This window comes from Neptuniibacter marinus, from assembly GCF_001597725.1.
Taxonomy (GTDB): domain Bacteria; phylum Pseudomonadota; class Gammaproteobacteria; order Pseudomonadales; family Balneatricaceae; genus Neptuniibacter; species Neptuniibacter marinus.
This window is the reverse complement of record NZ_LUTR01000019.1, coordinates 1-57,671: the sequence shown is the minus strand read 5'-3', so window position 1 is coordinate 57,671 and position 57,671 is coordinate 1. Positions and strand designations below refer to the sequence as shown.

52 protein-coding genes (1 of these 52 running past the window's edge) are annotated in these 57,671 nt (G+C 41.7%); 13 read left to right on the top strand and 39 right to left on the bottom strand.

All coding sequences use genetic code 11. The annotated features are described in order from the left end of the window. Both cysZ and A3774_RS12505 read right to left on the bottom strand, forming a co-directional pair. A protein-coding gene (gene cysZ / locus A3774_RS12510; RefSeq protein WP_067868014.1) for a sulfate transporter CysZ crosses the window boundary here: on the bottom strand, nt 1-368 show its start. 406 nt of this gene lie to the left of the window's left edge; only the first 368 of its 774 coding nucleotides appear in the window; the start codon lies at nt 366-368; the stop codon falls past the left edge of the window. Between the two features lie 11 nt (nt 369-379). Further along, complete coding sequence (locus A3774_RS12505) at nt 380-601, bottom strand: hypothetical protein (protein ID WP_067868011.1); 222 nt, start codon at nt 599-601, stop codon at nt 380-382. A 162-nt stretch (nt 602-763) separates the two neighbouring features. On the opposite strand from A3774_RS12505, the gene A3774_RS12500 reads away from it, so the two are divergent. Continuing rightward, nucleotides 764-1,702, top strand: a complete 939-nt coding sequence (locus tag A3774_RS12500; protein ID WP_067868008.1) for an NADP-dependent oxidoreductase — start codon at nt 764-766, stop codon at nt 1,700-1,702. Nucleotides 1,703-1,730: 28 nt separating this feature from the next. On the opposite strand, the gene A3774_RS12495 is transcribed toward A3774_RS12500, so the two are convergent. The 9 genes from A3774_RS12495 to A3774_RS12450 form a co-directional block, all read right to left on the bottom strand. Then, nucleotides 1,731-2,537: a hypothetical protein gene (locus A3774_RS12495; protein WP_156473711.1), complete on the bottom strand. Its 807-nt coding sequence runs from the start codon at nt 2,535-2,537 to the stop codon at nt 1,731-1,733. A 16-nt stretch (nt 2,538-2,553) separates the two neighbouring features. Further along, complete coding sequence (locus A3774_RS12490) at nt 2,554-6,456, bottom strand: hybrid sensor histidine kinase/response regulator (RefSeq protein ID WP_067868001.1); 3,903 nt, start codon at nt 6,454-6,456, stop codon at nt 2,554-2,556. A 14-nt stretch (nt 6,457-6,470) separates the two neighbouring features. Continuing rightward, nucleotides 6,471-8,570, bottom strand: a complete 2,100-nt coding sequence (locus tag A3774_RS12485; RefSeq protein ID WP_067867998.1) for a methyl-accepting chemotaxis protein — start codon at nt 8,568-8,570, stop codon at nt 6,471-6,473. A 21-nt stretch (nt 8,571-8,591) separates the two neighbouring features. Next, nucleotides 8,592-9,071 carry a chemotaxis protein CheW gene (locus A3774_RS12480; protein WP_082792435.1) on the bottom strand — a complete coding sequence of 160 codons (480 nt, stop codon included), beginning with the start codon at nt 9,069-9,071 and terminating at the stop codon, nt 8,592-8,594. Nucleotides 9,072-9,080: 9 nt separating this feature from the next. Next, complete coding sequence (locus tag A3774_RS12475; protein ID WP_067867992.1) at nt 9,081-9,440, bottom strand: response regulator; 360 nt, start codon at nt 9,438-9,440, stop codon at nt 9,081-9,083. Between the two features lie 18 nt (nt 9,441-9,458). Then, on the bottom strand, nt 9,459-10,259 hold the full coding sequence (locus tag A3774_RS12470; RefSeq protein ID WP_067867988.1) for a response regulator: 801 nt from the start codon (nt 10,257-10,259) through the stop codon (nt 9,459-9,461). Nucleotides 10,260-10,700: 441 nt separating this feature from the next. After that, nucleotides 10,701-11,135 (bottom strand): hypothetical protein, encoded by a 435-nt coding sequence (locus A3774_RS12460; RefSeq protein WP_067867985.1) that lies wholly within the window; start codon nt 11,133-11,135, stop codon nt 10,701-10,703. Further along, on the bottom strand, nt 11,132-11,407 hold the full coding sequence (locus A3774_RS12455) for a hypothetical protein (RefSeq protein ID WP_067867981.1): 276 nt from the start codon (nt 11,405-11,407) through the stop codon (nt 11,132-11,134). Before A3774_RS12455 ends, A3774_RS12460 begins: the two co-directional genes overlap by 4 nt. Before the next feature lie 3 nt (nt 11,408-11,410). Next, nucleotides 11,411-12,007: a YjaG family protein gene (locus A3774_RS12450; protein WP_067867978.1), complete on the bottom strand. Its 597-nt coding sequence runs from the start codon at nt 12,005-12,007 to the stop codon at nt 11,411-11,413. Nucleotides 12,008-12,302: 295 nt separating this feature from the next. Here A3774_RS12450 and A3774_RS12445 point away from each other — a divergent pair, with 295 nt between their 5' ends. Together A3774_RS12445 and A3774_RS12440 are read left to right on the top strand one after the other, a co-directional pair. Next, nucleotides 12,303-13,202 (top strand): SIS domain-containing protein, encoded by a 900-nt coding sequence (locus A3774_RS12445; RefSeq protein WP_067867975.1) that lies wholly within the window; start codon nt 12,303-12,305, stop codon nt 13,200-13,202. 309 nt (nt 13,203-13,511) lie between these two features. Next, complete coding sequence (locus A3774_RS12440) at nt 13,512-13,709, top strand: PA3496 family putative envelope integrity protein (RefSeq protein WP_067867972.1); 198 nt, start codon at nt 13,512-13,514, stop codon at nt 13,707-13,709. Nucleotides 13,710-13,775: 66 nt separating this feature from the next. On the opposite strand, the gene A3774_RS12435 is transcribed toward A3774_RS12440, so the two are convergent. After that, nucleotides 13,776-15,266: an FMN-binding glutamate synthase family protein gene (locus A3774_RS12435; RefSeq protein ID WP_067867966.1), complete on the bottom strand. Its 1,491-nt coding sequence runs from the start codon at nt 15,264-15,266 to the stop codon at nt 13,776-13,778. Between the two features lie 537 nt (nt 15,267-15,803). Here A3774_RS12435 and folE2 point away from each other — a divergent pair. After that, on the top strand, nt 15,804-16,739 hold the full coding sequence (gene folE2 / locus A3774_RS12430) for a GTP cyclohydrolase FolE2 (protein WP_067867962.1): 936 nt from the start codon (nt 15,804-15,806) through the stop codon (nt 16,737-16,739). A gap of 49 nt (nt 16,740-16,788) precedes the next feature. On the opposite strand, the gene A3774_RS12425 is transcribed toward folE2, so the two are convergent. The 3 genes from A3774_RS12425 to glmU form a co-directional block, all read right to left on the bottom strand. Beyond that, nucleotides 16,789-18,129 (bottom strand): D-serine ammonia-lyase, encoded by a 1,341-nt coding sequence (locus tag A3774_RS12425; protein WP_067867959.1) that lies wholly within the window; start codon nt 18,127-18,129, stop codon nt 16,789-16,791. A 110-nt stretch (nt 18,130-18,239) separates the two neighbouring features. Beyond that, entirely contained in the window at nt 18,240-20,063 is a 1,824-nt protein-coding gene (glmS, locus tag A3774_RS12420; RefSeq protein ID WP_067867956.1) for a glutamine--fructose-6-phosphate transaminase (isomerizing), read from the bottom strand. 3 nt (nt 20,064-20,066) lie between these two features. After that, nucleotides 20,067-21,440 carry a bifunctional UDP-N-acetylglucosamine diphosphorylase/glucosamine-1-phosphate N-acetyltransferase GlmU gene (glmU, locus tag A3774_RS12415; RefSeq protein WP_067867953.1) on the bottom strand — a complete coding sequence of 458 codons (1,374 nt, stop codon included), beginning with the start codon at nt 21,438-21,440 and terminating at the stop codon, nt 20,067-20,069. Nucleotides 21,441-21,557: 117 nt separating this feature from the next. Between glmU and A3774_RS12410 the strand changes: the two genes are divergently transcribed. After that, a complete protein-coding gene (locus tag A3774_RS12410) occupies nt 21,558-22,298 on the top strand; it encodes a TrmB family transcriptional regulator (RefSeq protein WP_067867951.1) in 741 nt (246 codons plus the stop codon). A gap of 119 nt (nt 22,299-22,417) precedes the next feature. Here A3774_RS12410 and A3774_RS12405 read toward each other — a convergent pair whose 3' ends face one another. The 17 genes from A3774_RS12405 to rpmH form a co-directional block, all read right to left on the bottom strand. Continuing rightward, nucleotides 22,418-22,843 carry a F0F1 ATP synthase subunit epsilon gene (locus A3774_RS12405; protein WP_067867948.1) on the bottom strand — a complete coding sequence of 142 codons (426 nt, stop codon included), beginning with the start codon at nt 22,841-22,843 and terminating at the stop codon, nt 22,418-22,420. A gap of 32 nt (nt 22,844-22,875) precedes the next feature. Next, nucleotides 22,876-24,252 (bottom strand): F0F1 ATP synthase subunit beta, encoded by a 1,377-nt coding sequence (atpD, locus tag A3774_RS12400; protein ID WP_067867945.1) that lies wholly within the window; start codon nt 24,250-24,252, stop codon nt 22,876-22,878. A 36-nt stretch (nt 24,253-24,288) separates the two neighbouring features. Continuing rightward, entirely contained in the window at nt 24,289-25,152 is an 864-nt protein-coding gene (gene atpG / locus A3774_RS12395) for a F0F1 ATP synthase subunit gamma (protein ID WP_067867942.1), read from the bottom strand. A 78-nt stretch (nt 25,153-25,230) separates the two neighbouring features. Beyond that, nucleotides 25,231-26,775 carry a F0F1 ATP synthase subunit alpha gene (atpA, locus tag A3774_RS12390; RefSeq protein WP_067867939.1) on the bottom strand — a complete coding sequence of 515 codons (1,545 nt, stop codon included), beginning with the start codon at nt 26,773-26,775 and terminating at the stop codon, nt 25,231-25,233. A gap of 12 nt (nt 26,776-26,787) precedes the next feature. Beyond that, entirely contained in the window at nt 26,788-27,321 is a 534-nt protein-coding gene (locus A3774_RS12385; protein ID WP_067867936.1) for a F0F1 ATP synthase subunit delta, read from the bottom strand. 14 nt (nt 27,322-27,335) lie between these two features. Next, on the bottom strand, nt 27,336-27,806 hold the full coding sequence (locus A3774_RS12380) for a F0F1 ATP synthase subunit B (protein WP_067867934.1): 471 nt from the start codon (nt 27,804-27,806) through the stop codon (nt 27,336-27,338). A gap of 61 nt (nt 27,807-27,867) precedes the next feature. Next, nucleotides 27,868-28,092 (bottom strand): F0F1 ATP synthase subunit C, encoded by a 225-nt coding sequence (gene atpE, locus A3774_RS12375; protein ID WP_425461977.1) that lies wholly within the window; start codon nt 28,090-28,092, stop codon nt 27,868-27,870. Between the two features lie 90 nt (nt 28,093-28,182). Continuing rightward, nucleotides 28,183-29,046, bottom strand: coding sequence for a F0F1 ATP synthase subunit A (gene atpB / locus A3774_RS12370; protein WP_067867926.1), 864 nt, complete (start codon nt 29,044-29,046; stop codon nt 28,183-28,185). Nucleotides 29,047-29,062: 16 nt separating this feature from the next. Then, complete coding sequence (locus tag A3774_RS12365; protein ID WP_067867923.1) at nt 29,063-29,482, bottom strand: ATP synthase subunit I; 420 nt, start codon at nt 29,480-29,482, stop codon at nt 29,063-29,065. A gap of 195 nt (nt 29,483-29,677) precedes the next feature. Then, complete coding sequence (locus A3774_RS12360; protein ID WP_067867919.1) at nt 29,678-30,556, bottom strand: ParB/RepB/Spo0J family partition protein; 879 nt, start codon at nt 30,554-30,556, stop codon at nt 29,678-29,680. Between the two features lie 3 nt (nt 30,557-30,559). Beyond that, on the bottom strand, nt 30,560-31,354 hold the full coding sequence (locus A3774_RS12355; protein WP_067867916.1) for a ParA family protein: 795 nt from the start codon (nt 31,352-31,354) through the stop codon (nt 30,560-30,562). Nucleotides 31,355-31,356: 2 nt separating this feature from the next. After that, nucleotides 31,357-31,995, bottom strand: coding sequence for a 16S rRNA (guanine(527)-N(7))-methyltransferase RsmG (rsmG, locus tag A3774_RS12350; RefSeq protein ID WP_067867913.1), 639 nt, complete (start codon nt 31,993-31,995; stop codon nt 31,357-31,359). Continuing rightward, nucleotides 31,995-33,905, bottom strand: coding sequence for a tRNA uridine-5-carboxymethylaminomethyl(34) synthesis enzyme MnmG (gene mnmG / locus A3774_RS12345; RefSeq protein ID WP_067867910.1), 1,911 nt, complete (start codon nt 33,903-33,905; stop codon nt 31,995-31,997). Before mnmG ends, rsmG begins: the two co-directional genes overlap by 1 nt. Before the next feature lie 1,220 nt (nt 33,906-35,125). Continuing rightward, on the bottom strand, nt 35,126-36,493 hold the full coding sequence (mnmE, locus tag A3774_RS12340) for a tRNA uridine-5-carboxymethylaminomethyl(34) synthesis GTPase MnmE (RefSeq protein ID WP_067867907.1): 1,368 nt from the start codon (nt 36,491-36,493) through the stop codon (nt 35,126-35,128). Between the two features lie 132 nt (nt 36,494-36,625). After that, nucleotides 36,626-38,275 (bottom strand): membrane protein insertase YidC, encoded by a 1,650-nt coding sequence (gene yidC, locus A3774_RS12335; RefSeq protein ID WP_067867904.1) that lies wholly within the window; start codon nt 38,273-38,275, stop codon nt 36,626-36,628. Between the two features lie 15 nt (nt 38,276-38,290). After that, a complete protein-coding gene (rnpA, locus tag A3774_RS12330; protein ID WP_231867983.1) occupies nt 38,291-38,602 on the bottom strand; it encodes a ribonuclease P protein component in 312 nt (103 codons plus the stop codon). Between the two features lie 89 nt (nt 38,603-38,691). Next, on the bottom strand, nt 38,692-38,826 hold the full coding sequence (rpmH, locus tag A3774_RS12325; RefSeq protein WP_067867899.1) for a 50S ribosomal protein L34: 135 nt from the start codon (nt 38,824-38,826) through the stop codon (nt 38,692-38,694). A gap of 686 nt (nt 38,827-39,512) precedes the next feature. On the opposite strand from rpmH, the gene dnaA reads away from it, so the two are divergent. The 4 genes from dnaA (at nt 39,513) to gyrB (ending at nt 45,849) form a co-directional block, all read left to right on the top strand. Then, nucleotides 39,513-41,063, top strand: coding sequence for a chromosomal replication initiator protein DnaA (gene dnaA / locus A3774_RS12315; protein WP_067867893.1), 1,551 nt, complete (start codon nt 39,513-39,515; stop codon nt 41,061-41,063). Between the two features lie 47 nt (nt 41,064-41,110). Continuing rightward, entirely contained in the window at nt 41,111-42,214 is a 1,104-nt protein-coding gene (gene dnaN, locus A3774_RS12310; RefSeq protein WP_067867890.1) for a DNA polymerase III subunit beta, read from the top strand. Between the two features lie 92 nt (nt 42,215-42,306). Then, nucleotides 42,307-43,389 (top strand): DNA replication/repair protein RecF, encoded by a 1,083-nt coding sequence (gene recF / locus A3774_RS12305; RefSeq protein ID WP_067867888.1) that lies wholly within the window; start codon nt 42,307-42,309, stop codon nt 43,387-43,389. A 30-nt stretch (nt 43,390-43,419) separates the two neighbouring features. Further along, the gene (gene gyrB / locus A3774_RS12300; RefSeq protein ID WP_067867885.1) at nt 43,420-45,849 is read left to right on the top strand and encodes a DNA topoisomerase (ATP-hydrolyzing) subunit B; all 2,430 of its coding nucleotides are present in this window, start codon (nt 43,420-43,422) and stop codon (nt 45,847-45,849) included. 187 nt (nt 45,850-46,036) lie between these two features. Here gyrB and A3774_RS12295 read toward each other — a convergent pair whose 3' ends face one another. The 5 genes from A3774_RS12295 to A3774_RS12275 all read right to left on the bottom strand — a co-directional run bounded on the left by A3774_RS12295 (nt 46,037) and on the right by A3774_RS12275 (nt 51,259). After that, a complete protein-coding gene (locus A3774_RS12295; RefSeq protein ID WP_067867882.1) occupies nt 46,037-46,648 on the bottom strand; it encodes a hypothetical protein in 612 nt (203 codons plus the stop codon). 62 nt (nt 46,649-46,710) lie between these two features. Beyond that, a complete protein-coding gene (locus tag A3774_RS12290) occupies nt 46,711-47,292 on the bottom strand; it encodes a hypothetical protein (RefSeq protein ID WP_067867880.1) in 582 nt (193 codons plus the stop codon). Between the two features lie 81 nt (nt 47,293-47,373). Beyond that, entirely contained in the window at nt 47,374-47,703 is a 330-nt protein-coding gene (locus A3774_RS12285) for a hypothetical protein (protein WP_067867877.1), read from the bottom strand. Nucleotides 47,704-48,194: 491 nt separating this feature from the next. Further along, the gene (locus tag A3774_RS12280) at nt 48,195-49,571 is read right to left on the bottom strand and encodes a UvrD-helicase domain-containing protein (RefSeq protein WP_067867874.1); all 1,377 of its coding nucleotides are present in this window, start codon (nt 49,569-49,571) and stop codon (nt 48,195-48,197) included. Beyond that, nucleotides 49,568-51,259 (bottom strand): ATP-dependent nuclease, encoded by a 1,692-nt coding sequence (locus A3774_RS12275; RefSeq protein WP_067867871.1) that lies wholly within the window; start codon nt 51,257-51,259, stop codon nt 49,568-49,570. The genes A3774_RS12280 and A3774_RS12275 overlap by 4 nt, the downstream gene beginning before the upstream one ends. 259 nt (nt 51,260-51,518) lie before the next feature. Here A3774_RS12275 and A3774_RS12270 point away from each other — a divergent pair, with 259 nt between their 5' ends. The 3 genes from A3774_RS12270 (at nt 51,519) to A3774_RS12260 (ending at nt 54,321) form a co-directional block, all read left to right on the top strand. Next, a complete protein-coding gene (locus A3774_RS12270) occupies nt 51,519-52,454 on the top strand; it encodes a hypothetical protein (RefSeq protein WP_067867868.1) in 936 nt (311 codons plus the stop codon). A gap of 321 nt (nt 52,455-52,775) precedes the next feature. Continuing rightward, a complete protein-coding gene (locus A3774_RS12265) occupies nt 52,776-53,723 on the top strand; it encodes an Abi family protein (protein ID WP_067867865.1) in 948 nt (315 codons plus the stop codon). Nucleotides 53,724-54,057: 334 nt separating this feature from the next. Then, nucleotides 54,058-54,321, top strand: a complete 264-nt coding sequence (locus tag A3774_RS12260; RefSeq protein ID WP_067867862.1) for a hypothetical protein — start codon at nt 54,058-54,060, stop codon at nt 54,319-54,321. 731 nt (nt 54,322-55,052) lie between these two features. On the opposite strand, the gene A3774_RS12255 is transcribed toward A3774_RS12260, so the two are convergent. Both A3774_RS12255 and A3774_RS12250 read right to left on the bottom strand, forming a co-directional pair. Beyond that, nucleotides 55,053-55,574 carry a GNAT family N-acetyltransferase gene (locus A3774_RS12255; RefSeq protein WP_067867859.1) on the bottom strand — a complete coding sequence of 174 codons (522 nt, stop codon included), beginning with the start codon at nt 55,572-55,574 and terminating at the stop codon, nt 55,053-55,055. Further along, a complete protein-coding gene (locus A3774_RS12250) occupies nt 55,552-55,857 on the bottom strand; it encodes a type II toxin-antitoxin system TacA family antitoxin (RefSeq protein WP_067867856.1) in 306 nt (101 codons plus the stop codon). The genes A3774_RS12255 and A3774_RS12250 overlap by 23 nt, the downstream gene beginning before the upstream one ends. Nucleotides 55,858-56,438: 581 nt before the next feature. On the opposite strand from A3774_RS12250, the gene A3774_RS12245 reads away from it, so the two are divergent. Next, nucleotides 56,439-57,596 carry an RNA-binding domain-containing protein gene (locus tag A3774_RS12245; protein ID WP_067867853.1) on the top strand — a complete coding sequence of 386 codons (1,158 nt, stop codon included), beginning with the start codon at nt 56,439-56,441 and terminating at the stop codon, nt 57,594-57,596. The last annotated feature ends 75 nt before the right edge of the window (nt 57,597-57,671 follow it).

The following is a 57,671-nucleotide window of genomic DNA, read 5'->3' as shown; positions in this document are numbered from 1 at the left end:
CCCTCATCAGTAATCACATTACCTCTTAAACGCTTCTCAACCTTCTCAGACAAGAAACCATTGAAAGGAGCCGCAATGATATTCGCAACTATAGTAAAGCTGTAATAAACCATAACAAAGACTAATAAAGCCATGATCGGCCAAAGAAGATAGTGCAGAAACGATAGCCACTCCCAATCGGGGAGAAAAGCTGAAATCATTTTATCGACCCAACCACTAAACTGGCTAAATAATAACCAAATTGCACCAATAAATAGCACGACATTCGTTAATAGGGGAACTAGCACAAAGGGCCGAATTTGCGGATCAGGTAGCATCTGCAATCCTCGCAGCAGATACCCAGCACCTCTAATAGGATTTCCTTTCATAATCGCCTTTATTAAATTAGAAAATTAATTATACGGATAGCCACTGCCGCGACCATCATAGTCAAACCAGCGCGATTCACATTAAATTCGCGCTTAGTCATATTTATAGTTGGCTTCCAAAACTCGATCAGTGATTTGTAATCTTTGGTTCTACCGGCATACATTGCTAAAGAAACAAGATAAACCAACAACCCACCCAAAAACAAAAACTGCTCTATTATTGCCAGATACATTACTCTCGCCTTTATTTGTTGCTATCAAAGAGGAACTCGTTATTATTTTATCAGTCCCTTAAGAAAGCTAGCCTACCAAAAAACAGTGTTCTCGGCTGCCCTGTATAGGTTATAAAACTTACTTTTTGGTAGGGGTTACTTATTCAGCCGCTGGAGTTGTAAATGAAAGCAATACAGATCAGTCAGTTTGGATCTAATGAAGCCTTATCCTACACAGAATTAACAGAACCAAAACTTAACTCTGGAGAAGTTTTAATAAAAAACCAGGCAGCGGGCGTTAATCCGATTGATTGGAAAACTTGTGGCGGCGGCGGTGCTGCGCCGTTTATTGGTGATCTACCTTTTATCCCAGGCTGGGAGTTTGCTGGCATAGTTGAGAAAGTCGCCAGTGATGTAACAACATTTTCTGTAGGTGACGCCGTTTTTGGGTTTATTCGTTTTCCTGAGCGTGCTGGCTGCTTTGCTGAATATATTGCAGCACCTACTGATCAAATTAGCTTACGACCCAAAGAACTTCCTGTTCACGCGGCGGCGGGTTTAGGTTTAGCCGGTTTAACTGCTTGGCAAGCTCTGTTTGATAAAGGGAATCTACAAGCATCACAACAAGTTGTTATCTTAGCCGGTGCTGGAGGTGTAGGTCATTTAGCCATTCAGTTAGCCCACTGGGCTGGCGCAAAAGTCATTACAACCGCCTCAAGTACAAATCACGATTTCCTGAAATCCCTAGGCGCCGATTTAGTTATCGATTATCACACGCAGAAAATTACTGATCATGTGGAAAATGCTGATCTAGTGATTGACTGCATGGGCGGCGACGTGGGTATTGAGGCGCTTGCTTGTGTCAAACCAGGCGGTACTTTAGTTACATTGCCTTCAGTAACCAAAGATGAAGTTATCGCTGCTGGCAACGCCGCTGGAGTTAAGGTGGAACCAATACGTGTCGAGCCTAACAGCGAACAACTCGATAAACTGGCAGGCTTGTATGTAGATAAAAAGCTGGAATTGCAGTTAGCAAACACCTACCCATTAGAAAACGTAGGAAAAGCCTTTGATGAAAGCCGGACAGGTAAAGTAAAAGGGAAAATCGTCTTAACGATCTAATCCAATCTAATCAAGGTAGATAACCAACTTAGGGGCTAACACTTAGTCCCTGATACATTGATGTTACTTTATCCATGCTTTGTGTGATTTTTTCCGCAGAGCGCATAATCAGCGGTAATAAAGCTTTATTAAAATCCATATCAGAAAGATCTTTAAAACGCTTAAAGTCTTTCTGAATTTTGTTGAGCTCATTTTTTATCTGATCACTGTTTAATTTACTACTCTCTAATACATCCCTATTTTGTTCAAACAACTGTAAGGACTCAATAAAGGGCTCTGAGTAACGGTCGTTGAAACCCCAAGCACGCAATGCATAATGACTACTAACCCGCTGAGATAACATACGTACAAACCCAGCTGTACTGATAAGGTTTCCATATGCACTCTCAGTTTTAGCATTAATCTCAGCAGTAACTAACATCCACTCTTTCAAAAGCAGTTCCGTTTGCACACGTACATTCTCAACGTTCTCCTTTGTTGGTTCTTTTTCGTACAAAGGCTTTACAACGTCCCAATGTTCCGCCGCTTTTCTAAATGCGTCACCGACCGTATCTGGTGTACTGTAAGAAAGCGATTGTTCAGAAGCATGCTTATTAACATATTTAAGTATCTCTGTTTCTGCGGCCTCGTACTCAACGATTGCTGCGTTAAGATCCTGCTCGGCCTTTCTCGCACGCACAGACATACCCACTAAAATATAGTTTTTGAGCATCTCTTGGCTAAGTCTATTTTGATTTGAGGATGAGTTAATAAGTGCTTCAACAGATGTTATTTCAGCAGAAACCACTGTGCTCATAAATAACAAACTCAATATTAAATATTGAAATCCCTTCATAAAAGCAATCCCCTTATCAGGTACAAACTTCGGCCAATAGGTCATCGATCTGATCCAATAACTGGTTTTCAGACCAAGGTTTTGTTAAATATGCAGAGACACCAGCTTCAACTGCTTCCTTTCTATGCTTTTCAGTAGAACGAGAAGTAATCATTATCACCGGCATATGCGTAGTTTCATTACGGTTTCGAATCACTGTTGCTAACTCAACCCCACCCATTCTCGGCATCTCCATATCAGTGATAACCATATCCGGCTGACGTTTACGCATCTGGTTCAATGCATCTAGGCCATCGATCGCGGTCATAACCTCATAACCAGTATCTTTTAATAGTGTCTCAATTGTCTTACGCGCACTTAGGGAGTCATCCACTATTAAGATTCTTGGTAGCTCTAATTCAGCCTCAATCTCAACCATTAATGGCTGCTCATGGAACGCTGAGCGTTTATAACGAATACGGCCGGGTAGATCGACAATCGGAGCCGCCTGTCCATTTGCCAAGATCGTTAATCCGGGTAAACCAGGTAGATCAGGGAGGTAGTCACTCATCTGTTTAAACGCGAGCTCACGATGTGCAATCACTTCTTTCACTAAAACAGCAACCCGTTCACCTTGCGCCAGATTCACAATCAAAACAGGATGAATAGCCTCAGCTTCTAGGTAGTTATAAGCGCGTTCATCAAGAAGATGCTCAAGCATATAAACGGGATAATCATCCCCTTCATACTGAAACATTAGCTCATCACCCTGATGATTGAATTGACCATCTAGTGAGATCAAGCTCTGCTCAATCCCATGACCAGCAAGGGCAAAAACCTGCTTACCGCAACGAACCAATAATGTACGGATCATCAAAGAGCTGGCAGGCATAGCTAAATGAAGCTCTGTACCTTCTCGGCTATGAGAAGAAATATCTAAGGTGCCTTGTAAACGTAGGATCTGCTGATAGACCACATCCATGCCAATACCACGGCCCGACAACTGGCTAATCTCTCCACGGGTAGAAAAACCGGGAATCAAAATCAAACGATTAATCTCATCATCGGTGAGCTCTAAGCCCGCCTCAATCAACTCTTTCTCTTCAGCAACCGCTAACACGCGCTGCGTATTAATCCCATCACCATCATCCCTACACTTCACATCAATCATGGCATCTTGGAGTGAGAATGTGAGCGTAATACAACCCTCTTCAGGCTTCCCTCTTTGGGCCCGTAAACGAGGGGTTTCAATACCATGATCAACAGCATTACGAATGATATGTAGTAATGGGTCAGCTAACTGGTTCAAGATAAAACTATCAACCAGTGTATCTTCACCTTGGATTATGAGGTTGGCTTTTTTATCAGTTGCACGGCACGCCTGACGTAATATTCGTTGCAAACGGGAGGCAATCGTTTTAACTGGAACTAATCGAGTACTTAAAACATTATCGAGGGTTTCTTTCTGCAGACCTGATTGGGCTATATGCAATGAACTCAAACTCTGTATACGCCCTTCCATCTCTTGTTGAATCTCACGTACATCGGCAACCGCTTCTTGCACACGGGAGATGGTGGTATGGATTTCGTTATAGCGATCCATCTCTAATGGATCAAAATCGTCAGAGCTTTCATCAAGCTCCGATTGCGTATTAATCTGCTCCTGAAACTGCTGCTCAAGCTCAAAAAGTACACGCTGTAATATACGGTGACGCTCGCGGTTAGTTCGTGTAAATCCTCGAAGTTGAGTAACCTCTTCATCAAGCTGTGTATTCAAAGTGCTGGATTCACCCGCCAGACGAAACAGGTTATCCAAAATAGATCGAGGAACACGGAAAACTGGCGATTCATCTAGCGCATTTTCATTTGCGGCTTTATCGTCAGAGGGTTGAGGTTGATCCGTCAGTCTTTGCTCAGCAACAATAGAGGCACCCTCAATGATGGATGAGCTGTCTTGCTCTAGGGCCGGCAAGCCTTCTGTTTTGAGTCGATAATCCCAATCCATTATTAACTGTAAAACCTGCAAAGCATTATCCGGTACAGCCGTCCCCTCTATAACACTTTCTGACATTGCCGCCAGACAGTCAGCCGCTTCAAAAAGATCATTTTTTAGGGAACCTGAGGGTAACTGATCAGCCCCTGTCAGGTACTCCATTACATCTTCAAGCCGATGCGCTAAGTTTGCCACGCCTTTAATACCCGCCATATTTGCCAAACCTTTTAGGGTATGTACGGCACGTTGGGCACTGCGTAGAGCCTCTTTATCTGAATCGGCAAAGGTTTTCTGTATATTATTTAAGAAGTCATCCGATAAAGTTGGAAGCTCATGATGAAGCATATCAAGGAGCTGAGGATCTATATCTTCTGATTCCTGCAACTCTATATCATCTACACCCGCTGTTTCTTGCTCTATATCTCCACTACTTTGCAATGAGGCTAAAGCTAAAAGCCCCATGATAAAAGAAGCTTGCTCCACTGTAGGTCGACAAGGTAACTGAGTATCAACATATTGATCGAGTAAGGTTTGTTGACGTTCATATACACTAATATCAACAAAATACTCTTGTAGACCGGTCAAACACGCATGTATAGATTCACTCGACTCGACAGTGAGCGGGATAGTATTTTCAATCAAGTAATCTAAGTTGAGTATTAACCCCTCCACCAGCACTTTCGCACCAATAAGGTTTATCGTATCTAGTGCACGAATAACCGTAGCTAACAGATCGCGGGACTCATCGAGCAATTTAGAGTTGAGTGAGTTCTCTTGCCATTGCTCAGCTAAACCGGTTACTGATTGAGAGAGCATATCAATCACTGCCGGCTCAATTTTCGGCCCTTCTTCCTGCAACAGCGTAAAATCAATCGAACAAAAGCTAGGTGGTTCAGGTAAAGGCTGGCTAGCTTCTAATGGAAGATCTGACTCGACCCCTCCATCTAAATTTTGAGATTCTAGCGGCTCAATCACCTCTTTAATTAACGCTAGTGGTTCAACACTTTCGCCCTCATCCATCTCATTCGCAACGAAGGTGCCTGAGTTCAAACGTTCTAAATCTTGTTCTAAGAGTTCACTTAAAAACTCAGTATCTTCACTAGCAACGGGCTCAGGCCAATCCTGATCGGTCATAAGGGCGAGTATAGGTGCAATCATGTCAGCTGTAGGCTGTGACAATAATCCTAAAATCGCTTGATTGAGCGCGGTTGCACAAGGTGCTGAATCCGTATCGCTTAATTGGGCTAATAACTCCCCATAAAGCGCCAGAAGATCTGAGAATCCTGACCAATCATGCTCAGAATGGATATCGATCTGCTCATAAAACTTTTCAGTATGTTCCTCACTAAAGTAAGGAAGCGCTGCCGCCATATCCGTTAATAGAGCAAAAAGGCCAGGGAAAGCACTTTCAACCACTGGTGAAGGAGCAAGAGAAGACTCGGATGATGGCTGTTCAACAGTTTGATCCGGCGTCATATCTAGGTCTAGATCAACCGATGACGGGATAGGCGTGTCCAATAACTCAGCATCGGCACGCTCCGAATGATCCAGCTCATCGACACTATTTAACTGCCGACAGTCAAGTTCCAGCAGCTCAAGCAAAAATCCACTGTCCTCTTCGGGTAAAGGTTCAGCCCAAGCTACATCCTGTAAACAGCTGACTAAACCTTGTGCCACTGTTGATGCGTTACCATCAAAAACTCCATCCAACTGTTCCGCTAAACGGTGAATAACAGAGTCTACCTGTTTAATATGCTCCTCAGGCTGGGATTCTAATAATTCAGCATAAAGTGCTAAAAAATCGGCTAATCCTGGCAGATCGTGCTCGCTGAACTGGTCAACATATTCATACAACTCGACGATCAACTCAGTCAGCGGCAACTCCATCTTTAGACAGAGTTTTTGTTTTGCATTCAGCCACTCGATGGCTAGTTTAGGATCAAACATTGATCTCTATCCTATTAGTGTTCAGTCGTGGCCAATTTAAATACACTGATTGATTTCTGCAGTTCTTGGGCCGCATCTACCAATTCATCAGACAGTTCAGCCTGCTGGCGCATCTCAGCATTCGTCGCTTGGGTCGTTTCATTAATGCTTGTCGCACGTTCACGAAGTTCCTCTGCCACTTTAGCCTGTTTAACTGAGCTGTGTGCAATACGCACAACAGAGTCAACCAAGGTTTGTGTAGTGGATCGTGTTTCACCCATACGCTCACCCGCTTCCTCGGCAAGACGTGTACCTTCAACAACGTCACTAATTACATTATTGATTACATTGATAGTGTCCGCTGTCTCTAACTGAATGTTGTTTACTAGGGATTCAATTTCAGAGGTTGCTTCACGGGAGTTCTCAGATAAACGCTGTACCTCATCTACCACTACCATCAAGCCTCGGCCTGCTTCACCAGCCGATGCCGCATGCATACTCGCATTCAGTGACAATACGTGAGTACGTTCTGAGATGTTGTTGATCAGGTTTACGATACCGCCGATCTCTTGCGAACGCTCACCTAGGCGTTTGATACGTTTTTCCGCCTCATGGATGGTCTGCCGTATTTTATTGATACTATCAATTGTTTGAGATACAGAATCCATGGCGGTTTCTGATGTTTTAATCGCTTTCTGAGAGGCGTTATTTGAGATCACCGCTAGCTTAGAGATTAACTCCATCGCTTTAATGGCAGAATCAAGACCATCCAGCGTTTCACCGATCTCCTCTTTCTCTCGTTCGGCATAACTAAGGACTGTTTCTGACTGTGACTTAACCTGTACAGATGCAGTGTTTACACGGCCGGAAACCACATTAACTTCGAGCAGTACTGATTCAATCGACTCAACTAGTTGGTTAACGGAGTCAGATATCGCACCCGTCACATCTTCAGCTACAGGTACTCGCACGGTTAGATCTCGTTGAGAAATTTGGAATACGTTTTGGATCAAAGAGATAATTGAGGCGTTTAGGCGTTTGTTTTCCGCCTCTTTAACTTGTAGCGCATTCTCTTTCTCTTCAAGCATGCTATCCAATACAACAGATAGCTGACCAAGCTCATCTTTACTATCTAGTTTACTTCGTGCATCGACTTCGCCTTTACGTACACGGTCAATCGCATTCTGTATTTTACGCAGTGGATCAATTACACCATATTTTACGATCGACATTGATACCGCTAATGCTGTGATCATCAAACCCATTGAGACGAAGAAGTATGTTGCCATCTCTTTCGTATCATCTAGCTGCAAGTTGTCATTCTGAACTTTATATTCAGCAGCTAACTCGGTTACTTCATCAATTTTTGGTGCGAGTTGAGAAATAATGATACGAAGTTCTACAAATTTAGCATGTCCGATTTCTGTCGCTTTACTTAACTCATCAAACAAACTCGCAATGGTATCGATGTTCTTTATTATGGTATTACGTCGGGTATTAAAAGGAAGTTCGTTAAGTTCGGCTGTTAGGGTCTGTATTGTTTGATTAACTTGATCAATCACAACAACATTGCCATTAGTTGCTATATATTCATCAATCATTACTCTTACTTTATTAAATTGCTCGCGCATATCCGCGTTTAATACATCCACTAAGGGCGCGGTTTCCCACACAAGGGCACGTAATTCTTGGGCCAAACCTCCTTCATCTTGTCCTAGCCCCACTTGCATGCTGGCTTCAGATGCGTCGTAAAAAGTATCTTGGTACTGATCTATAATGGTCTGGAATTGCTCAACAAGGGCTTTATCTTCATCTGTACGTAAGTAAGATTTTAAACTGAGAATATCTGCATCAACCGTTCCCATGATGTCGTTATACATGGTTAGCTGGTTCATCTCTTTTTCAGCTTGGAAACTTTTTTCCTGATAGCGCGCTTCAGAAACATTAGTTTGAATACGACCAACTAAAAGTAGGAAGTCATTCAACTGCTGTGAACGTGCCTGTGCTTTTTCTTGCAGAACGATTGTCTGATAGTAAGAAGCACCCATAAAGATCAAGCCCGCGCACAGTAATGCCAACGCAATGGCAAACTTAATCGGTATCCGTACGTTCTTAAACTCCCAAAACGATTGCATAGATCTAACTCTCCGTACTTTTTAGAACTGTTTCTTTAAGGCTAGAAATAGAAGCCGATGATCGACTTCAAACCATTTATTTTTTTTATCGCTGTAAACATGACATACAGTGTTTTCTATAATTTCAGGTAGCCCTATGGCCACCTCATCTAGCCGTTCAGGGTCGACAACACTTTGCGGCGGAGACTTTAAAAGGATCCCTACCGTGTTGGGATGGTCATCTATCAACAAAACCCAATCTTGAGCATCTTCCTCTTCATCTAATACCCGTAAATATTTATTCAGGTCATACACTGGCACCGTTTCTCCGCGATGATTAATAAAGCCTGAAAACCAATCTGGCGTTGACGGTACAGCACAAATCGCTGGAGATTTTACAACCTCAGCTCGTGTCTGTTCAGATATTAAAAGTGGGCAACTACCCACTTCAAACCCATGCCTGATTTGATGAAACTCGGAACTACTTTCTTGATCAATACTTGTTTGCTGAGTATCCATCATTCCACTCTGTTAAGTCAGTGCATTAATCTGCGCAAGCAGGTCTTCATCCGAAAATGGTTTAGAGACCATTGCTGAAGCACCTTGAAGTTGAGCCCAAACCTTATCGGCTTCCTCTTTTTTACTCGAAACAAGCACAACAGGAATATTCTTAGTGGCCTCATCTGTAGTGATCTGCCGACAAGCAGAGAAACCATCCATCTCAGGCATTACTATATCCATAAAGATCAAATCTGGTTTTTCATTCTTTGCCTTATCTAAGCCCTGCTTACCATCACTGGCAACAATGACCTCAACACCACAACCTGCCAACACTGTACATATATGCTTCTGTTGAACAGGATCATCTTCAACTACAAGAACTTTTTTCACTGACTGTCTCCAATATCATTAAGCTTTTTGAAACTCATCAACCCAATTAGATACCCTGCTGATAACCCTTTGGAACTCGTCATGCTCTATCGGCTTGGTTAAATAGGTGGAACAACCGGACATGATTCCTTTAACCTCATCCATAGGTGAGGTTTTAGACGTCAGCATAATGATTGGGGTTTTCTTTAATTCTGAATGTTTTCTCATTTCTGCACAGGTTTCAAAACCATCAATACCCGGCATTACTACATCCAGAAAGATAAAATCATAAGAATTATTCGCGACTTTTTCTAAAGCCTCTTCACCTGTTGCTGCAAAGTGGACATTAACTGGCAAAGAAAGCTGTTGCAGTTCTGAGTCTAACGCTTGCTGCATAATTTCATTGTCATCAACAACCAACACTTGAAAGCCATTACGAGTGGAAGAAAGCTCTTCAGCTTCGGTCTCCACATTTTCATACTTGCTGAATTTATTCTCTTCAACCGTTTCGGCAACGGGACATTCCATATCCTCATTTTCACTTGTCATTTTATCTAGTGTTCGTAGAACACGTGAAGAGACAAGTGGATAACCAAGGTATGCATAACTTTTATCGGCGGGTCGACCCCGACCGACTAAAATTAATCGTGAGTGATAGCTAGAAGGAAGGTTTAAAAGCTCAGGATGGTCATTTAGATTAAAGCCGAATACCAGCATTAAATCAGGTAGGTTATTAAAATCAGGATCAACAAGGATATAGCGTGTTTGTTTGGAAAGTTTGAATATTTTTTCCAGCTTTATTCGCTGGTCTTCAGGAAAACCTATGGAACCAATCTGCATTCTAGCCCCCTACCCTAATAGTAATAGAGGGTCGGTTCACATCATAGTGAATAGCTCGATAGGCTGAAATGGTATAGGTAAAACCGCAGGCACTATTATAGGTAAGCCCAACATTAAATTTATGCTGAGATGGCTTAATTAAGACTGCAGAATTATAACTTAGTGCATCCGATGCACTAATATTGAAATTTTCTACTACCATAAGTACGCAATACCAATAGTACAACGTTGTTTCGCCCGAGCGGCTATGCTTCTGCCAGCCCCATCCATTATCTCTTTATTATTTTTAATGACGTCTTATGCGCCCTTACTACACTGTACAGCTTTTAGACAGACAAGCAAATAAAGCATTTCTAAACAGCTATTTAACTTAATAGAGAAAAGAAACTTTGTAAATTAATAAGCCAAAAAAAAGCGAACCCAATGGTTCGCTTTATATGTTTATTGTGGTTGCGTTGAGCAAAAGAATTGCTGCTGCCTCATTAATAATCGACAACCTTCCCCTCGAATATCTCTCCCCCAACAACTTTCTCTTGCCCACGTCTTGTCATCGTCTGAACGTTTTTCATTGTATGCGGGTACATCTTTACAAAAATCTGGACTCGGTGCCGCATGCTTTAAACAGGCATTTAAAAATTTCCCGTGCTTAACAGTACAAGCAAAGCCAGAACAGTGATCAAAACTACTCAATGTTTGCTCTAAACACGCTTGTTGATCATTCTCTTTACCAAAAGCGCCCCCCTGCTCTTGAAACAACTGCGTTTCTTCCGCTAGTTCTTTATTCCACTCAGGCAACCAATAATCCTGTGTTAACCATGCACCAAATATGCCTAGAACAATCAACAATATAATGCCCCAAACTAACTTTTTAATCATTTTTTAAATCCTTTTTGAGGGCGCCATAAAAGGCCTTTCATACATAAAAGCAAGCCAATAATTGATAACAACATCATGCCATTGACAAGCAAAGGGTAACGAGCCATTAAGGGAATAAATGGATGTTTTTCCTGAAGATCACATTCACTAATTTGGTAATTATATGATCCCCCTTGCTTAATACAGGCATCAACGGTGGACTGATCTATAAAAAATACTGTCATCAGAATAAGTGCGGGGAGCACAAGAAATACTAGACCTATTTTTAACATCTACTACTCGCTATCGCATATACCCAAATTACTATATCCGCCGTTATGTGCCAGCTCTCTTAGTTCTGCAAGTGCTTCTCTGCGAGGAAGGTCGTCCTGTAGGATCTCGATAATATCCGCATGAAAGTCATCTTCTTGAATCATAAGATCATGAGTATTGATATAACGTACAAGCTCTTCATCTGAGATTTGATCATCCGCATTCATCTCTATAAATGTTGCTACGGACTCACGAGACATATTGGAGACATTTAATACTTCTCCAGCATCAGCAGAAAGCACTGTATTTAATGTGGAAAATAACGCCACGATAGCGTCAAGTGCTGGTGATGCCCCATACATATCGAATTTATCAAGATCGGGCATGTTGGCTTCAACATTATCCAACTGAACGTCAAAGTTCATTTTAGCGCCGCTATTGTTGAGGTGATCCCACACTCCATCAAGAATCTGACGCATTTTGGCTAACTCACCAAACTCCATCAAACGAGCAAACAATGCAAAGTTAGGAAACATACGCTCAGACATCGCGGCGCAATAAGCAGCTAGTTGCCAATCTTTAAGATCGTAAAACTCTTTATCAACACGCGGTTCGGACATGTAAATCACCAGATCTATGGGAAAGTGTGTATTGTACCGATTTTATGATTATTTGCAGCGTAATATGACCCTACTAATCATTCTATTCTCTACTTAGTTAGACTAAGTAAAAAGAGACAAATTCTGTCGCTGTAAAATCCACCGAAAACCGTGTTTATCTTCACGTTATTATTTATAAAAAAAACATGTCTTAACCTTATAAATGAGACAATTATCAGTAAAAGATGATCTGTTATGTATAAGCTTGTTATACTTTAGAAAGGGGCTTTATCTTGATAGACAGTGAGGTGTTTAGTTGAGTTCGTTTAATCTACTTAAGTCGATTGCGGAAGCGCATGGAAGCTTAAGAAAATCTGAGCAGAAAGTCGCTGACTTTGTGCTGGGTAACCCTAATGAGGTTATCCATATGCGTATTGTTGATTTAGCTTCAGAAGCGAATGTCAGTGAACCTACTGTTGTCCGTTTTTGCCGTGCACTCAACTACGACGGTTTTCAGGATTTCAAGCTAACTTTAGCTCAAGGCTTAGCGAGTAATACCAATTACGAGCAGTTTTCACTGAATACCAAAGATACAGTGATGGAGTTCAAAGAAAAAATCTTTGATTCCATGATCGGAAACCTCCTTAATATTAAAGAGCAGCTCGATACAGAAACGGTAGAAGCTGCAATAAATAGCCTAACAAAAGCACGCCGAGTTGAGTTTTACGGTTTTGGGGCATCAGCACCTGTATGTACAGATGCTGCTCACAAGTTTCACCGTTTAAAGGTATCTAGCACTTCTTATTCCGACCCTCATATGCAAGCAATCTCTGCCGTCTCTCTTGATGAACGAGATGTAGTGGTCGCAATTTCACAAACGGGGCGAACAAAAGACCTGCTACATACCGTCAACTTAGTCAAAGATACAGGAACGACGGTTATATCCCTTTGCCCAAGTAATACTCCGCTTGCAGAGGCATCAACCATATCTATCCATATTGATTTAGAAGAAGATAAAGACCTAAGTACCTTAATGTCATCACGGGTATTACATTTGGTTGTCATTGATGTTTTAGCTGTAGGTGTAGCCATGAAGTTAGGCCCCGGTTTAATTGATCACCTAAAAACGATTAAACGCAGCCTGCGCTCTTTACGCCAAAATGACAAACGCCCTCTTCTACGGAAACCATCAAACTTTCCGGAAAGCGAGAGGTAATGACTGAATAACACTAATCCATGGGATATAACCTTACTTTTATCCCATTTTTTCACCTTTCTTACATCTTTCCTTCATCTCCCTGAAACAACCTATTTTTATTATGAGCCGTCTCTTTAGATGTGCCATTCAACCTAAAACTATTTGAAATTTAGCGTCAGCTATAATAAAACTAGTTCAAGGTTGTTTTTAAACAGGGTTTGAGATCCATTAATATCTCATGCTCAATCACTAGTGCCCCTCATTGCGGTACGTAAATAATACCGACCGATGGGCCTTCTGACCGTTAGGATAAGATCAGGAGCTATTATGTTGAGAAATACCGAAAACCTAAATGAAGTACAAACCGAAGTCTTCGACCTTTTAGTAGGTTTTGAAGAAGAGGAAAAGTTATCTCGTAAAAAACTAGCATCAAGGCGAGCTTTAAAAGCACGCAGAGCGATTGAACAACGTTTTGAAGAGAAAGAGCTTGCTGCACATATTAATGAGTGTTGGTTTGGAAGTTAATAGAATTTAATACGCCAGTTCTTTGAACTGGCGTATTTCGTTAACGCTTCGCTTACCTCTAGCTACTTAATACTCTGGATAGAGAATATTCAGGGGTATAGATCGGCTGCCTTCAACAACAATCGCACAATGCTTACGCTTAAGCTTGCGTGGTTCAGTTACACCACATGAGTGCGCGATTATCTCTACTTCGTGCACAAGATGATTGTGATAATTAGCTACACGGTCCGCTTTCACTTCGGGCACTAAGCCTCGTTGTAAGTCTGGATCATGAGTTGTAATACCTGTAGGACAAGTATTTTTATTACACTGCAACGCTTGTATACAACCTAAGGCAAACATAAAACCACGCCCTGTCACCACAAAATCAGCCCCCATACATAAAGCAGCAGCCACATCCGTTGGGTTGATTAATTTACCTGAAGCAATAACACGGACACGATCCCGCAAATCATGGGCCATCAACTTATTCACCAATATAGGTAAACTTTCCCGTAAGGGTAAACCTACGCTATCCATTAAAGGCATAGGCGCCGCCCCAGTACCCCCATCAGCACTGTCTAAAGTAATAAAATCCGGTGCAGATTCTAAGCCTCTCTCTAATATGGCTTCACAAAACTCATCCAACCACTCAGTATTACCTAAGACCATTTTAAAGCCACATGGCTTACCCGTCACAGAACGAATACGTTCAATCATATCCAAAAGGTCTGAAACAGACGCCACGTCTGGATGACGATTAGGGCTAAGTGAGTCCTCACCAACAGGGATCCCACGAACAGCAGCAATCTCAGCAGTTACCTTCTCAGCAGGAAGAATTCCACCCTTACCCGGTTTAGCTCCCTGACTGAGCTTAATTTCAAACATTTTAACTTGCGGAAGCTCCGCTTTTTCTTTCAACTTCTCTTCTGAAAGTTTGCCATTGCTGTCACGTAGACCATATTTAGCAGTGCCCACCTGATAAACAATGTCACAGCCTGAATCTAAGTGAAAGGAGGATAACCCCCCCTCTCCGGTATTCATCCAACAACCCGCCTTTTTCGCCCCCTGCGCCAATGCCTGCACAGCGGGTTTTGACATAGCCCCGTAGCTCATACCCGAGATATTAAAGAAAGAAGGGGCATCATAAGGTTTATCGCAATAAGGCCCTATTCGCAGGCTTTCGGTCTGAACAGCATCTTCCTGAAGCATAGGGAAAGCACAGTTCAGAAAGTAATAAGTACCTGGGATTCTTAAATCACGAGTCGAACCAAACGCGATAGTACTATCGACATTTTTCGCTGCTCTATACACCCACGATCGCTGCGCTCTATTGAATGGCATCTCCTCACGGTCCATCGCAAAGAAGTATTGGCGGAAAAACTCCCCTATATGTTCAAAGAGATATCGGAACCGGCCAATCAATGGATAATTCCTACGGATAGTTTGTTTCGTTTGGTGTTTATCAATCTGATAAAGCACAAAAGCAGCAACCGCAAGAATTACAAAGATAGACAAAAAGGCAATACCAACAAATGCAATAAAGTTGATTGCAAAGTTAGTAATAGGGTCATTCATGCTATAGGCCTCCTATAGACACAGCAGTGAGCCCTTAATGGGCATTATTATATGTTTTTATGAGGTTACAACTTCAGAGTAAATAGTTCAGCTAAGAATTTATCGCTATACAATGTAGAAGTCCGCTTTATGAATCAAGTAATACCCCTTCAAAATGTAGTAAATTATTACCAAAAACCTTCAAGTTCTTCCTTTTTCAGCGATAAAGCGCTTAATTCATTGATTTTCTCTCCTGATATTTGCAAAACCCCTTAGGGTAGATGTATGGTACGTCGCTCTTCGTATTTATTAATACTTTAAGGCTAGAGTTGTACGAAAATATTAAATTCAAGATCCTTAATAAATAAAGTTCTGCTTTCTGTATTTTCCCTAGAGATACTTGTTTTCTCAGGAAAGTGCCCTCATGTAATTATCTATAACAGATAAAACGCAGAACAAACCAACTTAGACCTACCTAAATTGGTTTTATTTAGCCGAATTAATAAATTCAATATATAAGCTCTGATTGTTGCAACCAAAAAGTGGAAGATCCGATTCATGACCAATTTGCCTGATGTAACCAGTAATCAAAATCCAGAGATCCATGGTTCTCTAGACTGGGTGGGCATGAATGGGATTACCGTCCCATTGCAGTTCGAAGACAATAAACTTGGCGTCAATAACATTGAAGCACGTGTAAATACTTACGTTAACTTGGTTAATCCCAAAGTTAAAGGTATTCATATGTCACGTCTCTACTTAGCGTTAAGCAACTTTTTTGAGAACCAAACGCTGAATGTACCTGCCTTAACTGAGTTTTTATCGCACCTACTCGATAGCCACCACGATATCAGCACTCAAGTGTTTCTAAACTTTGAGTTTGATTTCTTAATTAAAAGAGATGCACTAAAAAGCGATAACAGCGGTTGGAAAAACTACTCAACAACGCTAAGAGCAACACTTACAGGCAATGATGTAGTATTAGAACTTGCAACTCGAGTACCATACTCCTCAACCTGCCCATGTTCTGCTGCCCTATCTCGGCAGTTGCTACAACAGGCCTTTACCGCTGATTTTTCAGATAAAGGCGCTCTGAATATTGAAGATGTAGAAAAATGGCTACTCTCAGAGAAAGGTTCCTTTGCTACACCTCATAGTCAGCGCAGCCAAGCAACCGCTTGGGTTAAACTAAATAAAGAGATGGGCGCTTTCCCATTAACAGATCTTATTGATCTAGTTGAAGGAGCACTAAAAACACCTGTACAGACAGCTGTTAAACGTGCCGATGAACAAGAGTTTGCCCGTTTAAATGGACATAACCTGATGTTCTGTGAAGATTCTGCTCGCCGTCTTAAGCAAGCACTTAACAGTCAGACACAGTACTCCGATTTCTGGCTAAAAGTGGAACATTTCGAAAGCTTACACGCCCATGATGCAGTTGCTTTAGCCTCTAAAGGTGTCGAGGGTGGTTACAGCCCTGCAAATTACACTTAACCTTTTCTTAAATTAAAAAGGCTGCCAATGGCAGCCTTTTTTGTCAGGGCTATACATCTTTACCTAGACGATAATATTCCTGCAGCTCCTCTTCCGGAACCATACTCCCACCCGTAGCCCATATTATATGAGTTGCTTGCTTCATCTTACCCACTAACTGATGCTGCTCAAGGTAACTGTGCTGCTTGAATAAACGCACAACGCCAGGCGCTCCCGCTAACGCTGAGGGCTCCAGACCTATAGCTTCTTCATCCTTTAGCAACGCTAACAATCGATAAAGCTCGCGATCTTCAACCGTATAAATACCGCTCAATAACGGTGACATAAATTTGCCGACAAACCCTGATGCTCTGCCAACCGCCAAGCCATCGGCGCAAGTTTTGTTATCAATACCTATGTCTTGAACACTAATTTTATCCTGTAAACCTGTATACATCCCTAAGAGCATGCAAGGTGAATGGGTAGGTTCAGCAAAGAAACAGTGCACATTATCACCGAACTGCTGCTTTAAACCGAAAGCTACACCTCCAGGCCCTCCACCCACACCACAAGGTAGATAAACAAACAGAGGATGCTCAACATCCACCTGAATATTCTGTTCGTCTAACTGTATTTTAAGCCGTTCAGCAGCAACACTATAACCAAGAAAAAGATCCTTCGAATTTTCATCATCGACAAAATGACAGTTCTCAGTTTGCAGCGCCTGCTTACGTCCCTCCTCTACTGCTTTACTGTAATCCTCTTCATATTCAATAACCTCAACACCTTTACGTCGCAGTAAATCCTTTTTCCACTGTCGAGCGTCAGCCGACATATGAACGCTCACCTTAAAACCTAAAGCCGCGCCCATAATCCCTATGCTTAACCCTAAATTGCCGGTAGAACCAACCACTATTTGATATTGGTTGAATAAGGCTATCAATTCTGGGGAGGCTAATTTGCTGTAACAATCACTCTGTTTTAAAAAGCCTGAGGTTAATGCAACTCTTTCGGCATACTTAAGCACCTCATAGATACCTCCTCGCGCTTTTATCGATCCTGATATAGGCAACTCGCTATCACATTTCAAATAAAGCTGACCTAAAATAGGTAAACCATACTCTTGCTCTAGTCGATCTTGGAATTGAGAAATTTTACGCAGCGGCGACTCAATCAGTCCTCCATGTTCTCGAGTTTCAGGAAAACACAGGGCTATAAACGGAGCAAAACGAGTAAGCCTGCTAGCCGCATCATCAATATCTTCTACCCTTAAAGGCAGATTGGATTTAGCTTTAAAGAAAGGGATCAATTGATCATTAAGCCAGAAGCTAGGCTGAGTCGCGATTAAACGCTTAAACAATGGATCACTGTCTATCCACTGCCCAATTAATGCTCTATCGACAAAAGACATAGTTAAGTACCCACACTATTAGTATGCGCTATACAGTGACACTTAAATTAAAAAGAAAAAGGAATAGATAGCCACTACAATTGATGCGAATTGTAGTGGCTCATGGGCAGCTATTCGACTGTAACTGACTTAGCTAAATTTCGTGGCTGATCTACATCAGTGCCTTTTAATACTGCCACATGGTAGGAAAGCAGCTGAAGAGGAATGGTATACAGCACTGGCTGCATAATCTCATCACAATCAGGCATTGTAAGCACATGAGTAGCATCTTCTGCCTGCACTCGATCAGAACCAGCAAAAACAAATAGCTGACCACCGCGTGCCTTCACTTCCTGTAGATTTGCTTTTAGCTTATCAAGCATGTCGTTTTGAGGCGCCACTGCAACGACAGGCATATCTTTATCTACCAACGCGAGAGGCCCATGTTTAAGCTCACCTGCTGGGTATGATTCTGCATGGATATAGGAGATCTCTTTAAGTTTAAGCGCCCCTTCCTTTGCAATTGGATATAAAGTGCCTCGACCTAAAAACAGAGCATGATGCTTCTCAGCAAAAGATTGCGCCATCTCTTCAATATCTTTATCCATCGCAAGCGCTTGTTCAACCTGTTCAGGTAACGCTTTTAAAGCACGAATAATTTTAGCTTCCACTTCAGCTGTAAGATCATTACGACGGCCTAAGGCTATAGTGGTCAGCATTAACGCCACTAACTGAGTCGTAAACGCTTTAGTTGATGCCACCCCAATTTCAGGGCCCGCATTGGTCATTAAGCATAGATCTGATTCGCGTACTAAAGAACTTCCGGGAACATTACAGATAACTAAAGAGGCTAACACACGGGATTGAACTTCTCTCAATGCTGCTAGTGTATCTGCGGTTTCTCCTGATTGAGAGATCGTTAAAAATAAGGTTCCGGGCGGAATAACAACCGGGCGATAACGATATTCACTGGCCACTTCGATCATGCAGGGAATACCAACAAACTCTTCGATCCAGTACTTAGCAATAATGCCAGCATGGAAACTAGTACCACAGGCAATTATTTGAACCTGTTTTACTTGATCAAATATAGTCGCCGCTTTAGCACCGAAACATTGCTCTAATAATCTATCACCACTAATACGACCTTCCATACAGGCTTTGATAACAGACGGTTGCTCATAGATCTCTTTAAGCATGTAATGCTTAAACTCACCTTTATCTGCCGCACTAATCCCATGCTCAAACTGACTTACTTCACGCGTAACAATCTTATTACTAGAGTCGTATACCTCGATATCAGACGCGGTTAAAACAGCTACATCACCATCTTCCAAAAACATAAAACGGTCAGTTACCGGCAATAATGCCAATTGATCTGATGCGATAAAGTTTTCACCTATACCTACACCAATGACTAAAGGGCTACCTTTACGGGCGGTAACAAGCTGATCAGGCGCATCTTTATGAATCACACCTAATGCATATGCACCCTCTAATTTCGTAATAATATGAGCGACAGCACGTTGTAAACAAGGTTCTTTTTTTAAATACTCTGCGAGTAAGTGAGCAATTACTTCTGTATCGGTATCCGAGGTAAAGGTATAACCTTTTTCCTGTAACTCCTCTTTAAGTACTTCAAAGTTCTCGATAATACCATTATGTACAACCGCCAAAATATCGGCTGACATATGCGGATGCGCATTACGCTCATGGGGTACTCCGTGAGTCGCCCAACGAGTATGCGCAATACCGGTTGTTCCAATCAATGGGTTCTCAGATAGGGCATCTGCCAAAGACTGCACTTTACCATTGCGACGACAACGTTTAATTTCACCCTCTGTATGAAGGGCAATACCTGCAGAATCATAACCACGGTATTCAAGCCGACGTAAGCCTTCAATCAATATATTCTGGACAGGACGTGCAGCGACGGCGCCTACTATTCCACACATAATTTAGTTCTCTTTATTCAATTTTGTAGGACGCTTCCAGTTATTGAAGGATATTTGTTTTGCCCGCGTAAGCGCTAGCTCATCCTCTTCAACATCTCGGCTAATCGTTGATCCAGCGCCTATAGTCGACATCTTACCGATCTTAACCGGTGCCACTAGTGCGGTGTTAGATCCGATAAAAGCATTATCAGCGATCTCTGTTGTCGATTTGTTGACGCCATCATAATTACAAGTAATCGTACCAGCACCAATATTGACGTTATCACCTAAGATTGCATCACCAATGTAAGAGAGATGGTTGATCTTAGAACCTTCGCCAACAATTGCTTTTTTAGTTTCGACAAAGTTACCCACTTTGGCATTATTCGCTAATAAAGTTCCTGGACGTAAACGCGCAAAAGGACCTATATCACAGGATTCACCAACAATAGCACCTTCAATCACTGTATTTGCTTTTATGTAAGAACCTTTACCAATAGTACAGTTTTTCAAAAAACAGTTTGGTTCAATAACAACCTGATCGCCTAGCGTCACTTCGCCTTCAAAAACGATATTGATATCCAAAATGATATCTTGGCCACAATTTACATTGCCCCTCACATCTATACGTTTAGGGTCGGCTAAAGTGGCGCCCGATAACATCAGCTGTTCAGCTTGTTGTAACTGGTACCAACGCTCTAACTCAGCCAACTGGATACGGTTATTAACCCCCTGAACTTCCTCTTCGGCATCCGGCTGAATAGTTTTAATAACTAGACCTTGCTCTGCAGCCATCGCAATAATATCCGTTAGATAATATTCGCCTTGGGCATTTTCTGATGATAATTTCGGCAACCATTCTCGAAGATAGCGACTTTTAACCGCTAAAATACCAGTATTCACTTCTTTGATTAGATGTTGTTCCGCTGTCGCATCTTTATGCTCAACAATCGCAGTAACAGAACCTTCTCCATTGCGAACAATACGTCCGTAGCCTGTAGGATCATTAAGATTAACCGTAAGTAATGCGAAATTATCTTGTTTAGCTAACTCAACCATCTGATTCATCGTTTCCGGTTGTGTTAAGGGAACATCACCATAAAGAACAAGAACTACGCTATCGTCAGCAACAGAAGGCATTGCCTGAGCAACCGCATGTCCTGTACCTTTCTGCTCAGCTTGTAATGCAAAATTAAGGGTTTGTCCTGCCAAGGATTCTCGTAGCAGTTCTGCCCCATGGCCGATGACCACATGGGTGATAACATCTTTCATTTTTGATGCCGCATCAATTACATGCTGCACCATCGCTTTGCCGCCTACTTTATGAAGTACTTTCGGCAGGTTTGATTTCATACGGCTGCCCTGACCTGCAGCTAAAATGACAACGTCAACTGACATAATGTCCAACTTTCCTTGTGGCTAGCGCCTTATTGATAATTACTACTTTATTATCGCTTAACTTTAAAGTAATAATAGTTTCACACAATCCCTTTTGTCACAAATTTTATGACAATTATGAATAATGAAATATTTGAATTACTTGGCCTAACCCCACGTGAAATAGCGATTTATAAAGCTCTTCTATCACTTGGAGCAAGTTCTATCAGATCAATTGCTGATAAATCTGGCATTAATCGCGGTAGTACCTATGAAAGCCTGAAAGAGATGCAACGAAAAGGCATTGTTACTTATCAACCAAAGGGGAAAAGGCGTCTATTCTCTCCTGTTGATCCCGATTACCTACTACAATTAGCTGAAGAAAGACGTTCTGGAATTGAAAGCGCAATAGACACACTTAAGCAAAGTATAATTCCCGAACTTCAGCACCTAAAACCCGATTTTAATACAGCTAATGTTCAATTTTATGAAGGGGATGCAGGCATTGAGCATGTTTTAAAAGATATTCTTAGCTCAGTAACCAACTCAGAGCGAGATAGTTACTCAGTCTTCTCCTCTAAACCGATTAGGAAGCATCTTTATCGCCCCTTCCCAAACTTCACAAATCAACGCATACAACGTGGTATTAGCGTACAAGTGATAGCTATAGGGGATGGTGGGGAGGATGCGGAGTTATCAGAACGTAAATGGATAAAAACTGAAGGGAAAGTTGATGCTGCCTATATAGCTATCTACCCACCTAAATGTGCAATTATCTCACTTGCTTCAGACAACTACCCGACCGCTGTAGTGATTAATTCAGCGGAAGTAGCGACTGCACAAAAAATCATCTTTGATACCTTATGGCGATTACTCTAGAAGGCCTACTCTGTGCTAATGCAACCTTAGGTATAATCGCTCCAGGGGGACAGGTCTCCCACAAACGAAAAAGGCAACCCGAGGGTTGCCTTTTGACTTGTAGATTGTAAAAAGAGATCTTAACGACCCAACTTTTTACGAATCTCCTGTAGAGTACGAAGCTGAGCTGCTGCTTCTGCAAGCTGTGTAGCTGCTTTCGAGTATTCAAACTCGGAAGTTTTATTCGCTATAGCTTGCTCAGCATCTTTCTGAGCTTCTTGCGCTGCTGCTTCATTAAGGTCTGCTGCATGCAAAGCTGTGTCTGCAAGAATAGTTACCTTATGAGGTTGAACCTCAAAGAAGCCACCGGATACATAAAAAATATCCTGTTCGCCACCCTGTTTACGTAATTCGACAGGTCCTGGTTTCAGTTCCGTCAGAAGCGGAGCGTGACCTGGGTAAACACCCAAGTCACCCAGGCTACCTGTTACGGATACGAATTCAATCAGGCCAGAGAAAATTTCATTCTCAGCACTAACGATGTCGCAATGAACAGTCATAGCCATATTTATACCTCGTAAAGGTTAGCTAAAAGCATTTACATGCTTTTAGCTTTTTCGATCGCTTCGTCCATACCGCCAACCATGTAGAACGCTTGTTCTGGTAGGTCGTCGTACTGTCCTTCAAGGATACCTTTAAAGCCACTGATTGTATCTTTAAGAGATACGTATTTACCTGGAGAACCAGTGAATACTTCAGCAACGAAGAATGGCTGAGATAGGAAACGCTGAATCTTACGAGCACGTGTTACCACTTGCTTGTCTTCTTCAGACAACTCATCCATACCCAAGATAGCGATGATATCTTTCAGCTCTTTATAACGCTGAAGAACACCCTGCACCTGACGAGCAATATCATAATGCTCTTGGCCGATAACCAATGGATCAAGCTGACGTGATGTTGAATCCAGTGGGTCAACCGCTGGGTAGATACCCAATTCTGCGATCTGACGAGACAATACTACTGTCGCATCAAGATGTGAGAAGGTTGTTGCTGGAGACGGGTCAGTCAAGTCATCCGCTGGTACGTATACCGCCTGGATAGATGTGATAGAACCAGTTTTAGTAGAAGTGATACGTTCCTGAAGAACACCCATCTCTTCCGCTAGTGTTGGCTGGTAACCTACCGCTGAAGGCATACGGCCTAACAGTGCAGATACCTCGGTTCCCGCAAGAGTGTAACGGTAGATGTTGTCAACGAACAACAATACGTCACGACCTTCGTCACGGAAAGCTTCCGCCATAGTAAGACCAGTCAACGCTACGCGAAGACGGTTACCTGGAGGCTCATTCATCTGGCCGTATACTAGAGATACTTTATCCAATACGTTGGATTCTTTCATCTCATAGTAGAAGTCGTTACCCTCACGAGTACGCTCACCTACACCAGCAAATACAGAGAAACCTGAGTGCTCGATCGCGATATTACGGATCAGCTCCATCATGTTTACTGTTTTACCTACACCAGCACCACCAAACAGACCAACTTTACCACCTTTAGCAAACGGGCAAACCAAGTCAATTACCTTGATACCAGTTTCCAGTAGGTCGTTAGACGCTGACTGTTCTTCATAAGAAGGGGCTTTACGGTGGATAGGCATACGTGCCTCTTCACCAATATCGCCACATTCATCAATTGGGTTACCAAGTACGTCCATAATACGACCCAATGTTGCCGTACCTACAGGTACAGAAATTGGCGCATTAGTGTTCGCTACTTCCCAGCCGCGGCTTACGCCTTCGGTTTGGCCCATTGCAATCGCGCGTACAACACCGTCACCCAGCTGCTGCTGAACTTCTAGTGTCAAGCCAGTTTTACCGACTGTCAACGCGTCATAAATCTTCGGTACTGAGTCACGTGGGAATTCCACGTCTACTACAGCGCCGATAATCTGAACAATAGTTCCGCTACTCATGTTCGGATCCTCTTAAAATTGAACCTGTTTACTGCATTAAACAGCCGCAGCACCACTAACGATCTCAGATATTTCCTGAGTAATCGCCGCTTGACGAGCCTTGTTATAAATCATTTCAAGCTCGTTTATCATATCGCCAGCATTATCTGTTGCATTTTTCATTGCTAGCATTCGTGCTGCCTGTTCACAGGCATTGTTCTCAACCACGGCCTGATAGACCAAGGACTCTACGTAACGTACTAGTAAGCCATTTAGAAGCTCTCTAGCATCAGGTTCGTAAAGGTAATCCCAATGATGATTGAGACGTTCATCGTCATCTTCTGCCTTAAGTGGAAGCACCTGTTCGATAGCCGGTGACTGGGTCATTGTATTAACGAATTCGTTAGATACAACAAACACTTTATCCAGTTTTCCTTCATCGTAAGCATCAAGCATGACCTTCACCGCACCAATTAGATCAGCAACTTCCGGTGCGTCACCTAGGTGTGATTTAGCAGCAACTACATTTCCGCCATAGTTCTTAAAGAACGTTGCAGATTTGCTGCCTAGTGAACAAATATCGATTTCGATATTTTGGTCATGGAACTCTTTCATGCTTTTAACAGCTGCTTTGAACGCATTCACGTTCAAACCACCACACAAGCCACGGTCGGTTGCAACAACAATGAAACCAACGCGTTTAGTCTCTCTCTCCTGCATGTACAGATGTTTGTACTCAGGATTAGACCCGGCTAGGTGCTGAATTACACCACGGATACTCCGGGCGTACGGCCGAGATGACTCCATGCGATCCTGTGCTTTACGCATCTTAGAAGCAGCAACCATTTCCATAGCGCTGGTAATCTTCCTCGTGCTCTGCACACTCGCAATCTTTGTCTTAATCTCTTTTCCGACTGCCATAGTTCCGCCTATTAACCTTGACTTAGTGTTAGATCTGCATGAATAAACTCATGCAGATCACTCACTCGTAACGAGCTCTTACCAAGTTTGAGTAGACTTGAACTTTTCAATGCCAGCTTTGAACTGTGCAGCGATCTCATCAGAGTATCCGCCAGACTTATTGATATCAGCCATCAGATCAGCGTATTCGCTGTTGAAGAAAGAGATCAATGCAGCTTCAAAGTCTAGAATCTTGTTCAATTCCACACCAGATAGGTAACCTTCGTTAGCAGCGAACAAACTCAAACCCATGTCAGCAATTGACATTGGTGAGTACTGCTTCTGCTTCATAAGCTCAGTTACAGCCTGACCATGCTCAAGCTGAGCACGAGTCGCATCATCAAGATCAGAAGCGAACTGTGCGAACGCTGCTAGCTCACGGTACTGAGCCAATGCTAGACGAACACCGCCACCTAGCTTCTTGATGATTTTAGTCTGAGCTGCACCACCTACTCGAGATACCGATAGACCAGCGTTGATTGCTGGACGTACACCTGAGTTGAATAGATCAGATTCTAGGAAGATCTGACCATCAGTGATGGAGATTACGTTTGTTGGTACGAACGCAGAAACGTCACCGCCCTGTGTTTCGATTACAGGTAGAGATGTTAAAGAACCTGTTTGGCCTTTAACTTCACCATTGGTGAATTTCTCAACGTAGTCAGCGTTAACACGCGAAGCACGCTCTAGTAGACGAGAATGCAAGTAGAATACGTCACCTGGGTATGCTTCACGTCCTGGTGGACGACGTAACAATAGAGAGATCTGACGGTAAGCCCATGCCTGTTTAGTCAGGTCATCGTATACGATCAGAGCGTCTTCACCACGGTCACGGAAGTATTCACCCATTGTACAACCAGCATAAGGAGCCAAGAACTGCATTGCTGCAGGATCAGCGGCACCGGCAGCAACAACAATGGTGTGATCCATTGCGCCGTGCTCTTCAAGCTTACGTACAACGTTAGCGATAGTAGACTGTTTCTGGCCTACGGCTACGTAAATACATTTAACGCCGGTATTTTTCTGGTTGATGATAGCGTCGATAGCAATCGCAGATTTACCAATTTGGCGGTCACCGATGATCAACTCACGCTGACCACGGCCTACTGGAACCATGGAATCGATTGCTTTCAGACCAGTCTGTACTGGCTGATCAACACCCTGACGTTCGATTACACCAGGTGCAACCTTTTCTACAGCGTCAGTTAATTTAGTTTCGATTGGACCTTTACCATCGATCGGGTTACCCAGAGCGTCGACTACGCGACCCTGCAGTTCCGGACCAATTGGCACTTCCAAAATACGACCAGTACAACGTGCAGTCGCACCCTCTACTAGGTTTTGGTAGTCGCCCAATACAACAGCACCTACGGAATCGCGCTCAAGGTTAAGAGCCATACCATAGATACCGCCAGGAAATTCGATCATTTCCCCGTACATTACGTCAGCAAGTCCGTGGATCGTAATGATACCATCGGAAACGCTAACTACAGTGCCCTCATTACGGGCTTCTGAAGTCACATCGATGTTTTCAATGCGCTTCTTGAGAATCTCACTGATCTCAGAAGGATTCAGTTGCTGCATGCTTTATTCCCCTCAGGAATTCATCGCTTCGGCCAATTTCGCAAGTCGAGCACGAACGGAGCCGTCGATCACTAAATCGTCTGTACGAACTACTACACCACCCAAAATAGCTTTATCTATTTGAGAAGTTAGTTTCACATCACGACCTAGTTTGGTTTTCAGTGCCTGTGCAAGTTTTTCCTGCTGTTCATCTAGCAGTTCAAACGCTGTTGTCACTTCAATATCTAGTGACTTTTCTTGATTCGCTTTCAGTTTATTAAACTGTGCAGAAATCTCAGGCAATAATGCCAAACGTTTGTTCCCAGCTAGAAGCTTAAGGAAATTCTTACCCGCCTCATCTGCATCTTCACAAATGCTAACCATAACGTCAGCTTTTTGTGTGTTTGTAAGAGCAGGATTACTCAGTACACTCGCTACCTTTTCATCATTAGCTGCAGCTGCAGCTAGGGAAAGTGTAGCGGACCACTGATCAAGGTTACCCTTATCCATTGCATACTCAAAAGCAGCTTTGGTATAAGGCCGAGCGACAGTGTTGACTTCAGCCATCGTTAAACCTCGCTTTAAAGCTCAGCGGCCAGTTTTTCAACAAGCTGTGCATGTGCCTTTTCATCAATAGATGCTTCTAGAATCTTCTCTGCGCCTGATAGGGCTAGAGTAGCAACCTGACCACGTAATGCTTCACGTGCTTGGTTAACTTCTTGTTCTAGTTCTGCTGTTGCTGCCGCTTTAACACGACCTGCTTCTTCAACAGCTTTCTCTTTAGCTTCTTCGACGATCTGGTTAGCCCGCTTGTTGGCCTGTTCAATGATGGCGGCTGCTTCTTCTTTGCCTTTACGCATATTTTCAGTTGCTTTTTCTTGAGCCAACTGTAAATCACGCTCAGCACGATCAGCAGCGTCCAGACCTTCTGCAATCTTCTTTTTGCGCTCTGCTAGTGCGGCCGTAATTGGAGGCCATACATATTTCATGCAGAAAACAACAAAAATAAAGAAAGCGATGGCCTGACCAATGATGGTTAGATTGATATTCACGCCATTACCTCTCGCGGTTGATTAAGTTAATCGACAAGTCAGTCTTACGACTTGTAGTTACTTACGCAACAGCGAACAGTACGTACAGACCAAGACCAACACCGATCATAGGTACAGCATCTACTAGACCCATTACGATGAAGAACTGCGTACGTAGAAGAGGGATCAGCTCAGGTTGACGAGCAGCACCTTCTAGGAATTTACCACCTAGGATACCGATACCAACCGCAGCACCCACGCTGCCTAGACCCAACATCAGCGCACCAGCGATGTACAGCAATGCCATTTCCATCAGTTTTATCTCCACTTTAAGTTTTAAATTTAAAAAAAATTCTAAAATTCGGTTTTTTACTACTTTTCTTTATCGATAACCACCTTAGTGGTGATCATACGCCATAGCCATATAAACAATTGTTAGGACCATGAAGATGAACGCCTGCAGGGTAATTACCAGGATATGGAAAATTGCCCAAGGTACAGATAGTACCCACTGCGCCCAGAACGGTAGTAAAGCGATCAGGATGAAGATCATTTCACCAGCGTACATATTACCGAACAGTCGCAATGCCAAAGATATAGGCTTAGCTAACAATCCGACAAGTTCTAAAAACAGGTTAAATGGAAGCATCCATTTGCCTAAAGGCTGGAATGATAGTTCAGCTAAGAAACCACCCAAACCTTTCTGTTTAATGCTGTAATAAATAATCAGGGCAAATACACTCAGTGCCATACCCGCTGTCGCATTTACGTCAGTCGTTGGTACCACTTTCATGTAAGAAATGCCCATTTCCGATGCAATAAATGGAATCCAATCAACTGGGATTAAATCCATTGTATTCATGAGGAAAATCCATACAAAAATCGTTAATGATAGCGGCGCAATCATTGGATTTTTATGGTGGAAGATGCCTTTAACGTTTTCATCAACAAATTCGATGATCGTTTCGACAAAATTTTGTGTACTGCCTGGCACGCCAGATGTCGCAGTTTTAGCAACTTTACTAAACAACCAAAGAAACAATACGCCAAGTACTATTGACCAGCCCATTGTATCTACGTTGATTGCCCAGAAGCCCATATCTGCTGCTTCAGTACCGTGTGCAAATGTCCAAGTACCACCCTCACCTACCACTGAGCCGTCATAACGCGTAGTGCCTTCTGACAACTTACCAAATGTTAAATTGGTTAAGTGGTGGGATATATATTCTGAGGAGGTGAGAGTTCCGCCTTCACTAGCCATTCTCAGTTTCTCTCGTTCAAAGTTTTAGGAATCTGTTATTTAATTTCATCTGTGCAAACCATGCTGATATCTGCATCAGGATGAATGTGCCAAATAGGGAAAATGGATTCAAAGGTTGAATCAAAATAAACACTGCTGAAAACCCCAGAATGCTTATTCCCATTTTCCATATTTGGCTCACATACATTTCTGCTAATGCTCTTCCCGCGCTTTGTTTATCGCGGAATCTCAGAGCACGATGCGCAAAATAAATATTAGGTATCAGGTATAAGCCTCCACCTAACAAAGCAGACCATGCGCTTACTAAGCTATCTAGCAATAATATTGCTGATAAAATCACACATAAAACTGCTTGTACTAAGAAAACTCTAAAAATTTTCTCTCGGGTTTTACGACTATGGACACCTTGCTTTCGATTAGCTTTGTCCGTTGTCATTGATTAAAACCTTTAAAACTATTTTTATCGCTTTTTTAATACGCTCTATCTTGGCGCACATATAGCCCAAAATGCGTGCCGATTATATGGGCTTAAGGCTTAAGAGACAACAGTCAGTTTGAGCATTTGCACTAATGTCTTAACAGATAATGCCATAAGTCAGTTTTATTAAGTGCGAAAGTAGTATTTATGCTCTTATTTTAATAAAGACAGTATAGTTTCTAAGGTTTCAGTATCATCATAATTGATAGTGATTTTGCCTTTACCTTTAGCATTTTCACTAACCGCAACATTAGTAGCAAAACGTATAGATAATTCACCGGCTAATTCACTTAAACGGGGATTTGGCTCTGGCTTAATTTTCTCAGGACTAGGTTCGCCGCCTTGTTGAATTTTCTTAACCAAAGCTTCAGTTTGACGTACAGACATACCTTGACCAGAAATTTCCTGAGCAGCCTGTAATTGTAGATCGCCATCAAGAGCGAGTAAGGCACGTGCGTGACCCATTTCAAGGTCGCCATATTCAAGCATTTTCTTAACTTCATCACCTAATTTCATTAAGCGAAGAAGGTTTGTAACTGCTGAACGAGATTTACCAACCGCATCAGCAACTTCTTGTTGAGTTAATTCAAATTCATCTTTTAAACGTTGAAGAGATATCGCTTCTTCAATGGGGTTTAGATTCTCACGCTGAATATTCTCGATCAGCGCCATTGCGATCGCTGCTTCATCAGGAACATCTTTCACAATAGCAGGAATTTCAACTAATCCAGCCATCTGTGTTGCACGCCAGCGGCGTTCACCTGCAATAATTTCATAACGATCAGAATCGATCGGACGAACAACAATAGGTTGCATAACCCCTTGCGCTTTAATTGAATTAGCTAACTCTTCAAGCGCTTGGGGTTCAATATCGCGTCTAGGCTGATAACGTCCACGCTGAATCAGATCAACAGCTAGTAAACGATAACCATCTAATGATTCTGCACCTTGAGTTGAAACATTATCTTCAACATCACTGACACTCGATAAAAGAGCATCCAGACCTTTTCCTAGACCACGCTTTTTAGCCATTAACTATGCTTCCTGTGATTGTTCTTTTTCTTCCAATTTGGTACGGCGAATAAGTTCACCAGCCAATGCTAAATATGCAACGGCACCGCGGGAGTTTTTATCATACAAAAGAGCCGGTAAACCATGACTTGGTGCCTCAGCTAACCTAATATTTCTTGGTATAACAGTGCGATAAACTTTATCACCAAAATATTCAACTAGGTGAGATGACACATCTTTTGTCAGACTCATCCGAGGATCAAACATAGTACGTAAAATCCCCTCTATTTTTAGAACAGGATTTAAACGTTTATTAATTTTATCAATAGTACCAATGAGTGCTGATATACCTTCCAATGCATAATATTCACACTGCATGGGAATAATGACACCCGCAGAGGATGCCAAGGCATTTACCGTCAGTAAATTTAGAGATGGAGGGTTGTCTATCAATACAAAATCATACTCATCATCGACATCGATCAAGGCCATTTTCAGACGAAATTCACGACGTGGAATTTGAAGCAGCTCAACTTCTGCTGCGGTTAGATCACCATTGGAACCAATAAGATCGTAACCACCAACAGTATCCTTAACAATTGCTTCACGAATATGAACTTTATCCGTCAATACTTCATACACTGTATTTTCCAATGTATGTTTATCGACTCCGCTCCCCATACTCGCATTACCTTGAGGATCTAAGTCCACCAAAAGTACCCGCTTTTTGGTAGCAGCTAATGAAGCAGCCAGATTTACGCAGGTGGTTGTTTTACCCACCCCTCCTTTCTGGTTTGTGATCGTTAAGATCTTTGCCACGCCTAGTGTCTCCCTAAAACTAGCAAATGCCTTTCACCTTCTGTTTCTGGTACTTGTAAGCGGTGACAGGTTTTTAATTCAAAACCATCAGGTAATGCTGATAGTTCGTCTTCAGGATACAGTCCTTTCATTGCAAGAAAAACACCCTCTTTCTTACAAAGCTGATGAGTCCAGTTGATCATATCTTCGATTGATGCAAAAGCCCTAGATATAACCTGATCGAAAGGCTCAAACTGACAATTTTCAACACGATCATTAATAATCGTCAAATTTTCAAGCGCTAACTCAGTTTTAACCTGCTGCTGAAAGCGTGTTTTTTTGCCATTACTATCCAAAGTAGTCACTGATAACTCCGGATAACATATAGCAAGAGGTATGCCGGGAAGTCCAGGGCCACTACCTACATCGATAATTCGTTTACCTTGGATATAGGGCACTATACTTAAGCTATCCAATAAGTGCCGGTTAACCATATCCAACGGCTTTCTGACCGCTGTTAAGTTATACGCTTTATTCCACTTTATAAGTAGGTGTAAATAATTAATCAATAGGTCTATTTGCTGCTCACTAATATCTAAACCTAAGGTTTTAATGCCCTTTTTAAGGGCAGATTCTAAATCACCTTGTGCGTACTGATTCATTAACTAGCAACCTGATCTGATTTACCCGTTGTTTGCTTTTTGCTCAATTGATGCTTTTTCAAATAAACCAATAACAACGATATAGCTGCAGGGGTCATCCCTTGAATTCGAGAAGCTTGTGAAATGGTTTCAGGACGAACATCTTTTAATTTAGCTTTAAGTTCATTGGATAATCCACCGACCTGATCATAATCAAAACCTTCAGGTAATAATGTATTCTCCTGACGACGCATCTGCTCGATCTCATCTTTCTGACGATCAATATATCCTGCGTATTTATTGTGAATTTCAACCTGTTCAGATACTTGGTTATTGTTTACACCTTCACCTTTCAAATTAGCAATATCTGCATAGCTAAGTTCTGGACGCTTTAGCAGATCAGAAAGGTTATATTCTCGCGATAATGGCGACTTAAGCTTAGGCGCTAATTGATCAGCTTCAGCTGATCCTGGTTGAACCCAAGTCTCTTTTAAGCGTTGTTGCTCACGTTCAATTGATTCACGTTTTTCACAAAAGGCCTGCCAACGTTCATCACCAACTAAACCAAGCTCTCTACCTTTTTCAGTTAAACGAAGATCTGCATTATCTTCTCTTAAAATGAGACGGTACTCAGCACGGCTGGTAAACATTCGATAAGGTTCAGAAGTACCTAAAGTGATCAGATCATCTACTAATACACCAATATAAGCTTCATCCCTACGGGGATACCATTGATCTTTATCTAGAGCTCTTAGCGCTGCGTTTGCTCCAGCTAATAGCCCTTGTGCTCCGGCTTCTTCATAACCTGTTGTGCCATTGATTTGGCCTGCGAAATACAAACCATCCATATATTTGGTTTCAAGAGTATGCTTTAAATCCTGAGGATTGAAAAAATCATATTCAATAGCATAACCCGGACGAACGATATGAGCGTTTTCAAAGCCACGAATCGATTGAACAGCGGCTAACTGAATATCAAATGGTAAGCTCGTTGAAATACCATTCGGATAAAGCTCATGAGTTGTTAAGCCTTCAGGTTCAACAAAAACTTGATGCTGATCTTTATCAGCAAAACGCATTATTTTATCTTCAATTGATGGGCAGTAGCGCGGTCCCACACCTTCGATCACACCGGTGTACATAGGTGATCGATTTAAACCGTTACGTAAAATTTCATGGGTTCGCTCATTGGTATAAGTGATATAGCAACTAATTTGCTCTGGATGATCACTTAATTTACCCATATAAGACATAACCGGTGTAGGGGTATCACCTGGCTGTTCTTGCATAACCGAGAAATCTACACTTCGCGCATCAATCCTTGGAGGTGTGCCTGTTTTTAAACGATCCACTCGAAAAGGTAATTCCCGTAACCGTTGAGCTAAAGCGATGGAAGGAGGATCCCCTGCCCGTCCACCTGAATGATTTTCTAAACCTATATGAATCACACCGCCAAGGAAGGTCCCAGCAGTAAGCACTACAGATTTAGCTTTAAAACGTATACCTGTTTGAGTAACAACCCCTCTTACCGATTCACCTTCAATAATTAAATCATCAGCAGACTGCTGAAAAATATCTAAATTCGGTTGGTTTTCAAGTATTTGTCTTACTGCCGCTTTGTAAAGTACACGATCAGCTTGGGCTCTTGTTGCTCGAACAGCGGGTCCTTTACGTGAATTCAATGTTCTAAATTGAATTCCACCTTTGTCTGTAGCACAGGCCATAGCTCCATCTAACGCATCAATCTCCTTAACCAAATGACTTTTGCCAATACCCCCAATCGCAGGGTTACAGGACATTTGACCTAAGGTTTCAATGTTATGGGTTAACAGTAATGTTTTTGCACCAGTACGTGCTGATGCTAATGCAGCTTCAGTTCCTGCATGGCCACCACCAATAACAATGACATCAAAGTGGGTTGGAAAATCCACTGTTGTATTACCTCTAAAAAAGAATGCTGTTAGATCTGATTAAGACTTTTTAAGCACTTGTGTTGTAAACGGGTTTTGAAATGGACGCTGATTATACCTGCACTTCTTCCTATTAGGAATGAACGTTTTTTATACAACTCATAGAGAGCTCTTTTTTATATAAAGAATTATATTATTTAAAGATTATATATATGTTTTCTTATTTTAATGATTACTATTAAGTAGGCACTTTTCTGGTGATAACTTTATATTTTCTTTATATTTCAAAGTATTACATCAATGATAAAAGGTATCTAAAGGTGGATACATTGTCTGTAAAGGCTTAGTGTAAGTTGTGGATATATAGGCTTCTTATCCACAGGGGTAATTATCCACATCTTTATCCCTGTATTACTTAACTATCCTCATACAGTTTGTGCACAGCTTCTGTATATAAAAATTTAAAAAAACTTATCAACACCACTGTATATTTAGTGGCCAAGCAATTATTAATTATAAACTATTGATATATATAAATAAATTATACTTATTAGCAGAGTGATACACTTAATTAGATGTGATGTTTATAAATTTGATGTCTATTTTTTTGTGGATAATATGGTAATAACTTTTTATTTACCTGTTAAGAATAAGATAATAAGTTTTTTTACTCTAAATCTGCAAAAAATAAGTTTTTACTTAAATATTGGCTTTAATTCTTCTCTAATGTGGAGCGATCTGGGTTTTGTTCATGCTTTCATCGCTTAAGTTGGCTTTTGGTACAGAAACAGCAACTAAATATGTCCAAAGTAAAATATAGAGTTTGCAAAGAGGGATTGGTTATCATTTTGAATACGATTAAATATGATAAACAACCTGCTAGAGAGAGTGTTAGTTGTTGCCAACCTGCTGCTGACTTATTATGTGCAAATTATCGATATGAATCAGTAGATAGCAATGGTTGCTGATCTGTTGAGCGGTTAGATTTATTTTGAAGCGAGTAATGCGTAATTTCTAGTTCCGAATTGGAAAATTGCGACGGTAATGTGCATACAGATATAGAGCAATTAGAATCCGTTGTTGCTAATTTTAAAACATATAAAAAATCACTTAATTATTTTATTAAATAACGTTAGTTAGCTACTAAAAAGGCCGCTATTAGCGGCCTTTTTTATTGAATTGGTTATTTGTTAAACTATTTTTCATACTATATCTATAGGTTATATAGTGTAAGTAATTAATCACTTCCCGATACAGAAAGAGCTAAATATTCGACCTAGTAAATCATCAGATGAAAAGGCGCCGGTAATTTCGTTTAAAGTGTGTTGAGCTTGACGGAGATCTTCAGCAAGCAGCTCCCCTGCTCCATTGACTTCTAACTGTGTTTGTCCAATACGTAGTAATGCATGGGCCCGTTCTAGTGCATCAAGATGGCGTCGTCTTGCCATAAAACCGCCTTCCGTCGTTGCACTAAAGCCCATGCACTGTTTTAAGTGCTCACGCAGTAGATCTACACCGATTTGAGATTTAGCGGATAAGGTGATGGTTGTATGATCTTGTGCTTCGATAATACCGATTGTTTCACCGCTAAGATCAGCTTTATTTCTGATGACGGTAATTTTGCTTGAATCCGGTAATTGGTGAACAAATTCAGGCCATATTTTTTCTGGATTATCTGTTTCTGTTGATTGGCTATCAACCATCAATAATACAAGATCGGCCTTTTTTATCTCCTGCCATGCGCGGTCGATACCTATACGTTCAACTTCATCAGGTGCATCGCGTAGGCCTGCTGTATCAATAATATGAAGTGGCATACCATCAATATGAATATGCTCCCTTAGTACATCTCGAGTTGTCCCCGCGATATCTGTGACTATAGCGGTTTCCCGTCCGGCTAAGGCATTAAGTAGGCTAGATTTACCCGCATTCGGTCTACCGGCAATCACTACGTTCATTCCCTCACGTAGTAAACTCCCCTGTTTTGCCTCGACTTGAACGTCGGCAATTTTCTCTAGGATGGTATTAAGGTCTTTGAGCACTTTGCCATCGGCCAGAAAGTCGATCTCCTCTTCGGGGAAATCAATAGCGGCTTCTACATAGATGCGCAACTGGATTAAAGCTTCTACCAAATCATGTATTCGGTTTGAAAATTCACCTTGTAGGGAGCGGATAGCGCAGCGAGCGGCTTGTTCAGATGAGCTATCTATCAGATCAGCTATCGCCTCTGCTTGAGCAAGATCTAACTTATCGTTTAGGAAAGCTCGTTCTGAAAATTCACCTGGTTTAGCTAAACGCGCACCCAATTCTATCGCGCGCCTTAAGATTAAATCGACTATCACTGGGCCGCCGTGACCTTGTAGCTCTAATATATCTTCTCCGGTAAATGAATTAGGTCCGGGAAAATAGAGAGCAATCCCCTGGTCTATTTCTAACCCGTTGTCATCAAAAAAAGGGCCATAATAGGCATAACGGGGCTTAAGTTCTGTTTTAAGAACCTGTGTCGCAATCTCTTTGGCCAAAGGGCCTGAAATTCGGACGATACCAACACCACCACGACCGGGAGGGGTAGCTTGAGCGGTAATCGTATCTTTGGCGGTAAGTGTCATAGTGTCTCTCTACAGATTATTTCTAATCAATCCTAAGTGTGCGCAGTCTATCACTTTAAGATAGAACGATCAGGCACAAAAAAGCCGCTAATTGTTAGCGGCTTTTTATGAGCGGATTTATCTAAGTAATATCTACTTATCGGTTCCCGCTTCAATCTGTTTATTGATCACATATTGTTGAGCTATAGACAGTATGTTGTTCACCACCCAGTAAAGGGTTAGACCTGCTGGGAACCAAAGGAAGAAGAAGGTGAACATAATGGGTAGCATCTTCATGATCTTCGCCTGCATTGGATCTGGAGGTGTTGGGTTCAACATCTGCTGGATAAACATACTTGCACCCATAATAATCGGTAGGATGAAGTATGGATCTTTAACCGATAGATCCGCTAGGTATAGGAACTCTGCATGTCTAAGGTCAACGGATTCCATCAATACCCAGTATAGCGCAATGAAGATCGGCATCTGAGCAACAATAGGTAAACAACCACCTAAAGGATTGATCTTTTCCTTTTGGTAAAGCTTCATCATCTCGGAAGACATCTTCTGGCGATCATCACCATAAAGTTCTTTAAGACGAGTCATCTCAGGGCCAAATTTACGCATTTTAGCCATAGACTTGAAGGCTTTTGCGTTTAGTTGGAATAAAGCAGCTTTCACAATAATAGTGATACCGATGATCGCAAGACCCCAGTTACCAACTATACCGTGGATCCATTTTAGCAACATATATAGAGGAGAAGCGATCCACCAAAGCACACCGTAATCTACCGTTAGCTTAAGGTTTTCATCGGCCATTTCCATAATGTCCTGATCTTTAGGACCTGCGTAGAAGTTAGCACTTACTGTTTTGCTATCGCCTGCAGTTACAGTAAAATCAGGAGATAGGAAACCTGCAATATAATTACCGTTCAACTTACGAGTTTGGTAGTTATATTCGGCACCTTTCTCTGGAATCCAAGCACTTAAGAAATAGTGCTGGGACATAGCTACCCAGCCATCTAGGCTTTTCTCTTTAAACTGCTTTTCGTCGATATCATCAAAGTCATATTTAGTGTAGTTGTTCTCTTGTGTAGAGAAAACCGGACCTAAATAAGATTGCATACCCATATCAGTTGTTGATGTAGGGTCTGCACTATTATCACGTTTAATCTGACCAAACAGGTTAGCTGACCAGCTTTCTTCAGACTGGTTGTTAACGATGAATTCAAGGCCGATTTCGTAAGAACCTTTATTAAAGGTATAACGCTTAGTGATCTGAACAGCATTCTCAGTAACGTAAGTTAAATCAACAGAGAGAGAATCTTGATCGTCTAAGATAAATTCACTCTGAGATATAGCGTAAGTTGGGCGACCATTTGCACTGGCATCTGGACCATTTTTACCAACTAGACCACTCTGAGAAACGTAAGTACGTTCTGCTGTTTGCTCAAGTAATACGAATGGAAGCTCAGAACCTAGTACCGCTTTATATTCAGGTAAAGATACCTGAATAATATCGCCGCCTTTAGTATCTATAGTTACATTCAATACGTCAGTTTTCACCTCAACTAGAGATGCTTTCTGAGCTTGAGCTGCTGTTGCTGGTAGATCACCAGCTTGAGCTGTTGCCTCTACTGCCGCCGGCAGATCAGACACTGCGGGTTGTGTTTCATAAGCAGAAACAGAGGTTGTTACTTGCTCAGCTTGAGGTTGCTGACCGTAATCTTGGTTCCATTGTAGCACCAGCATGTAGCTGATCAGGCAAAGTGCTCCAATAAGAATAATGCGCTGTACATCCATGGGTTAGGGACCAAATCAGGTTTTCTTTAACTTTCTCGATTTATTATTTAATCGGGACCAGCATTTCTTCATCAGCTTGTGGACGTCTTGATTTTCCATCTCTCCTAGGCCCTTTCGAGCAAGGATAATGATGTCCACAGCAGGCAAATTATGTTGATTCAGACGAAATGATTCGCGAATGATACGCCGAACACGGTTACGTTTCACCGCTAGACGAACATTTTTTTTAGAAATAACGAAACCAATTCGAGCTTGGTCAAGATTATTGGGGCGAGAAAGTATGAGGAGAGGCTGGTCTGGTACCTTCAACTGTACGTCGTCAAACACACTTTGAAAGTCCCGGCCGGTCAACAAACGTAACCGGCGTGGGTAACTGAATTCGGTCATTCAAATAAACCAGACCTTTTTGTCAGCCATTAAGCTGACAGGCGTTTACGGCCTTTAGCACGGCGGCGGTTAATAACCGCACGTCCAGCTTTAGTAGCCATACGTGAACGAAATCCGTGAGTGCGTTTACGTTTTAGTACGCTTGGTTGAAATGTTCTTTTCATCGGTCAATCCTGCCAACGCATTTGATGAATGAAATACGCAGCCAAATTGACTACGCGAAAAAATAGAGGCGGAATTCTAGTGAATTTGTCGGGAGGGTTCAATCTATTTTTACTAATAATCACTGTTTTTTAACAAACAGAGCCATTTATTGCCATTTTAAGGCCTTATCTGAGCTAGAGTATAGGAGCAAAATCTTTAAATAGAGGTTTTTGAAATTTTTAATACTCGCTAACTTTAGCTATCGGTCTTTAAATTTTATTGTTGGCTTTTAAATTTATATGTAAGCGATAAACACTATATTCGGCCCTTTTAAAGACGGTAAATTTAGTATTTGATTGTTTTTGTTACTAACTCTGTTAGTTGTGTGGATAACTCCTGCGAGCGCTTGAAAAATATACCCCTTGTTTACTGTATAACTTTGGGGATTAAAAGTGGGTTAGTTGTGATTATAAGCATGAATTTCTTTTAATAAACAATCACCAACGTCCCTATTTATAGGGCTTTTGAGAAATGGAAAAAATATAAAAAGAATTACAAAAAAGGCCCCTGCTTTGTGGATAAGTGAAGCAGAAGTAGTTAGAATCCTTCTATACTTTGGTGTATCTCTATACATATGCAGTACATCTGCTTGCCAGAGTAAAATACTAATAATCATAATTACAGGATAGAGAAGGGCCTCTCCCTTATGTCGACGGAACTATGGGCGCGTTGTTTACATAGCCTTCAGGATGAGTTTCCGACTCAGCAATACAATACATGGATTCGACCTTTAAAAGTCGCGCCTGAAAGTGCTGATCGGTTAGTTCTGGTAGCCCCCAACCGTTTTGTACGTGATTGGGTGAATGACAAGTTCCTTTCGCGCATCCGCCAAGTGGTGTGTGATGTTAGCGGTGATATATCCACAGAAGTTGCACTAGACGTTGCTAACAATCGCGGCGTTGCTGCTCCTCGGCCACGGACTGCTGCTATAGCTGCACGTCGCCCTGCTCCACCTGCACGCCCTGCTGAAACAATTTTTAATCCAGAACAACATAACAGTTTTGAAGCTGCTACTACCTCTCCTCCTGCTGAATCTCCTAGAGAAAATATATTTCAGCCGGGTCTGGAGCCTGAGCCATCTCAGATTCAAATGCCGATGCATATGCCAACGCCTCCACCACAACAACAGCCGATGGCTGAGCGTATGGTTAATGTTGAAGGCGGACTTAAGCATCCACAATCTAAATTAAACCAGTCTTTTACCTTTGAAAGTTTTGTTCAAGGTAAATCTAACCAGCTAGCTTTAGCCGCTGCACGACAGGTCGGCGATAATCCTGGTGTTTCTTATAACCCACTCTTTATTTACGGTGGTGTTGGTTTAGGTAAAACCCACTTGATGCATGCGGTGGGTAACGAGATGTTGAAGCGCAACCCAAATGCGAAGATCGTTTATCTTCACTCTGAACGTTTTGTTGCAGACATGGTTAAAGCCCTACAGCTCAACGCGATCAATGATTTTAAGCGTTACTATCGATCTGTTGACGCGTTATTGATTGATGATATTCAGTTCTTTGCCGGTAAAGAGCGTTCACAGGAAGAGTTTTTCCACACATTTAATGCCCTGTTAGAGGGTGGTCAACAGATGATTCTGACCAGTGACCGCTATCCAAAAGAGATTAACGGTGTTGAAGAGCGTCTTAAATCCCGATTTGGTTGGGGTTTAACCGTTGCCATTGAACCACCCGAATTAGAAACGCGCGTTGCTATATTAATGAAGAAAGCTGACGAAGCCCGTGTCCGCTTACCGGATGATGCCGCTTTCTTCCTTGCTCAAAAAATCAGGTCCAATGTCCGTGAATTAGAGGGTGCTTTAAAGCGTGTAATTGCCAATGCTCATTTCACAGGTAGTGCAATAACAACACCTTTTATTAAAGAATCTCTAAAAGACCTACTGGCATTGCAGGATAAACAGGTTAGTATTGATAATATTCAACGAGTTGTAGCTGATTATTATAAAATTAAGGTTTCTGATCTGTTGTCGAAAAGACGCAGCCGTTCTGTTGCTAGACCACGCCAAGTAGCGATGAGTCTATCAAAAGAGCTGACTAACCATAGTTTGCCAGAAATTGGTGACGCTTTTGGTGGTCGTGATCACACTACTGTGCTCCACGCTTGTCGTAAGATAAAGGAGTTGCGCGAGAGTGATGCGGATATCAGAGAAGATTATAAGAATTTACTGCGCCATCTAACGGCGTAAATATACCGGTCTTAATCCGGCCATATATAAAGGTAGGTGGGTAAACGATGAAATTTGTCATCTCACGTGAAGCGCTGATTAAGCCTCTGCAACTAGTTGCAGGTGTGGTTGAGCGCCGACAGACATTGCCAGTGCTATCCAATATTTTATTGGTGGCTGAAGGAGATCAGCTGTCCATGACCGGTACAGACCTAGAGGTCGAACTGGTTGGACGTGTGACACTGGACGAGCCTGCTGAAGCAGGTTCAGTGACAGTGCCAGCACGTAAGCTGATGGATATCTGTAAATCCTTGCCTGATTCTGCAAGAATCGAGCTGACGCTTACCGGTCAGAAAATGGTGATTAAAGCGGGTCGTAGTCGCTTTAGTTTATCAACTCTGCCTGCTGCAGAATTTCCAAATGTTGAAGACAGTCCAGAAACTCTAGAGCTATCTATGGTGCAGCAGCAGTTGCGTAACCTGATCGATAAGACGGGTTTCTCAATGGCTCAACAGGATGTGCGATACTACCTTAACGGTATGTTGTTAGAGATCGCAGATGGTCAGCTTCGCGCCGTATCTACAGATGGACACCGTTTAGCAACCAGTGTGACCAATGTTGAAGCGCAAGAAGGTCTTCAGCATCAGATCATTGTGCCGCGTAAAGGTATTCTTGAGCTTGCCCGTCTACTGCAAAGTGGTGAGGATGAGTTACGTTTAGTCATTGGTGCCAGTCATATTCGTGCCCATGTGGGTGACTTTACCTTCACATCTAAACTTGTTGATGGCAAATTCCCGGATTATGAGCGCGTTATCCCGAAAAATGGCGACAAGATTCTGTTAAGTGATCGTATGGAACTACGTCAAGTTCTAAGCCGTATCGCGATTCTTTCTAATGAAAAGTATCGTGGTGTGCGTCTTGCTCTTTCTCCCGGTTATCTACAGGTTATGGCTAATAACCCAGAGCAGGAAGAAGCGGAAGAAACATTGGCGGTTGATTATGATGGCGATAGTTTAGAGGTTGGCTTTAACGTTAACTATCTACTGGATTGCTTATCTATTCTTAACTCTGACGTTGTGCGTTTAACTTTATCGGATTCTAACTCCAGTGCGCTGGTTGAAGGGTTTGATGAGGAAGGAAACCTATACGTTGTTATGCCAATGCGTATGTAATTAACAGTATATCTTGTGATAAGTACTGAATTACATAGTGATATTTTTATCCTTGGGAGCTGTGACCAGCTCCCATACTTTACTCCCTCCTGATGTCCATTTCTAAGCTCCAGATTAAATCTGTGCGTAATATCAGCTCAATTAATCTTGAGCCATCCCCTGCTATCAACATCATTTGTGGTGAAAACGGTAGCGGTAAAACCAGTATTCTCGAATCGATCAATATTTTGGGTCTTACTCGCTCCTTCCGAACCAATAAAGCCCATCATGTAGTGCAGAATGATCAGCGCGCTTCCGTTGTGTTTGGTTCTATCGATCCGATGATGCAAGGTTTAAAACAATCCCTTGGTGTTGAGCGCCCAAGTGAAGGTGAAGCAAAAATTCGTTTTGAAGGCTCAGATATAGGTCTTTCTACCCTTGCAGAGCTAATTCCACTGCAAGTTATTAACTCCGATACATTCCTATTATTGGAAGGATCGCCTGCTATTCGGCGACAGTTTTTAGACTGGGGCGTTTTTCATGCAGATAAAGCCTTTATTCAGCTCTGGAGAGGCTTCAGAAGAGTATTAAAACAGCGGAACACACTGCTTAAATGTGGTAAGATTGACAATCAGTTACGTCGGGTTTGGGATAGTGAATTTATCGCCTTTTCAGACCAGCTAACTCGCTTGAGAAAAGAGTACCTCAGCTTGCTAAAACCGGAGTTTGATTCGGTAGTTTCACAGCTACTTGAGGGTATCAAAATCGAGTTGGGTTTTAGCTATGGTTGGGATAAAAAACGACAGTTAGATGAAGTGTTAGCAAGCAACTTTGAACGCGACCTTCGTCAAGGCTTTACCGGCAGCGGGCCTCAACGTGCCGATCTGCGTTTAAAAGTAGATGGCCATAATGCGGCTGAGCGTCTATCCCGAGGCCAAAAAAAATTAGTGGTCAGTGCCCTTAAGTTAGCTCAAGGCGCACTGTTTCAGCGGATGAACAGCCGCCCCTGTATCTATCTGATCGATGATCTACCTTCAGAGTTAGATCAGGTACATGGAGAACTGTTCTGTAAAGTGTTAGAGCAAAGCTCTAACCAGTGTTTTATAACTTGTGTCGATGACAGCGCCCTAAAGGCCTACTGGAGTCCACAAACGGAAATAGCCACTTTTCGTATAGCAGAAGGTAGCCTTTGCTAACTCACTGTACGGAAGCGTTAGGAGACTTGAATGAGCGGCGAAAATAATCAAGATTATGATTCCTCAAGTATCAAGGTATTAAAAGGCCTAGATGCAGTAAGGAAACGCCCAGGCATGTATATTGGTGATACAGACGACGGTACAGGTCTGCACCACATGGTATTTGAGGTTGTTGATAACTCGATCGATGAAGCCTTAGCGGGTCATTGTGATGAGATCAAAGTCGTCATCCACCCTGACGAAAGTGTTACGGTTTCCGATAACGGTCGTGGTATCCCAACCGATATTCATGAAGAGGAAGGGATCTCAGCTGCCGAAGTTATTATGACGGTACTCCATGCCGGCGGTAAGTTTGATGATAACTCCTATAAAGTATCCGGTGGTTTGCATGGTGTAGGTGTCTCTGTTGTAAACGCCCTCTCCTCCAAATTAAAAATGACCATCCGTCGTAACGGCAAAGTGCATGAACAAGTGTACTCACATGGTGAACCACAGTCGCCTTTAACGGTTGTTGGAGAAACTGATACCAGCGGGACTATGGTACGTTTTTGGCCTTCAGAAGATACCTTTACTAATCACATTACGTTTAAGTTTGAAGTGTTGGCCAAACGGCTACGAGAGTTATCATTCTTGAATTCAGGCGTGCGTATTGTTCTTAAAGATGAGCGTTCAGCCACTGAAGAAGTGTTTGAATATGAAGGTGGTTTAAGCTCATTTGTTGATTACCTAAACACTAATAAAACCACCGTCAACAAAGTGTTCCACTTTACCGCTGATCACGAAAGCGGCGTCGCAGTTGAAGTAGCGATGCAGTGGAATGACTCTTACCAAGAAAGTATTCACTGTTTTACTAACAACATTCCACAGCGCGATGGTGGTACCCACCTTTCAGGTTTCCGTGCCGCGCTGACTCGCTCTTTAAATACTTATATTGAAAGTGAAGGCCTTAACAAAGGCGGTAAAGTTAGCACAACAGGTGATGATAGCCGTGAAGGTCTAACCGCGATTATTTCAGTTAAAGTGCCTGATCCTAAGTTCTCATCACAAACCAAAGATAAGTTAGTGTCATCTGAAGTTAAATCTGCGGTTGAGCAAACCATGGGTGAACTGTTAGCTGATTACCTTCGTGAAAACCCACAGGAAGCTAAAGCGGTCGTATCTAAAATGATCGACGCAGCCCGTGCCCGTGAAGCTGCGCGTAAAGCCCGAGAGATGACTCGACGTAAAGGCGCACTAGATATCGCTGGCTTACCCGGTAAGCTTGCTGACTGCCAGGAAAAAGATCCTGCACTGTCCGAAATCTACCTAGTGGAGGGTGATTCTGCGGGTGGATCGGCAAAACAAGGCCGTTCACGTAAAACGCAGGCAATTCTACCACTTAAAGGTAAAATTCTTAACGTGGAAAAAGCACGTTTCGACAAGATGCTAAGTTCAGCAGAAGTTGGCACCCTAATCACGGCGCTAGGCTGTGGTATAGGTCGCGAAGAGTACAACCCAGATAAGCTACGCTACCATCACATCATAATCATGACCGATGCCGACGTAGATGGATCCCATATCCGTACCCTACTTCTGACCTTCTTCTTCCGTCAGATGCCGGAACTGATTGAACGTGGTTACATCTACATCGCTCAGCCACCGCTATACAAAATCAAAAAAGGTAAGCAAGAGCAGTACCTTAAAGATGATGAAGCGTTGGATTCCTACTTACTACAAGGCGCATTAGACGGTACAACACTACACGTTAACGCAAATGCACCAGGTATCGGCGGCCAAGAGCTAGAGACGCTTATATACGAATACCGTGCAGTTATTCGCACAATAAACCGTATGTCTCGTGTTTATCCTTTTGCGTTGCTTAAATCATTGCTTAATGTGGCTGTGCCTTTCCCACGTGAAACAATGACAGACCAATCAGCGGTTGCTGAATGGTGTGACGCGTTTGATGACGCATTAGCAGGCTTCTCCGATAAAGCGGTTAGCTACCAATGTGTCGTGGTAGAAGACAAAGAACACAGCAACTTTGTACCTAAAGTGATGATGTTGCAGCATGGGGTATCCCATGATTACATTCTTAATGAAGAGTTCTTCGCCTCCCGTGAATACAGCTCCATTATTAAAATGGCCGGTACACTGGCTGGCTTACTTGAAGACGGCGCTTACCTACAACGGGGCGAACGCACCCGTGAGATCACCGACTTTGAAGAAGGCCTAAACTGGCTACTGGATCTATCCCGCCGTGGCCACTACATCCAGCGCTACAAAGGTCTAGGTGAGATGAACCCAGAACAACTTTGGGAAACCACCATGGACCCAGAGTCACGCCGTATGCTGCAAGTAACGATTGAAGATGCGATTACCGCCGATCAGCTATTCACCACCCTAATGGGTGACGAAGTTGAACCGCGTCGTAACTTTATCGAAGCCAACGCACTACAAGTTGCTAACTTGGATGTGTAGTTTGTCATTTTGTCAAATCTCATTTGAAATGAAATGGCGTCTCAGCATAGTGAAATAACGTCTCATTTAAAATGAAATTAGGGGAAAAAAGCAGCCGAATAGGCTGCTTTTTTATTGGAGTTAATGCATTAGCAGGTCTGTTTTAAACCATGCATTTGCACAGCAAGCATCAGTTGACTTAGCAGCTTTATAGATTGCTGGTTTGTTTTTCATCTTTAAGAACCTGTTCCATCAAAGGGAACGAGAAGTTTCTTAAGTTTGGATTTTTTAGACGAATATCACCAATTATCTGTGTTAACGTTCTGCCTTTTGCGTCTTTACTAACAATTCGATTGAAACTTGTAATTGCAAAAGAGTTTGTAGGACGTGATGGGTTCTTATTAATATATTCAAGAAACTTCCTTAGTCCAGCTTTAGGGGCTTTTCCTCCCCAAGCTGAGCACAATATGTGAATTGCGTTTCTTAGCTCTTTATTTAGTGGATGTAGCTGCTGTGCTTCACCTCCATTCCCACCTCCTTGACCTCCATATTGAGCTTGAAAGGGGTCAAACAGTTGAAGAGGATTATGATTTATTAATTGGAGAAGCTGATCGCCGCAATCGTAACCAACGCAGAAAGTGTCAATATCTTTGGTCTGTTTGTTTTCTGCCTCAAATAGATAATATTTATCCGTTATTGGGCCACAGCATCCGTTTATTTTTTGCCCGCTCAATAGTCTTACGTAAACTACTGGTTTTATATCGTAGTTCGATACTATGTCTAATTTAGCTTTATCCCCACGACAATTGGTAATGCTCATTTACTATCCTTTACTGCTAATGCCTATCTAAGAGGAAGTCGTGCAGCGACGATTCGCTACAGCTACTTATTATATTGAGAAATCCAAATTTTTAATTCTGGCCACCAAATATTATTAACGTCTGTATCCTTTGGGACCTTTGCATTAGGTTTTGGCTTAAATTTCCGGTCTTTTGGTAAATTGGCCTTAGATCCCCAAAATGGCTTAGGAGCTAAATCACTTGGGATTGCTGGATTCTCCAACATGCTATCAGCGTTTGCGTCTATGATTTCTTCTTTTGTGCAAACCCAACAATGTATCCATGAGAAACCGTTGCTGTATGTTGCTTTCCCTAACACAACTTTTGAGTAAATACCTAAGTGGTTCAATGAGAGACTAAGAAGCATGGCAAACTGTTGGCACATTTCAGAACGGCCAAATAAATTCTCATCGACAAGAGAAGCTACTTTATCGATTAATGCTTTTCGAAATTCTTCATTTAATATTTTTGAGTCATCTATAAGCAGTTCAGATGGAGATGTTCGCTCACCATTGAGTTTTTGCTGCCTGATAATATTTACTATTTTTATTTGTTCAGGATGTGCGAACTGAAGAAATTCATCAGAAGACATGTTTTCAGCTGGAGATATTTCCCTTAATTCCATTTTTATATCCTTTCGATCAATAGCGTATAACGCCTCAGTAAATGCGCAAAGAGCGTCCAATCGAGGCGATTGAATTTTTCCTTATATCTTTTCTTGGTTGTATTTCAACCACTCATCTACATAAACATAAGATCCGTAAAGAATTACATCCAAAAGCAGAAATGGCATGATTATTCCTGTTGCTGCCTTATCCTCACCTACTGCAACCAGTGCTGTTCCGGTTAAGACAATTGCCATTACCCCAAAAGGGAACATTAAGAGCTTAATGACTTGTAAAGCTCTAAAACGAAGCTTAAAGGTGGTTTTTTGCCAAGCAGTATTAGGATTGTGGGTCGGATTTTCGATCTCTACCATTATGTCTTGCGGTTCACTTCCTAGCTCTCTCTTTAATTTTTCGATTTCAAGCTTCAATTTAGTGTGCTCTAAGTGATGATACTTGAATCTGAATTTATGAAAGCGCCCAGATAACAAGACCGTACCAAGTTTACAGTGCATACGAATAGGATGTGTTGAATTTTATGTTTGAGAAGATAGTCATTTATCCTCTGTAGCTTGTCAGTTACAGAGCTATTTATTGTGAGGGTCTTACGTATGGACGATTCCATGAGTTAGGCACTTTGAATGGTTAAGACGTTATTATTTTAGTTTGTTTAATCCGCTAGTGGCTGTTTTTTCACCTATCCAAATAGTTTTCTCTATTTGTGAATATAGAGTATTTAGTTAACTGTAAATCGTTACTTCTTCAGTCATTGGATTAGTTCCTAGCTGATATAGCAGTAGTTAAGCGGTAATACCTAGAACCGTAAGTCCATAGCTCTAAATTGACCAAACGAAGAATCGGAGTAAAACCACTATACATTTTTATGCCTAAAGAGCAGGTGGTGATAAAGAACAACATCAAGTTACTCATGAGAAGCAAAACCTAATGCTTCAATGGCATCTTTCACTACCTCCATGTTAGAACCGGAGAGCAGGTCATGATCCAGGGCCAGTACCAGCTTCTTTTTTGCCCGCGTTAAAGCAACGTAGACTTTCTTCCATTCTTTATTAAAATGATCGGCTTTACTGAGATTATTTCCAGTTAAGTATTTCAGTGTGTTGGTGCTTAGGACAATTACGCATGTATCAGCATCGAGACCTTTAACTGAGTCAATGCTTTGGATAGTAAACTGCACATTATCTTCTTTGCACTTGTCGCATAGTTCATATAGCTGAGCAAAATGATATTTTTCTAAGGTTAATGAATGTCTGGCTTTTAGCCTATTAATAGCGGCTCTCGCACCAATTTCAGTAACATTATTCATGAAGTCGGTAAAAGCTGCTTTAACAAACAATATCTTGTCTTTCTTGTGCTTTGATTCCCGAATCATGTCCTCGATCTCTCTAGGAAATGAATGCTTATGTTTTGATGATGTCGAATAGCGACCGGCTTTCTTGTCGATGCAAACAATCTCTTTTGTTTCTATATAACCACTTAGCAGTTCGTCGTATCTAGCATCGATGGATTCGATATACCATAACTCTCCAACGATTTCTGATAATGACTCCTGTTGCTGATTTTCATAACAAAAGCTGTTTGAGATCGCTAAGATTTCCTTAGGTACTCGTCTAGTTTGATTATTGATCTTTAATATTGTTGCGTATTCTTGTGCTGATATTTTATCAACGAATGTATCAAGTGCTTTGGGGTACTTGATAGCTTGCTTTGGGTCTCCGATCATGTATACGTCAATGCCGTTGCAACCAAATACCTCGAATATTCGCAACGCATCGCTATCTAAGTCTTGGACTTCATCAATAAATATTTTGTCAAAGCAGTTTTCAAGAATAGCCAGGAGTCGTTGAACCTTAGCTTTATTAGCTCTGGTTCTGTGCCTGCTAACTTTTTCATCAATAATTAGTTTGGCGATGTTATAAACGTTTTCAGCGTGAATGACATTTCGCTCTCGCAGTCGTGCAAAAAGGCTATGTTTATACCTAGGGTTACTTGGTAGTATCATAATCGAAGCGTCATTATAGACATCACCGAGAGTGAACGATGAAAACGGGTAGATAATTTCATTCAGCAAAAAGCTATGCACTGTTTGAATGCAAAGATTTTTAGGGATAAACCCATGTTGTTTGATTATTTCTTGTTCGATTTTAGCTGTTGCCGTGTTTGTGTACGTTAAAGCAAATGTTTTTTTATGGTTAGTATAAGCTTTGATGTGCTGTACCAAAGATTCAGCTAATCCGTAAGTTTTACCAGCGCCAGCCCCAGCAATCTGCACTTCAATCATGTTACAGCCTCGATGACCTGAGCAATGTGAGCCGGTAGCTTGATGTCTAATGGGTCTTTGTCTTGAATCATTGCATCACATACATCTAGCATTCTTGCTGTTTTACCATTGATCATGTGCTCCGATACTTCTTTTACGTCTCCTGTCATTCCAAACAAACTATTTAGTAAAGCTAAGTTGTCTTCTGCTTCAACCAAATCAATCTCAAGTGTGTAATTCGTAGTTGTTCTTACAGTGACATTCTCGTGAGCAGTATCATAAGCATCATGTCTTGCTTTTGAGGCATCTGAGTTGTCGTAGTCACGAATAATGCCGATTTTCTTGTTCGGATTACCCTTGTTTAGTTCAAGCCATATATCTAGGAATGTAGCGTAACCACGTTGACCAATAGCAATAATATCAATGTCGTTAAGAGCGGCCTGTTTCGACAGGTATGTGCTAATCAACATTTCTTCTGTTGGACCTTCGACAAGAATGACTTTGTTTGCGAATAGGAGTTTAAGGATGTCGAAGTTCGGTCTTTTTCTCAGGTAATCAACTAGCTTAATTGGAGTGTTTGACAAACTTATCGCGTTCTCTCCTGTAAAAGCCAGCACATTTGAAATTTTGAGTTTGTTGATTATTGATGGGTTGTGAGTCGAAATGATGGTTTGCACGAGCGAACCGCTGTTACTTGAACTCTTCTCAATGAAATCTCGCACGAACCGCAGATTGTTTACACTTAGGTGTGCTTCTGGCTCCTCTATGCAGCAAAAGTTGAAAGTATCGCCGCAGGATTTGTAGTAAGCGAAAAGGATCAGTATGTAAATAAGGTTTCTTTGTCCCAAGCCTTTTTGGTAAAGGAATTCATTGCCGTACTTGAGAGTGATGTTAGATAAGATATTCTTTAGGTTAGGCAGGTTAGGAGTACATTCTAGCTGTTGGATAATACTATCGTAGTTGTCAAAGTCCGGATTGGTTCCGATGATTTTGTTGAATGTTTCTGTTTCTTCGATAGCGTTGAAGAACTCAGAATACGCAGTGTTGATTTGGCTCTTGTCATCATCGTTTAGAGTGTTCATAAGAAGTTTTGTAAAAATGCTATTAGACTTCATTGAACTGCTTTCGGAAAAATCATCTCGCTCAGCATTAATACTATGGATGCTAACGTGTCTTAGGTCACTATATGCGATAGGCTTTTCGTTATTTACTGATACGATTTGGTACTCATATAGTTCGATGGGTAATGTAAACCAGTTAATATCGTCGATAGTTTTTCCTACAAGTGATTTTTTTACTGCTTCAAGCAAATCCGTATCGTCTTTGGGTTTAAAATCATATCTGATTTTGTATGTTTCTTTATCACCATCAGAAACAAGCCATTTAGCTAGTAGTACAGTCTCATAGCTATCTTGTGGATCTGCGAACTCAACAGTAACTGATACTTTTGGGGTTTTCTGAAGTTGATCGGCATCGTCATTAATTACTGACGTTAAGAAGTCAATGACGGTGTCTTTGTTGATATCTGAAATACTTAAACGCTTCTGGCTGAAGTCTATCTGGTTGCCACTGAGTGGTAGCGAAAGAGCGGTGAAGAAGTTCGTTTTACCGGTATCGTTTTCACCAATAACAACAGTCAGTTTTTGCAGTTCGGCCTCAAAAGTACGAAAACTACGATAGTTGTGAATTGTTACTTTCTTTATATACATAAAAAAATCCCTTAGTGTGCTGAAACGCACATATGTCACTGGTCCCTAAGCTATCTGATGCAATATCTCACAATGTCAGGGCTGATCCCATTTCAATAGAGACTTTAAGACTATTTTTTTACATAGATGGCAGAACTAATGAGTGGAATGAGGACAGTTATCGGAAGCTAATTTGATCAAACATGAAGTCTTTATTGACGTAAGTTTAGATTTTACGTAAAGTTTTAATATTCGTATATCTTACTCATGAGGATTTTTAATGGAGTTTCGAGCACCTTCAGTTGCAACAGAACAAAACGCGCGTGCTGCAAAGTACCTCACGAAAAACCTTGAAGATCCAAATGCAGGGGTAGCCGTTCTAGATACTCTTATTAGTGAGTTAGGAAGCGTCGTAGAGAGCTTTCCAGATTGGCATCCAATATTGACGGTACCTGCGAAAGGCTCAACTAAAGAAACTTATTCGATGAAAGAATTGGATGCTTATAAAACTATAGACCACACCGTGATGTTTGTTCGTGGATTTGTGACTTGTCCTTATAGTGAAGATAAAGCTGATCGACTAGTGGTAGCGGTCGAGCAGTTAGATGGGCTTCGTGCTTACCGGCTAGATCAATCTTTATATGCTGATAGTGCTTACCCTGTGGTGGTAGAAGCATATACCGTTGAGTTAGAAGCAGATGGAACTATTCGTAGCCGCGATGCTTTAATTTGGTTTTCACAGCACTTACTTAAAGATGCGTGGAATTTCCAAGTTGCCGAAACTTGGTGGAATATTCGTTCTCTGATTTTGGGTCACCCCCATGGATCTCGCTCTTCTTTATTTGTGAATCAGCACTCAGGTGCTCATATGCGAAAAATTCTAGAAGCTTTCAATAACAGCGGTATGTTTGGCCCTATCAAAGAATCTTCACTCGAAATGTTATCAAAAAAGAAGAGAGACACAATTTGTGAGATTCTCATTCGAAGTGCTGTGACCAGTTGGGATAAGCATAGCGAAAAGTTTGATTTTGAATTACGTGGTGAAACTTGCAAGGTTAATATTCGTGATACGTGGGGCGATGGTCAGGAATTGTCAGTTCAAGTTGTAATTGGCGATCACGATTTATATGTCTCGGGGTTTTTCTATCTACGAGAAGGCCGACCTACATATACCGAACCTTTGGGCAAGCGGGCTTTAGCTGAAAAGTTTTTGTAAAAGCAGATCAACACGCAGTAAAGGGCCTACGAAAAGCTGGTCTATTCATTTTAAGACGTTAGTGCACTTATCGATAAAGAATCTGTTCAGAAGAAAATGATGTATAAGAGAGAAAGCTTAGAAGCCAAAAAGGCCTCCCGTAAGGAAAGCCTTTTTGGTAAAGCATTTGGTATCTTTGCATCTCGGATCTCATAAGGTTGACCTAAGTGAACTCAAATAAGATATAAGCCCGAGTGCTTACGGAACAAAGTATAGCCTAAGTGATTTTAGGATGTCACTATTAATTTTAATGATAACGTTAACGGATTGTGGAGTAAGGCTTTGCTGCCAGCAAATATAAATCAAACAATTGATGATATATCGATTGCAAGAATGTCCTCATATCACTCCTTCTTTTCTAATATTAGTCAACAAGAAGCTTATGGGCTCTATTGTTGGAATGAAGCATTGTCATCTGCACTCTTCCGGCTGATTTCTATCACAGAGGTCGTTCTTCGCAATCGTTTTCATGAGGCTTTTAGCCAAGAGGTTTCTAATCCTCAATCTATAGGGGCTCCGACCGCAAATGATTGGTATAACTACATTAGCTTAAATAGTAAGTCAGCAAGTAAAATTCAGAAGGTAACACATAGATGGGCTAATGGTGGTTGGACCCCCAAGCACCCTTTGCCTACTTCTAATGATGTTGTATCTCAAATGACCTTTGGTTTCTGGCCTGCTTTGTTGAATCAACAATCAATAGTTAATTGGGGAAATGTGTTACCTAATATCGTTCCATATCATCGCTATAAGACATACGCTCATTGGAACAGTACTCATAATAGAGGGGTACTTTGGGCGCGTTTGGATATGGTTAATAAAATACGTAACCGCATTGCTCACTTTGAACCTGTTTGGAAACAAGGGAACTTGATTGAAGAGCGAAGAAGAACACAAAACTCACCCCCTCTGACTATTGATATAGCGGCACCGACTGATACTGCAGGTGCAATAGCTATGTTGAATTTAAAGCATCAGAGAATTGTTGAATTGCTTAGATGGCTCTCGAAAGATAGAGCGCAAGACTATCTTTCCAGCTACATCCATGATCACTTCACTTGGGTATGTTCAATTGAGGGGTTTGAGTCGTATAAAAACTTAAAAGTTGGATCTGAGCTACCTGTAAGCAAGTTTAAGCGTGAGTTGAACAGTATTGTACGTAGACAGGATAAGGTCAAAGTAACGCGCTGTAATACTGATTATGGCACTTTCTATCCAGGTAAAAGGTAAGCACTTGAAGCGATCAGCTGAATCGACCAGCCTTTAGTAGACACCTTATTGTGTTAGATTGGACTGCCCAGACTTCACTAGGCATTTTCCGACTACTCTTTGGGCTGACTAGGCTTCAGTTGATGTCTATACAGGCAGTATAAATGAGTAAGCCCTACTCTGCCTATACTATCAATGCTGATATGACTACAGGAATAGTAGCCCCTCTAGGAGCTACTATTCATCTCATAGGCTAAGTGATCTAGTGACAGTCTATAGCAAAAAAAAAATGAGTTTACGGTTTTTCAGAAGCATGTAATGATGATCATTCACATCAAAAAATGAGGTTATTATCATGCTGTACAGTCCGTTTTGTTCAAATGAGTTAGTAAGAGTGGTTCGAATAGAGGATGGTATGTCTATAGAGTGTAATGGTGAACTTATAGTATATAGCTTTACTAGTGGCACTCTTGAACCTGATGTAGACTGTGGCAGAGATATTCAGCTTGCTAGCAGTATGGAGCTATACGAGACGGATATAAAATACATAATCATGGATAAGGAAAATAAATGGGGTGCTGAGCTACCTAAAGTGCACTCTAGACTAGTTAAGAATTAGCAGCTCTCGTTACTCGCTATAATCGTTCAAATAGCACTCCCCACCCTTTTGATTTACCCAGTACCATCTGCCTATATTGGAATCTAACCTGATCCATGTGATCGGCTAATGATTATCTGTAATAGAGTTCGGATTTCACTACACAGTAGTGGTCTACTAAGCTCTATACACATTGATTTATGTCGCATTGAGTAATCTATTGTGGGTTGTGACGGTTAACTGGCATTTCAAGCTAAGTGAGATTAGCGTCTATATATTTCATTCTATGTGAGAATTTAAGGTGCAGTCCTATTCTCATATAGAGTGAAATAGCCTTTGTTATGAGGCTTCCTCATTTCACTACAAATGAGAAACGACAAAGCATTTACTTACTCTAAAAAGCCCTAACAGCAATGTCGGGGCTTTTTTTATGGCTCTCTAAAGCAAGGATATAAACTAGCTCCGCTCCAAAAATATGCGCTCACTTAGTAAGATAGGAACTCAGCCCCTGAGCGAATGACTGAGCGAATGACTGAGCGAATGACTGAGCGAGTACTGAGCAAATATCTGACCAAGCCTCGGGCAGATATTTTCCTCGGTTAAGTTAATGCTAAGCGCCGGTGCGCGTTTATAGAAAGAAGGTGTTCGCGAAGAAAGAAGCATGGGATGTTCTACAAAAAAAGACCTAATCCCATCGTTTGGTTAAAGTAAAAGTTGATTAGCGGGATCATAACTCTGATCCATTTTCACGTTTAACCGTTTTCCATGGCTAAAGCGACCTTCTTGCAAGTCGTTATGGGGAGGTAAAGCTTGCGTGTATTTTCGCAGCTAACTTCGATAAAGCCATATTGTTTATAAAAACCAACAGCATCTTCTTTTGCATCAACAAAGAGCCCTATTACTGCGGCAGGGTTCTCAGGTTGAGCAGCCAATGCTGTTTTTCTAATACATTCAAGTAGTAGCTGTTCACCGAAGCGATGATTCTTGAAGCTTTTATCTATAGCCATACGAGCTAACGTCAGGGCCGGTGCGGGGTAAGGATAGTTTGCGAGCCGAGGAAAACCATCTGGCACAGATACAGTTGCATAGGCCAGTGTATAAAAACCGATGATTTTCTTGGGCTGTTCAGAATCAACGAGCACAAACGTTTTAGTCAATGAACGTTGATCTGAACTGCTTGCATACTTTGCTAGATAGTCGTTTAAAACATCAACACCGCAATCAAAACCTTTGCGGTCGTGTTGCTTCTTATCAAGTTGAACTGTCTCCAGCATATTTAAATCCACCTTCTTCGTTAAACGTTTTGGCAGCAGTCAAAAGTTTGTTATTGATCGGCGGCGGATTGTCTAGAGCGGCAAAAACAGCTTCTGCCCCTTGCATTGAGAGGCGAATGCTTTGCTCGCTTTCATAAACCGATCGGGCCTTGGTTGTTACGGCCTCTACGATAAATTGAGACAGCGTTGAACCCGATAGATCCGCAGCATTTTTTACAAATTCCTGAACATCCTGCGGAACACGTGCAACGAGCCTTGCGTCCTTTGGTGCTACAACGGTCATTGTTCTCTCCAAATTTTTAGTCTTAGTTTTTCGCCATAAGTAGCGAATGCGGCCACTCACTAAGGTTAATCATACAGATCAGTACTGTGTGCTATTATGGCACACAAGCCTAAATTGTCAATAATGTGTGCTAAACAGGCATACAAAGATAGAAAGAAACAACGTGGTCAAAACCCCGTAGGAGCTCAGCCCCTGAGCGAATTCGGAGCAAGCCTCGTTCAAGATTTTCCCTCTTCTATTGCTGTTTAGGCAGTCTATTTTCACATAAACGCTTTCCCAGCGGATTTACAGTCTTGCCTGTCCAAAATGATAATTGTATTGCCTGCCCGCTTAGGTTAAAAATAGTGATCAATCAGACAGATGGATGTCTGGCATGGGTCGATATGCAGAGCCGCTTTTAGCAGGTTCAATGTCTATCAATTGTTAATACGCATGCTCGTTTTGTCATGGAAGAGTACGATTTAATTCTTTAGTTTCTCCTTCCTTTTCAAATCACACCATCTGTTTGTAACGGATAACGCTGTGGGTAGATATACGGACCCCCGTGTATATAAATGTTACATGCCTAGCTCTGAGATTATATGAAAGAATTAGTTGAACATTTAGTGAAGCAAAAGAGAGAGGGTGACTGGTGGGACTTTAAAAAACAACACCATTCAAACCTTCATGATCTTCTTCATGATCTTTTGTGTTTGGCAAATATCATCTATGACGGCGACCGTTTTATCATATTTGGAGTTAGTGATGATTATGAGATAACTGGCCTCAGCGAAAACGATGTGCGCTATACACAGGCGGATATTTTAAATTTCTTGAGAACTAAGAGTTTTGCATACCACAAAATACCAAATGTAAAATTGCAATCACTTCTAATTGATGGGAAAGAGCTCGATGTTCTTACAATAAGAAATGAAGAATATAAGCCTTATTTCTTGACCAGAGATGAGACCAAGCAAGGAGCTACAGTACGCGCTGGCACAATATACTCTCGCATGGGCGATTCAAATACACCAAAGGATGGAAGTGCAAACCCCTATGAGGTTGAAGCCATGTGGCGTCAACGGTTCGGCTTGGATAAGAAGGCATCCGAACGTTTTATTAATGTGTTGGTCGATTTCAAAAATTGGAAATATGATGGTGTTAGTAAGGCATTCTACGATATTGATCCAGATTACACGATAGAGATAGGTGGTAACGAAGGCTCTGGAGGAAAATTCTGGTGGGAAGAGGGGTTGTTTGAAAAGCCTGACCGGTTCTACTACTACCTCAAGTATAAGGGCGTTGAGCTACATAAAATACTTGTAGTGAGATTTAGAAGTGAAAATCTCAAAATACCGTTTCCAAATATTGAATTTATAAATCATCCGGAAAAGAACGATGGTTGTGAAACAGGGGTATATTGTGACCTGTTTTACTACCTGGAAAATACAATAGAGTATAGCTTGTTTAAACACATTAGAGCTCTGGAGGTTTCTGAGGTAACGAGCAAATCATTCTCTACGCCGATAGAGACGCAAATAAAACCTCGAATCATTGAACTACCCTTTTTAATTTTCGATTCAGAAGAAAGCTTAAAAATGGTCTGCAAAAAGTTAGTTGATAACTATGATGATTTTCTTAAAGTAAGAAATAAATCTGACGACATCAAATCCTCAAGTGACGATATGCAAAAACGATATGCCGCTGAGCGGCTATTCACCGAATGGGCGTACAATATCGTTCACGAAAACAGCATGTAATCGGGTAGCCGAGGGTCTCTAACCCTCAGCCCCCACAACACCCTGCATGCGGATCCGCACAGGGCGTTTCACTGA

Bases quoted from the DNA above. Each gene is read 5' to 3' on its own strand.
- A3774_RS12505 (WP_067868011.1), bottom strand. From the start codon at position 601: ATGTATCTGGCAATAATAGAGCAGTTTTTGTTTTTGGGTGGGTTGTTG.
- A3774_RS12500 (WP_067868008.1), top strand. From the start codon at position 764: ATGAAAGCAATACAGATCAGTCAGTTTGGATCTAATGAAGCCTTATCC.
- A3774_RS12495 (WP_156473711.1), bottom strand. From the start codon at position 2,537: ATGAAGGGATTTCAATATTTAATATTGAGTTTGTTATTTATGAGCACA.
- A3774_RS12490 (WP_067868001.1), bottom strand. From the start codon at position 6,456: ATGTTTGATCCTAAACTAGCCATCGAGTGGCTGAATGCAAAACAAAAA.
- A3774_RS12485 (WP_067867998.1), bottom strand. From the start codon at position 8,570: ATGCAATCGTTTTGGGAGTTTAAGAACGTACGGATACCGATTAAGTTT.
- A3774_RS12480 (WP_082792435.1), bottom strand. From the start codon at position 9,071: ATGATGGATACTCAGCAAACAAGTATTGATCAAGAAAGTAGTTCCGAG.
- A3774_RS12470 (WP_067867988.1), bottom strand. From the start codon at position 10,259: ATGCAGATTGGTTCCATAGGTTTTCCTGAAGACCAGCGAATAAAGCTG.
- A3774_RS12460 (WP_067867985.1), bottom strand. From the start codon at position 11,135: ATGATTAAAAAGTTAGTTTGGGGCATTATATTGTTGATTGTTCTAGGC.
- A3774_RS12455 (WP_067867981.1), bottom strand. From the start codon at position 11,407: ATGTTAAAAATAGGTCTAGTATTTCTTGTGCTCCCCGCACTTATTCTG.
- A3774_RS12450 (WP_067867978.1), bottom strand. From the start codon at position 12,007: ATGTCCGAACCGCGTGTTGATAAAGAGTTTTACGATCTTAAAGATTGG.
- A3774_RS12440 (WP_067867972.1), top strand. From the start codon at position 13,512: ATGTTGAGAAATACCGAAAACCTAAATGAAGTACAAACCGAAGTCTTC.
- A3774_RS12435 (WP_067867966.1), bottom strand. From the start codon at position 15,266: ATGAATGACCCTATTACTAACTTTGCAATCAACTTTATTGCATTTGTT.
- folE2 (WP_067867962.1), top strand. From the start codon at position 15,804: ATGACCAATTTGCCTGATGTAACCAGTAATCAAAATCCAGAGATCCAT.
- A3774_RS12425 (WP_067867959.1), bottom strand. From the start codon at position 18,129: ATGTCTTTTGTCGATAGAGCATTAATTGGGCAGTGGATAGACAGTGAT.
- glmS (WP_067867956.1), bottom strand. From the start codon at position 20,063: ATGTGTGGAATAGTAGGCGCCGTCGCTGCACGTCCTGTCCAGAATATA.
- glmU (WP_067867953.1), bottom strand. From the start codon at position 21,440: ATGTCAGTTGACGTTGTCATTTTAGCTGCAGGTCAGGGCAGCCGTATG.
- A3774_RS12410 (WP_067867951.1), top strand. From the start codon at position 21,558: ATGAATAATGAAATATTTGAATTACTTGGCCTAACCCCACGTGAAATA.
- A3774_RS12405 (WP_067867948.1), bottom strand. From the start codon at position 22,843: ATGGCTATGACTGTTCATTGCGACATCGTTAGTGCTGAGAATGAAATT.
- atpD (WP_067867945.1), bottom strand. From the start codon at position 24,252: ATGAGTAGCGGAACTATTGTTCAGATTATCGGCGCTGTAGTAGACGTG.
- atpG (WP_067867942.1), bottom strand. From the start codon at position 25,152: ATGGCAGTCGGAAAAGAGATTAAGACAAAGATTGCGAGTGTGCAGAGC.
- atpA (WP_067867939.1), bottom strand. From the start codon at position 26,775: ATGCAGCAACTGAATCCTTCTGAGATCAGTGAGATTCTCAAGAAGCGC.
- A3774_RS12385 (WP_067867936.1), bottom strand. From the start codon at position 27,321: ATGGCTGAAGTCAACACTGTCGCTCGGCCTTATACCAAAGCTGCTTTT.
- atpE (WP_425461977.1), bottom strand. From the start codon at position 28,092: ATGGCATTGCTGTACATCGCTGGTGCGCTGATGTTGGGTCTAGGCAGC.
- atpB (WP_067867926.1), bottom strand. From the start codon at position 29,046: ATGGCTAGTGAAGGCGGAACTCTCACCTCCTCAGAATATATATCCCAC.
- A3774_RS12365 (WP_067867923.1), bottom strand. From the start codon at position 29,482: ATGACAACGGACAAAGCTAATCGAAAGCAAGGTGTCCATAGTCGTAAA.
- A3774_RS12360 (WP_067867919.1), bottom strand. From the start codon at position 30,556: ATGGCTAAAAAGCGTGGTCTAGGAAAAGGTCTGGATGCTCTTTTATCG.
- rsmG (WP_067867913.1), bottom strand. From the start codon at position 31,995: ATGAATCAGTACGCACAAGGTGATTTAGAATCTGCCCTTAAAAAGGGC.
- mnmE (WP_067867907.1), bottom strand. From the start codon at position 36,493: ATGACACTTACCGCCAAAGATACGATTACCGCTCAAGCTACCCCTCCC.
- yidC (WP_067867904.1), bottom strand. From the start codon at position 38,275: ATGGATGTACAGCGCATTATTCTTATTGGAGCACTTTGCCTGATCAGC.
- rpmH (WP_067867899.1), bottom strand. From the start codon at position 38,826: ATGAAAAGAACATTTCAACCAAGCGTACTAAAACGTAAACGCACTCAC.
- dnaA (WP_067867893.1), top strand. From the start codon at position 39,513: ATGTCGACGGAACTATGGGCGCGTTGTTTACATAGCCTTCAGGATGAG.
- dnaN (WP_067867890.1), top strand. From the start codon at position 41,111: ATGAAATTTGTCATCTCACGTGAAGCGCTGATTAAGCCTCTGCAACTA.
- recF (WP_067867888.1), top strand. From the start codon at position 42,307: ATGTCCATTTCTAAGCTCCAGATTAAATCTGTGCGTAATATCAGCTCA.
- gyrB (WP_067867885.1), top strand. From the start codon at position 43,420: ATGAGCGGCGAAAATAATCAAGATTATGATTCCTCAAGTATCAAGGTA.
- A3774_RS12295 (WP_067867882.1), bottom strand. From the start codon at position 46,648: ATGAGCATTACCAATTGTCGTGGGGATAAAGCTAAATTAGACATAGTA.
- A3774_RS12290 (WP_067867880.1), bottom strand. From the start codon at position 47,292: ATGGAATTAAGGGAAATATCTCCAGCTGAAAACATGTCTTCTGATGAA.
- A3774_RS12280 (WP_067867874.1), bottom strand. From the start codon at position 49,571: ATGATTGAAGTGCAGATTGCTGGGGCTGGCGCTGGTAAAACTTACGGA.
- A3774_RS12275 (WP_067867871.1), bottom strand. From the start codon at position 51,259: ATGTATATAAAGAAAGTAACAATTCACAACTATCGTAGTTTTCGTACT.
- A3774_RS12270 (WP_067867868.1), top strand. From the start codon at position 51,519: ATGGAGTTTCGAGCACCTTCAGTTGCAACAGAACAAAACGCGCGTGCT.
- A3774_RS12260 (WP_067867862.1), top strand. From the start codon at position 54,058: ATGCTGTACAGTCCGTTTTGTTCAAATGAGTTAGTAAGAGTGGTTCGA.
- A3774_RS12255 (WP_067867859.1), bottom strand. From the start codon at position 55,574: ATGCTGGAGACAGTTCAACTTGATAAGAAGCAACACGACCGCAAAGGT.
- A3774_RS12250 (WP_067867856.1), bottom strand. From the start codon at position 55,857: ATGACCGTTGTAGCACCAAAGGACGCAAGGCTCGTTGCACGTGTTCCG.
- A3774_RS12245 (WP_067867853.1), top strand. From the start codon at position 56,439: ATGAAAGAATTAGTTGAACATTTAGTGAAGCAAAAGAGAGAGGGTGAC.